Here is a 57,671-nt window from a genome sequence, read left to right as displayed (position 1 = left end):
GTCGAGGCTGCGCACGGTCGCCGGCTTCACCGTCTGCGCCAGAATCCGCACGCCGGCGTCGATGTCCACCATGTCGATCAGGTCGAGAACCGAGTGCAGCCGGGCAACGGCTGCGGGTGCGTGACGAGCCAGCGCCCTGGCCGTTTCGATCTCGGTCAGCACAGAACTCGTCCACGCGGTGTCCGCCCGTTCATCGAGCCACGTCCGCAGTGCGTGTGACTCCGACTCGGCATGAACGAGCTTCACGACGGCGGCCGAGTGATCCCGGGCCCGCCCCGTCGTTGGGGTGACGGACGCGAGAACCGGGACGTAACGCCCCCACTCCGGTCCGTAACTTTCCAACGCCGCGGAGTGCTCACGGGAGGGTGATGCCGTAGGCGCGCATCTTGCGGTAGATCGTCGTGCGGGAGATGCCCAGCCGCTGTGCCGCCAGCAGTTTGTTGCCGTCCGCCTCCAGCAAGGCCTGGACCAGGGTGTCCCGCTCGGACGCCTCCCAGGCGCTCAGGGGGCGGCCGGCCGCGCTGTGCAGGGACGGCGGCAGGTCGCGGAGCTCGATCCGGTACGTGCGGCGGCCGACGGATGCCTGGCGGAGCGCGGATTCCAGTTGGCGGATGTTGCCGGGCCAGTCGTGCCTGCGCAGCAGGGGCAGGACGTCCGGTGCGCACTCCACGCCCTCGCCGATGCGTCGCAGCAGGCAGTCGACCAGGGCCGGGAGGTCGGCGAGGCGGTGCCGGAGGGCGGGTACCGCCGCGGCCTCGGTGAAGCAGCGGCGCAGGGCGTCCGGTACGCCCGGCGCGCGGTGGAGCGTGCCCACGATCCAGGTGCCCTGTGCCGCCGCGGCGTCCAGCGCCCGGGCGACGGCGGGGCCCTCCTCGGGGGGCACGGCGTCGACGTTGCGCAGGATCAGGGTCCGTCCGGGCCCGCTGGGCGCCGCGTCCAGGGCGGCCGGCAGACCGGTCCCGGCGTCCAAGACGGCGGGCGTCGAGGCGGCCCCGGTGAGCGCGTGCGCGGCGCGGGCGAGGGCGGACTTTCCCGTCCCGGTCTCGCCGTGGAGCAGGAGCGGCGTCCGTTCGCGGGCGCAGCGTGAGGCCGTACGGGCGACGGTGTTCCATACCGGGTCCTTCCCGGTCAGGCCCGGCAGCGGCCAGGGCCGGGCCGCGTCCTGGTCGTCCCGGGAGCGGAGGCCTGTGCGGGGGCGGGTCCCGCCGCCGGAGGTCCGGTCCGGCTGCTGGTCCTCGAAGGCCAGCTCCAGGAGATATCCGGCCGCGCCCGCCGAGCTGTCGACCTGACGGCACCGCATGGACACGGTCTCGCCGCCGGGGAGCTGCACCTGCTTGCGGGTGCGGGGCGCGTGTCCCAGTTCGGCGGCGGCCTCGTGCAGCAGCCGGTGGTCGTCGCCGGTGAGCCTGGCCGACGCGGCGGAGTTGGCGAGCACCAGGTCCTGGCCGAGGCAGAGCACCGGCCGGTCCCCGTAGTGCGTCACCTGCTGGAACGCCTCCAGCAGGGCGCGCTGGTGCGAGCTGCTGAACTCGTACATCACGCGCTCGATGTCGCCGGCGGCTTCCTGCACCAGGGCTGCCATGAGGGGGCGCGCGGGGCCGTTCCAGCAGGTCAGGTTCATGGCCCCCTCGACCCGTCCGGTGACCGAGTTACGGATCGGGGCGGCCGCGCAGGCGACGTTCTGCAGACGTTCGTTGAAGTGCTCCGTGCCCAGGACCACGTTGGGCCGGCGCTCCTCCAGCGCGACCCCGATGCCGTTCGTGCCGACGAACTCCTCGGCGTAGTTGAAGCCGGGCGCCAGGTGGACCCGGTCGAGGTGCGCCGAGAGCCGCTTCTCGCCGACGCGGCGGTCCCGCACCCAGCCCTTTCGGTCCGTCACGATCACACAGGCGTCCGAACCGGCCAGGGCCCGTTCCAGGCGGTCCAGGACCGGTGTGGCGGCGCGGACCAGGCGGCTCTCCCGGTCGTAGTCGGGCTGGTAGGGGACGACCACCTCGTCGGTGCCGATCCCGAGGTACTTGGAACGCTGCCAGGAGTTGCGGATCCCCTCGGACACGATCGCCGCAGGCAGCTCCGCGGTCTCCAGGAACTTCAGGCGTGCTCGTGCGACGGTCCGGTCCCGCGCGCTGCTGTCACTGAGCATGGCGCCTCCGATGAGCGTGTTTCCGCCATATTACGAACGCGTTTGCACCTGTCAACGGGTGGTTCGCCACGACTTTCCCGTGTGTTGGCCCGTGCCCTGATCAGGGCACGGGCGGTGGTGTTCCACATTGAAAAACTCGACGCCGTCTCCCGCCCCCACGCTGATGGACGGCGCCGCACGAAGGGTGCGGCCGCTTACCCGTCGAGCACAGGAGCACCTATGACTTCCGCCGGCACCGCAGCCCGTACCGCCATCGTCACCGGCGCCGCCCGCGGCATCGGCCGCAGCATCGCGCAGCGGCTGGCCCAGGACGGACTGGACGTGGCCGTCGCCGACCTGCCCGGCATGGGCGAGGAGCTCGGCGAGGTGGCGGCCGGTATCGAGAAGACGGGGCGCCGGGCCCTCGCCGTGCACGCCGATGTGACCAGCAAGGAGCAGACCGACGCGCTCGTGGAGCAGGTCGCGCGCCACTTCGGCAGGGTCGACGTCTATGTGGCCAACGCGGGTATCGCCAGGGTCACCCCGCTGCTGGAGACGGGGATCGACGAGTTCGAGCAGGTCATGGCGGTGAACCTGCGTGGCGTCTTCCTCTCCTACCAGGCCGCGGCACGGCAGATGATCGCCCAGGGCGGCGGCGGCAAGATCATCGGTGCCGCCTCGATCGTGGCCTACCGCCCGTTCGCGCTGCTCGGCACCTACTCGGCGTCGAAGTGGGGCGTACGCGGTCTGACCCAGGCCGCGGCCATGGAGTGGGCGCGGCACGGCATCACGGTCAACGCGTACTGCCCGGGGATCGTCGGCACCGACATGTGGGACCTGATCGACGAGCGGCTGGCGGAGGAGGAGGGCCTGCAGAAGGGCCGGGCCATCAAGAAGTACGCGGAGGCGATCGCGCTGGGCCGGATCGAGGAGCCCGCGGACGTCGCCTCCTTCGTCTCCTACCTGGCCTCACGGGACTCGGACTACATGACCGGTCAGTCCGTCATGATCGACGGCGGCATCCAGTTCTCCTGACGCGGGGCGTCGAGCCCGCACCCGGCCGGTCAACCGTCGCGAACTGAGGAGAGAGATGTATTCCAAGGACGGCGAGAACTACTTCATCGTGGACGCGCACGTCGCGCTCTGGGACGCGCGCCCCGAGAACCAGCTCAACATCCACGGCAAGCAGTTCATCGACTGCTTCTACGACTACCACCGCAACCTGAGCCCGGAATCGGAGCTGTGGCCGTACGAGGGTGACTTCCTCTACTACGGCGGCGAGCGTCTGATGAAGGACCTCTTCGTCGAGGGGTACGTCGACCACGCGATCTTCCAGCCCGCGCGGCTGGGAGCGTTCTACCGCAACGGCTTCGGGCAGACCGAGGAGTCCTTCGCGCTCGCGCGGCGGCACCCCGACAAGCTGACGTACAACCACTCCTGGGACCCCCGGTACGAGCAGAAGGGGCTCGATCAGCTGCGGCGGGACGCCGAGCGCTTCCAGCTCAAGGGCGCGAAGCTGTACACCGCCGAGTGGAAGGGCGACAGCCGCGGCTACAAGCTCGACGACCCGTGGACGTACCGCTATATCGAGGCCTGTCAGGAGCTCGGGATCAACAACATCCACATCCACAAGGGGCCGACGATCCGGCCGCTCGACCGGGACGCGTTCGACGTCGCGGACGTCGACAAGGCGGCCACGCAGTTCCCGGAGATGAACTTCGTCGTCGAGCACTGCGGCCTGCCCCGGCTGGAGGACTTCTGCTGGATCGCCACGCAGGAGCCGAACGTGCACGCCGGTCTCGCGGTCGCGATGCCCTTCATCCACAGCCGGCCGCGGTACTTCGCGCAGATCATCGGCGAACTGCTCTACTGGCTGGACGAGAACCGCATCCAGTTCTCCAGCGACTACGCGCTGTGGACGCCCCGTTGGCTGATCGAGCGGTTCGTCGACTTCCAGATCCCCGAGGACATGACCGAGTACGCGCCGATCACGACGGCACAGAAGAAGAAGATCCTCGGGCTGAACGCGGCCGCCATGTACGGCATCGAGGTGCCGGACGGGCTGGGCGTCGCCGAACCGGTGGTGGCCTGACATGTCCGCCGCCTCATGGGAGCGGGAGGCCCGCGCGGCACTGGACGCGGTCCTCGACCCGGAGCTGGACGAGCCGATCACCGATCTCGGCTTCGTACGCTCCGTGACGGTGACCGCCGACGGTGTTCTCACCGTCCGCCTGAGGCTTCCCACCTCGTTCTGTTCACCGAACTTCGCGTACCTGATGGCCTCGGACTCCAAGGACGCGCTGACGTCGCTGCCTTGGGCGCGGCACGTCGTGGTGCTGCTCGACGACCATCACGACTCGGACCTGATCAACCGGGGGCTGGCCGCGGACGCGGGCTACCGCGGGACGTTCGGGGACGAGGCGGAGAAGGATCTCGAAGCGCTGCGGCTGACGTTCCGCCGCAAGGCGCACACGGCCGCCATGGAGCGGGTGCTGGCTCTCGTGCTCCGTGAGAATCCCGACCTCACCGAGGAGGACCTCCACGACGTGGTCCTCGGCGGCCTCCCCGACGCGGCGGCGTCCGGTGCGCTGCTGCGGCGGCGCGCGGCGCTGGGCCTGGGGGTGGCACCGTCCGACCCGGTCCTGGTGGACGAGGACGGGCGGCGCTACCCGCGGGGGGAGATCCCGCTCCGGCTGCGTTTCGCCCGTGCCGTCCGGGTGTCGATCGACGGCAACGCCCATTTCTGCCGTGGCCTGCTCCGGACCCGGTATCCGCAGTCCGCGGCCGACCAGTCCCCGCGCGCCGGGGACCCCGTGAAGGAGAACGTCTCGTGAAAGCAGTCCAGGTCGTCGGCTACGGCAAGAACCTCGAGATGGCCGAGGTGCCGGCTCCGGAGGTCGCCGGCCCGTACGACGTGATCGTCAGGATCGGCGGGGCGGGGGTGTGCCGAACGGACATCCACATCCTGGAGGGTCAGTGGGCGCAGAAGTCCGGGGTGACGCTCCCGTACACGATCGGACACGAGAACGCCGGCTGGGTCCACGCGGTCGGAAGCGCCGTCACCAATGTCTCCGAGGGCGACAAGGTCATCGTCCACCCGCTGATCACGTGCGGGCTGTGCCGGGCGTGCCGGGCCGGTGACGACGTGCACTGCGAGAACAACCTCTTCCCCGGCATCGACACCGCCGGCGGTTACGCCGAGTACCTGAGGACCTCGGCGCGCAGTGTCGTGCGGATCGACGACTCCCTCGAACCGGCCGATGTCGCGGCACTGGCCGACGCGGGGCTGACCGCCTACCACGCCGCGGCCAAGGCCGCCCGGACGCTGCGGCCCGGCGACCGGTGCGTCGTGATCGGCGCGGGCGGGCTCGGACACATCGGCGTACAGGTGCTGAAGGCGATCACGGCCGCCGAGATCGTGGTCGTCGACCGTCACCCCGGCGCGGTGGACCTCGCCGTCTCCATCGGGGCGGACCACGGGGTGGTCGCCGACGGCGGCCAGGTGGAGAGGGTGCGTGAACTGACCGGAGGCAAGGGGGCGGAGGCGGTGATCGACTTCGTCGGCGAGGGCGGCTCCACCAAGGACGGTGTCGGCATGCTGCGGCAGGCGGGCGACTACCACGTGGTGGGCTACGGCGAGAACATCGACGTACCGACCATCGACATCATCTCCGCCGAGATCAACTTCATCGGCAACCTGGTCGGCTCGTACAACGACCTGTGCGAGCTGATGGTCCTCGCCGCGCAGGGCCGGGTGCGCCTGCACACCGCCACGTATCCGCTGGAGCGTTTCCAGGACGCACTGGACGATCTGGGGAGCGGCCGGATCCGCGGCCGCGCGATCCTCGTCCCGTGAGCCCGCCCCGAACGACAGAGGGAGTGAACCCTTGATTTTCATCACCGTGAAGTTCGCCGTCCTTCCCGAACACGCCGACCGGTGGCCCGAGGTGGTCGCGGAGTTCACCCGGGCGACGCGCGCCGAACCGGGCTGCCTGTGGTTCGACTGGTCCCGCAGCATCGATGATCCGTCGGAATACGTCCTGGTGGAGGCCTTCCGGGACGACGAGGCCGGTGCGGCCCACGTGGGTTCGGCCCACTTCCGGGCGGCACAGCGGGCGTTGCCGCCGCATCTCGCCGCGACCCCCAGGATCGTCAACGTGAAGGTCCCGCAGGACGACTGGTCGCTGCTCGGCGAGATGGCGGTCGGCGGGAGCTGACACGGGGGGAAGTCCGGGGCGACCGGGGCCGGTTGTACAGGCTCCCGCCGCCCTCGGCACCCCTGCCGGGCTCGATGTCGCAGGCATTCAGGCGACGGTCCGGCGATAGACCTGCCGTGAACCGCCTTCCGGGCCGGGCTCGGCGGCCTCGGCCGGTGTGAAACCGAGGCGTTCGTAGAAGACGCGCGCCCCGCTCGCCACGGCGCCCGGGTGGTCGGCCCCGAAGGTGACCACCTCGACGGTGCCCGGGCCCCGCACGTACCTGCGGAAGGCGTCCGCCATCAGTGCCCGTCCGGCACCTGCCCCGCGCGCCTTCTCGGTCACGACGAGCCAGTGCACATGATGAACCGGCGCCTCCGCGCCGAACAGCAGGCCTCCGACGGTCTCCGCGTCCGACGAGACGGCGACGAGCGCCGCGGACCTGCGGATGTGGTCTTCCACCGCACGATGGAAGCCGGGATCCTCGACCATCGGCCCGAACCAGTCCTCGACCTGGGCCGCAAGGGCGATGAAGCCGGCCAGGTCCTCTTCCTGCGCGAGTCTGACGATCACTCAATAAGTGTGGCAGATCGGTGTCGCCTGCGGCGGCACGTCGCTGCTGCTCCTCGGGTTCTTCCTGGTCCCGTACCAGCTGATCGAGCTGCTGTCCCGCTGAGCGGCCCCGGTACGGAATGTCCTGCGGCGCGGCCGCTTCGACGCACCCTGCGAGAAAGGCCGTTCACGACCGCCTGCCATGGGAGGGCCCGTCGCAGGGAAGGCGATCAGGCATGGACATCACGGCTTTCACGCACAGACGGCGACGGGCCTCACTGCTGGCGGTCGTCCCCCTGCTCGCGGCGTGCGGCGGGGACCCCGGCGCACGCCCGGAGGGGGCACCACCCGCCCTGGGCCGCGGAACGCACCTGGTGATCACGACCGACAACGGCGTGCGCCTGCGCCCCGCCGATGGCGACCGGGCGGTCACCGAGGCCCGGATCGGCAGCCGTTGGTCCCACCGCGACGACACCTGGGTCCTCGATCTGTCCTGCCCCCGGCACGAGGAGCACGGGGATCACGAGGACGGACCGTGCCCCCGCATGCCCGCGGTCGGCATACCCGCCGGGGTCCCGGTCACGGTCACCGCCAGGAACGCGGGCATCGACGTGGCCGGCGTCGCGACGGCACTGGACCTGGCCACCGTCAACGGGGACGTGACGGCCGTCCGGTCCGGCCTCGATGACGCCACCGTCCGGCTGACCACCCGCAACGGCTCCGTGCGCGCCGGGACCCTGAGTTCGGCACGCCTGCACGCGGAGACCGTCAACGGGGACGTGACGCTCGACAGCGCCACCTCACCGTCCCGTCTCGACGCCGCGACGACCAACGGCTCGGTACGGGTGGCGCTGCCCCACGACGCGCCCGCGTACGTCGTCGACGCGACGACGCGGAACGGCCGGGCCTCCGTGGCCTTCCCCTCCGCCACGGAGCGGAACGGGCACGACATGACCCTGGCCACCGTCAACGGTGACGTCACCGCCACGCGCGGCTGAGAGCCGTCAGGGGTGTTCGCCCGGCCCCTCGGTGTGCGGGGCGAGGCGGGTGGGCGAGAGAGCGGTGTCCTCCTCGCCGGATTCCAGCAGGGTGGCGGCCGGGCCCACGACGAGGGGGTCCGGCTTGCCGACGGCCTCGTCGCTCTTCGCCGTGTAGTCGACGCGGGCGAGCAGGCTGCGCATCGCTTCGAGGCGGGCCCGGCGCTTGTCGTTGCTCTTCACGACGGTCCAGGGCGCGTGCTCGGTGTCGGTGGCGCGGAACATGTCGACCTTCGCCGTGGTGTAGTCGTCCCAGCGGTCGAGGGAGTCGATGTCCGTGGGCGAGAGTTTCCACTGGCGGACGGGGTCGACCTGGCGGATGGCGAAGCGCGTGCGCTGCTCGGCGCGGGAGACCGAGAACCAGAACTTGACCACGATGATGCCGTCGTCGACGAGCATCTTCTCGAAGTCCGGGCACTGCTTGAGGAAGAGCTCGTACTCGGGCGGGGTGCAGAAGCCCATGACGCGTTCGACTCCGGCCCGGTTGTACCAGGAGCGGTCGAAGAAGACGATCTCGCCGGGCGCCGGCAGATGGGCCGCGTACCGCTGGAAGTACCACTGACCGCGCTCGCGGTCCGTGGGCTTGTCCAGGGCCACGATGCGCGCGCCACGCGGGTTGAGGCGCTCGGTGAACCGCTGGATGGTGCCGCCCTTGCCGGCCGCGTCCCGCCCCTCGCAGACCACGACGACCCGTGCGCCGGTGTCCTTGGTCCACCGCTGGAGCTTGAGCATCTCGATCTGCAGGATGCGCTTGATCCGCTCGTACTCCTTGCGGCGGATCTTGCGGTCGTACGGGTAGTTCTCGCGCCAGGTCCTGATCGGCAGGCCCGCCTCGTCGAGCAGGATCGGCTGCTCGGGCCTGCTGGTGTCGACGGTCAAGCCGTCCAGCAGTTGCTTCTCCACCCGGTCACGGTCCATTTGGTCAAGCTTGTCACCCGTTCGCGTCCCGCGCCACCAATGGCAGGGGCCCGCGAGTACGGGACCTCTTGTAAGTAAGGTTGCCCTAACAGTGCCAGGTCAGCGATCCGCTGCTGCGCCCCCGCGAGGTACGGAGAATCCCTTGTCGAACGCCGCGCCCGTCGCCGCCACGACCGACGTCCCCTCCCCCGGCGGTTACCCCTGGCCAGGGCGGTGCCCCTGCGGTCGGCGGAGCAGCTGCGGGAGATCCTCGGCACTCCGTGGCCGCTCGTCATCGACAAGGTCCACGAGGAGCTCACCGAGGACGACCTGGACCTCCTGGCCCGCGCGCCGTTCTGCGCCGTCTCGACGTCCGACGCCGACGGCAACTGCGACACCTCCCCGCGCGGCGGCGCACCGGGCTTCACCCGGGTCCTGGACGCGCGGACGCTCGCCCTGCCCGACCTGCCGGGCAACCGCCGTGGCGACAGCTTCCACAACATCCTGTCCAACCCGCACGTCGGCCTGCTCTACCTGATACCCGGTGTGATGACCGTCCTGCGGATCAACGGCCGCGCCCGCATCCTCACGGACGCACCCTTCTTCGACGGGATGACGGTGAAGGGCCGGCGCCCCGACCTGGCCCTGGTCGTGGAGATCGACGAGATCTATCTGCACTGCCCGGCGTCGCTCAAGCGCTCGGGCATGTGGGCGCCGGAGACCTGGGAGGGCGCGGCCGGGAAGGCCTGAAGCGCCCGGCGTCTAGAACCCGCCGCCGTCGAAGCCTCCACCGCCTCCGAAACCACCGCCGTCGCCGAAGCCGCCACCGCCGAAGCCGGACGAGTCGAAGTCGGAGCCGGAGACGTCGCCGCCGCCCCAGTCACCGCCCCCGCCGCCTCCGCCGAAGTCGCCGCCGCCGTACTCAGCCGCGTACGCCGGGGTGGAGAGCATCGAGCCGAGCATGGTGCCGACCAGCAGGCCCGGGAGCAGGCCGCCGCCGAAGTAGCCGCCGGCCCAGGGGCCGTAGGCCGGGCCCGCCTCCCAGTAGGGGCGCCGTCGGCCGTCCCCTACGTCCACCGTGCGGCTCATGGGGTCCTCGCCGTCGCGCAGCCGCACCTCGTCGGCGCCGCAGACCGGGACCTCGCGGGCCTCTCCGCCGGAGGGCGTCCACAGGACGTCCGCGACCGAAGGCCCGTGGCGCGGGTCGAAGAAGCAGGGCGGGCGGCGGGCCGGGAGCGCCCGGCCCTTGCGCCGGGCCTCCAGGACCGTGAGCGAGAAACGGCCGTCCTCCAGGGCCTGGGTCACCCCTCGTACGTCGGCGGGGTGCTGCGCGTCGCCCATGCGGGACTTGGCGTCCTCGTAGGAGTCGAGCGCGCGCTCGTAGTCGATGCGCATCGCGTCGTTCGCGCCCTTCTCGGCAGGATGGAAGTCCAGCCGGTCCAGGGTCTCGCCGTACGCCGTGATGTCCTCGTCCACCACGACCCGGAGCTTCTCCAGGGCGGCCCGCTCTTCCTCCTCCTTGCGCTTCCTGTTGCGGCGGGCGACCGCGAACGCGGTGCCTCCGCCGACCAGGACCACGCCGCCGAGGACGATCAGACCGGCCACCGGGGCCCCGTTCTTCGCACCGTCGCCGGCACCGCCGCCGGACCAGGAGGCCGGGGCGCTGCCCTTGGCCTCGTCGACGGCACGGTCGACGAAGGCGTTGAGCTGGGTCGCGGCGTCGGTGTCCGTACCGGGTGCCTTCACGGCGGTGGTGAGATTCTCGACGGCCCGGGTCGGCATCACCTGCGGGTCGGCCCCCGCGTCGAAGCCGTCGCCGAGTCGGACCGCGTAGACACCGGTGACTCCGGTGTCGGTGCGCAGGTTCTGCAGGAGGTTCTCGGGCGGGTACTCGGACGTCGCGGGCAGCACGGCCACGAAGACCGGCTTGTCGGCGTCCTCGATCTTCTTCTCCAGGGCGGCCTCCTGGGACGCCGAGAGCTGGCCTGACGCCGCCGGGTCGACGTAGACGGGGTCCTCGCGCAGGGCGGTGGCCACGTCGTCGATCGTCGAGGGGGCGGCGGCCTGGGCAGCGGGAATCATCGCCAGCACGGCCGCCGAAACGATCAGCAGCAGGCAGGCCCACAGGGGAGCGAACAGCCTTTTCCGCATACTCCGAAAGTAACCCGAACGGGCGAATGATGCGTCGCCCGCCCGGGCTGCCTCCGTGCTGTTACGCGGCGTGGTACGCCGTGCGCAGCTTCGCCACCGCTCCGGTCAGGTCACCGGTGAGCAGCAGATGGTCGGCGTCGGCGAACGGCTTGGACACCGCCGCCGTCGGCTTTCCGCCGGTCTTCTGCTGGACCAGCAGCCTCGCCCGGTCCACGATCTCCTTACCCGCCACGGTCTTCCCGAGGCCCGCCCGCTCGGCGAGCTGCGCGGCGACGGCGAGACCGGTGAGGGCGGCTTCGCCGCCCGTCGGGGCCTTCCTCAGAGTGGTCAGTCCCCAGCCGTACGGGAACTGCGGGTCGTACGCCGCGTCGCCGACGTTGATCGGCAGCTGCGACTCGGACTTCGGCCAGGTCACCGGGAGCTGCCCGGTGAAGGCCCGCTTGCCGTAGAGGACGTCGGCGACGCCGTCGCCCTCGGTGCCCGGCAGCCAGGAGGCGACCAGGGCGTCGATGTCACCGAGCCGGTCGCCGATGAGCTGCGGGCGGCCCGAGACGATCAGGACGGCGCACTTCATCGCCGCGCAGACCGTGTCGACGGCCTTCTTGTCGGCGTCGGTGAGCTCCAGGTCGTGGCCGTTGCCGACGTCCCCGATCCCCTCGGCGTACGGCTTCTCACCGACCACCACGACTCCGACGTCGTATCCCTCGGTCGGGGCGGAGGCGTCCTGGGAGAACGTGGCCGAGGAGGTGTTCTTCTCGATGCCCTTCAGGATCGTCGTGCCCGGGGTGGTGGCACCGGAGGCACCCTGCCAGCTGATGGTCCAGCCGCCGGCCTGGTTGCCGAGGTCGTCGGCGTTGGAGCCTGCGACGTATACCTTCTGCGACGCCTTGAGCGGCAGCACCGCGCCGTCGTTCTTCAGCAGGACCTGGGACTTGGCGGCTGCCTCGCGGGCCACCGCGCGGTGTGCCGCCGACCCGACCCCGTCCAGGTTCGACGTGTCGGCGTACGGCTTCTCGAAGAGGCCGAGGCGGAACTTCTGGGTGAGGATGCGGGACACCGCGTCGTCGATCCTGGCATGGCTGATCCGGCCGGCGGTCACCTCGTCCTGGAGTGTCTTCGTGAAGTCCTGGTAGGCCGTCGGGACCATGATCATGTCCAGGCCCGCGTTGACCGAGGTGCGCACGTCGCTCGCGTAGTCGCCCGGGATCTGGTCGATGGCCTGCCAGTCGCTGATGACGAAGCCCTCGAAGCCCATCCGGTCCTTGAGCACACCGTTGATCATCTCCGCGTTGGCGTGCATCTTCACGGGGCCCGCGTCGTCGCCGAGGACGTCGAGCGAGGAGTACGAGGGCATGACCGTGCCGACGCCCCGCTTCACGGACTCGGCGAACGGCGCGAGGTGGACGGCTTCGAGCTCCTGACGCGTGACCTTCGTGACGCCCTGGTCGATGGTGTACGACCCGGTGGTGGAGGAGCCGAACTCCGTGCCCCCGTCGCCGACGAAGTGCTTGGCGCTGGCCAGCACCTTGTCGTTGCGGTCGAGGTCCTTCCCCGACGGGCTGCCCTGCATGCCGGTGATGACCGTCTCCATGGCCTCGACCAGCGCCGGGTCCTCGCCGTACGCCTCGTAGGAACGGCCCCAGCGCTCGTCCCGCGTGACGCAGACGCAGGGAGCGAAGTCCCACGGGATGCCGGTGGCGCGGACCTCGTTCGCCGTGACGGCGCCGGTCCTCTCCGCGAGCTTCGGGTCACGGCCCGCCCCGATGCCGATGTTGTGCGGCATGATCGTCGAGCCGATCACGTTGTTGTGGCCGTGCACCGCGTCCACGCCGTAGACCAGCGGGATCTGGAAGCGGGTGGCCTGGGCGCGCAGCTGGTAGGCGTCCACCATCTTCGCCCAGGCCTCGGGCGTGTTCGGTGTGGGTACGGAGCCGCCGCCGGAGAGCAGCGAGCCGAGGTCGTACGTGGCGATGTCGCCCTGCGACCTCAGCGCGTTGCGCTCGGCCTGGGTCATCTGGCCGGCTTTCTCGGCCGGGGACATCCGCGACAGCAGGTCGGCGACGCGCTTCTTCACCGGGAGCTTCGCGTCCTGGTACGGCAGCCCGTGGGCGTCGATGACGACCTGGGGGTTCTCCTTGGGCGCCCTGGCCCCGGTGACGGTGAGTTCGAGCGGGATCGTCTCCGCGGACTCGGCGCCCTTGTCCTTGACGGTGGCCACGGAGACGGTGTGGCTGGTGCCGGAGGCGGTGCCCGCCGGGAAGGTGTGCGTGCCGGTGACCGGTGTGTAGTCCTCGCCGGACCCGGCGCTGCCGCCCTTGGTCGTGTACGCGACGGTGACGGGCTCCTCGGTGGGGGCGGAGCCGGTCGTGGCGACGGAGATCTTGATGTCCGCCGTGCCGCCCTCCTTGACCGTGTGGACGGCGGAGTCGACGACGACGCTCGACTTCAGGGCCGGGTCGGCCTTTCCGTACAGCTCCACGGCGTCCATGGCGAAGGAGCCGGGGGCGCCGGTCGGGAGGGTGAGGGCGTAGCCCCACATCTCGTTCAGACCGAGGACCTGGTCGATGCCGCCGACGGGCTGGTAGTCGGCCCGGTAGACGAAGTCCGCGAAGGGGATCTCGACCTGGTGCCAGCCCTCCCAGTCGTCGGTGAAGGAGGTGGTCCACAGCTCGGAGGCGCCGCCGTTGGCTCCGCCGTCCTTGATCTCGAAGTTGATCCGCTTGCCCGAACCGGGCGGCAGGGGCGCGGTGTTCTGGCCGTACCACCAGAAGCGGATGCCCTTGTGGGCGGTCCAGTCCTTCGGGGGCTGGTCGACGGCGAACTCGTGGCTGAGTCCGCCGTAGGCGCTGATGTCGTAGGTGCCCTGGAGGACCTTGGCGCCCTCGGGGGCGTCGGTGCGCTCCTCGAACGCGAGGGCGGGGTGGTCGTCGGCGTCGCCGCCCCAGGTGAAGAGGGAGTCGGCGGGCGGGTTGCCGAGCGGGACCTCGCCCTCGAAGCGGTCGACGAGGACGGGTGCGGGATCCTCCGCGTCGGCCGCCGCGCTGGGGACGGCTCCGGCGAGCAGTGACGCGAGGACGGTGGCGGCGGCGAGGGCGGCCGTAGCCGGTCTCGCCCGGTGGCGGGCGCGGGCGTGCGGTGGACGGGGCATGTGCGGCTCTCTTCCGTGTGTCGGAGGTGCGGTTACTTCTGTTCGACCCGCACCCGGTCGGTCTCCGCCTTGATGCCGCCCCGCGCGACCCGGTCGACGCTGGACTGCGGGAGACCCCGGTAGGGCTGGGCGACCTTGTTCCAGCCGGCGGGACAGGCGCCGCCGAGGGCAAGGTCGAGGATCACGCGGCGGTGGTGGTGACGAGTGACGTCGTACGGGAAGGCATGTGGGGGTGCTCCTACACGGCTCGGTCGGTGGGGGCGTTCCTGGTGAGGTGGATCGTGTCGCGGTACCACTTGGCGCTGTCCTTGAGCGTCCGCAGCTGCGTGTCGTAGTCGACGCGGACGATGCCGAACCGCTTGTCGTAGCCGTAGCCCCACTCGAAGTTGTCCATCAGCGACCAGGCGAAGTAGCCCCGGACGTCGGCGCCCTGGCGACGGGCCTCGGACACGGCGGCGATGTGGTCGGCGAGATAGGCGGTGCGGTCGGTGTCGGGCACGGAGCCGTCGGCGGCGACGGTGTCGTCGAAGGCGGCCCCGTTCTCCGTGATGACGGTCGGCAGCGCGTAGTCGCGCTGGAGCCGCAGCAGCAGGTCGGTGAGCTCGGTGGGGGTGATCTCCCAGTCCATGGCGGTGCGCGGCAGGTCGCGCTCCACCCCGCGGACGACGGGGAGGCCGTCGGCGTCGGTCGGCGAACCGTCCTCGGTCACCCCGGAGAACAGGGCGCCGCGGTAGAAGTTGACGCCGAGGATGTCGAGGGGCGTCGCGATGGCGGCCAGGTCGCCGTCCTGGACGGGCAGTTCGATGCCCTGGGCCGCGAGGTCGTCGACGACGTCCTGCGGGTAGCTGCCGTGGACGATCGGGTCGAGGTAGAGGCGGGTGCCCATGCCGTCGGCGCGGCGGCATGCCTCCTGGTCGGCCTCGCTGTCGGTCTCCGGGGTGGCGGTGCCGAGGTTCAGGGTGATGCCGAGCTCCAGCGGGCTGCTTCCCGCCGCCTCGCGCATCTGCCGGGCGGCGAGCCCGTGGCCCAGCAGCAGATGATGGACGGCGCTCACGGCGTCGCCCATGTCGGTGCGGCCGGGGGCGTGGGCTCCGTAGGCGTAACCGAGCATCGCCGAGCACCACGGCTCGTTCAGGGTCGTCCAGTGCTCGACCCTGTCGCCGAGGGCCTCGTACGCGAGCATGGCGTACTCCGCGAAGCGCAGGGCGGTGTCGCGGGCCGGCCAGCCGCCGGCGTCCTCCAGCTCCTGCGGCAGGTCCCAGTGGTAGAGGGTGATCCAGGGGGTGATGTCCCTGCCCTGGAGCTCGTCGACCAGCCGCTTGTAGAAGTCGAGGCCCTTGGCGTTGGCCGGACCGCGGCCGCCCGGCTGGATGCGGGGCCAGGCCAGCGAGAAGCGGTACGTGTCGACCCCGAGGCCCGCGATCAGCTCGACGTCCTCGGGCATCCGGTGGTAGTGGTCGCAGGCCACGTCGCCGTGCTCCGCGTTGTGCACGGCGCCCGGCACACGGCAGAAGGTGTCCCAGATGGACGGGGTGCGGCCGTCCTCCGAGGCCGCACCCTCGATCTGGTACGAGGAGGTGGCCACGCCCCACCGGAAGTCGGCAGGGAGTCCCTGAACGGCGGCGGGCTGCAGGCTGCTGCGGGGCGTGACGAGATTCATGGGTCTCCGAACTCCGGTTCTGCTGTGGGGTGGTGAGCGGCGGTGCGGTCGGTCAGTGGTGCAGCCAGCAGGCGACCTCGCGGTCCTGGCCGGCGTCCGGCGGGGCGAGCGCCGGGACCCGCTCGGCACACGGCTCGAAGGCCTTGCCGCAGCGGGGGTGGAAGGCGCAGCCGGTGGGCATCGCGGAGAGGTGCGGGGGCGATCCGGGGATGCCGGTGAGCTCGCGGCGGGGGCCGTGCAGCGCGGGGAAGGAGTGCAGCAGGCCGTCGCTGTAGGGGTGGCGGGGGTCGCGGTAGATCTCGGCCGCGCCGGCCTGCTCCACGATCCGGCCGCCGTACATGATCGCGATGCGGTCGGAGAACTCGATCAGCAGCGAGATGTCGTGGGTGATGAACACGACGGAGAAGGAGAGGCGCTCCCGCAGCTCCACCAGCTTGCGCAGGATCTGCCGCTGCATCACCACGTCGAGCGCGGTGGTCGGCTCGTCCATGATGACGATCTCGGGTTCCAGCGCGAGCGCCATCGCGATCATCACGCGCTGGCGCATGCCGCCGGAGAGCTGGTGCGGATAGGCGGCGAGCCGGTCGGCGGAGATGCCGACGAGGCTGAGCAGCTCCTGGGCCCGCACGGTCCGCTCGGCGGCCCGCATGCCGGGGCGGTGCGCGGTGAGTACGTCGGTGAGCTGGCTGTGGACGGTGTGCACGGGGTTCAGCGAGTTCATCGCGCCCTGGAACACGATCGACAGCTCCTGCCAGCGGAAGGCACGCAGCTCGTCCGGGGTGAGGGAGAGGATGTCGACGGGCTCGCCGCCGCCCGGCCGGTGGTAGTGGACGTCGCCGCCGGTGATCACCCCGGGCGGGGAGAGCAGCCGTGTGACGGCGTAGGCGAGGGTGGACTTGCCCGAGCCGGACTCGCCCGCCAGGCCGAGGACTTCGCCGCGGTGCAGGGTGAGGTCGATGTCCCGCAGGGCGCGGACGCCGTTCGCGCCGGTGCCGTAGTCGACGTTCAGGCCGCTGATGGTGAGGATCGGCTCGGCGGTCATGCGCTGTGCTCCTTGCTGGGCGTTCCGGGCGACTCGGGTGCGGCGGGTGCGGCGGCGCGGGCCACCGGCGTGAAGCCGGGCGCGGTCTCCTCGGGCGCGGTGGCGCGGGCCACGGGGGTGAAGCCGACCCGCATCCGGACCTTCCGGGAGGAGCCCGTCGCGGTGCGCAGGCGCGGGTTGACGAACTCGTCGATGCCGAAGTTGATGAGCGAGAGGGCGGTGCCCAGCAGGGCGATGCACAGTCCGGCGGGCACGAACCACCACCAGGCGCCCTGGGCCAGGGCCTGGTTGGACTGGGCCCAGAAGAGCACGGTGCCCCAGTTCCAGTGGGAGATGTCGGCGACGCCGATGAAGGCGAGGGTGATCTCCGAGAGGATCGCGAAGATGACGGTGCCGACGAACCCGGACGCGATGACGGCGGTGAGGTTCGGCATGACCTCGAAGAGGATGATCCGCCAGGTGGACTCGCCGGTGGCCCGCGCCGCCTCCACGTAGTCGCGGCGCCGGAGCGACAGGGTCTGGGCTCGCAGGACGCGCGCGCCCCAGGCCCAGGAGGTGAGGGCGATGACGGCCGCGATCAGCAGGTCGGTGGTGTCCTCGACGAAGCTCGCGATGATGATGATCAGCGGTAGCCCGGGGATGACCAGGAAGACGTTGGAGAGCATGGACAGCAGTTCGTCGGCGGCCCCACCGAGGAATCCGGCGGTGACCCCGATGAGCACGGACAGCACGGTGGCCAGGAACCCGGCGATGAAGCCGACCATGAGCACGCCCCGGGTGCCGACCAGGATCTGGGAGAGCACGTCCTGCCCGGTGTGGGTGGTCCCGAACCAGTGGTCCGCGGACGGCGGCTGGAGCAGCTGGTCACTCATCGCATCGGGGTCGTACGGCGCGATCCAGGGGCCGATGACGGCGAAGAGCGCGAAGAACACGAGGATCAGCAGGCCGGCGCGGGTCTTCCCGCCGCGCAGGAAGCGGAACTTCGCACGGCCCGCGGCGGCCGGGGCGGGAGGGTCGTCCAGTACGGCGACGTCGGTGGCGGTGACGGCCATGGTGATCAGGCCTCCTTCCGGGTGCGGGGGTCGAGGAGGGCGTAGGCCATGTCGGCCAGCAGGTTCGCGGCGAGCACGGAGAGCGTGATGATGAGGAAGACGCCCTGCATCAGCGGGTAGTCCTTCGCGCCGACCGCCTGGAGCAGCCGGAAGCCGATGCCCGGGTAGTTGAAGACCATCTCGACCAGCAGCGTGCCGCTGACGATGAAGCCCAGGGAGAGGGCGAAGCCGGAGATGTTGGGCAGGACCGCGTTGCGGGCGGCGTAGGAGAACATCACCCGCCGCTCGGAGAGCCCCTTGGCCTGCGCCACCATGACGTAGTCCTCGGAGGAGACGGTCACCATCATGTTGCGCATGCCGAGGATCCAGCCGGCGACGGCGCTGAGCACGATCGTGATCCCGGGCAGGACCCCGTGGTACAGGGCGCTGGAGACGAACGGCCAGTCGAAGGCCGGGACGAGGGAGCTGTCGTAGCCGCCCTCGAAGGGGAACAGCGGCCACTTCACCGCGAACAGCGAGATGGCGATGAGTCCCAGCCAGAAGTAGGGGACGGACGAGATGAAGGTGGTGACGGGCAGCAGTCCGTCCAGCCACGAGCCGCGCCGCCAGCCGCTGTAGACGCCGATGCCGGTGCCGAGCAGGAAGCTGATGAGGGTGGTGACCCCGACGAGGGCGAGCGTCCAGGGCAGCGCGTCCGAGAGCACCTCGCCCACCGGGGTCGGGAAGTAGGTGAAGGAGAGGCCCAGGTCACCGTCGAGCAGGCTCGACCAGTAGTCGGTGTACTGCGACCAGAGGGACTGGTTCTCGTCGAGCCCGAACAGGGCCTTCAGGGAGGCGATGGCGGTGGTGTCGAGCTGCCCCTGGTAGCGGCTCATCAGAGCCTCCACGGGGTCGCCCGGCATCAGGCGCGGGATCAGGAAGTTGATGGTGATGGCGGCCCACGCGGTGACCGCGTAGAAGGCGATCCGCTGGAGGATGTACTTCACTTCGCTGCTCCCTCGGCGGTGGTGCCGTCGTACAGCCAGCAGGCGGCCCACTGGCCGTCCGCGAGGTCGAAGCGGGGCGGCAGTTCGGTGCGACAGCGCTCCATGGCCTTCGGGCAGCGGGGGTGGAAGCGGCAGCCGTCCGGCGGGGCGATCAGGGAGGGCGGCTCGCCGCTCCCGGTCTCCTCCTGCGCCTCCTCGTCCGCCACCCGGTCGGGGTCCGGCGCGGAGGCGATCAGCAGCTGGGTGTAGGGGTGCGCGGGTTGCTGGGTGACCTGCTCGCTGTCGCCGCCCTCGACGATGCGGCCGGCGTACATCACCAGGGTGGTGTCGGCGAAGTAGCGGGCGGACGCGATGTCGTGGGTGATGTAGAGGATCGCGAGGTGCAGGCGCTCCTTGAGGTCGCGCAGCAGGTTGAGGACGCCGAGCCGGATCGACACGTCGAGCATCGAGACCGGTTCGTCGGCGAGCAGCACCTGAGGATCGGCGCCGAGCGCGCGCGCTATCGCGACGCGCTGGCGCTGCCCTCCGGACAGCTCGTGCGGGAATTTGTCCAGGAACTGATGAGGAGGAGTCAGCTGGACGCGTTCCAGCACGGCCGCCAGGTTCGTCTCCAGCTCCGCGTCCCCGCTCCCCGCCCGGCCGTGGATCCTCAGGGCGCGGGTCAGGTGGTAGCGCACGGTGTGCACCGGGTTGAGCGAGGCGAACGGGTCCTGGAAGATCAGCTGGACCTGCTTGACGTATCTGCGGAAGGACCGGCCACGTCCGGCCTTCACCGCCGTGCCGCCCAGCTGGATCTCGCCCGCGGTGAGCGGGTACAGCTGGGCGAGCAGCCGTGCGACGGTGGACTTTCCGGAGCCCGACTCCCCCACCAGGGCCGTGACGGTGCCGCGCCGGAGCTTCAGCGAGACGTCGTCGACGGCGTGGACGGTGCGGCGTCTGCGGGCGACGAGGTCGCCGGCGGTGCGCCGTACGGGGAAGTGCTTGGTGACTCCGCGTGCTTCGAGCACCACGTCGGTCGCGGTGCGCACGTCTGCGGACTGTTCGGTGGTCATGGCCGGTTCTTCCCCGTGCTCACTTGGCGGGCTTGAGGTTCAGCACGACTTCCAGCGCGTCGGGCTGGGTGTGCTGCGGGGCTGCGTACGGGTCTTCCTCGGTGGGCCAGCCCACCCAGTTCTTCGTGGAGTACTCGGCACCGATCGGAGCGGCGGCGGTCGGGATGACCGGCGCCTGCTCGACCATGATCTTCTGGAGCGTGTTCATGGCCTTGGTACGCGTGGCGTCCTCGGTCGCGTTGGCGTACTCCTTCAGGGCCGCGGTGGCCTCGGGGCTCTTGAAGCGGCCGAAGTTGCCCAGCTGGGAGCTCTTGCCGACGGGCTGGAGGATCGCCCCGTCCATGATGTTCTGGTACATGTCGTACGGCGTGGCGCCGCTGTTGGTCCAGTGCAGGGTGGCGTCGAAGTTGCCGGTGGCCACGTCGTTGCCCCAGGCCTCGGCGGTCTGCGTCTTGACCTTGGCCTCGATGCCGAGCTGCTTGATGTTGTCCTTGATGATCGAGAGCCCGGTGATGTAGTCGTTCCAGCCGGCCGGGTCGGTGAAGGTCAGCTCCACCGGCTTCCCGCTCGGGTCCTTGAGGACGCCGCCACTGAGCTGGAACCCGGCGTCCTTGAGGAGCGCCTTGGCGCCGTCCACGTCGGGCTCGGTGGTGGCGCTCTTGTACTCCGGCGCGAGGAACGGGTCACCGGCGGGCAGCGGGATGCCGGTCGGGTTGCTGATCTCCGGGTAGAGCGTCGCCTGGGCCTGCACGTGGATCGCCTTGCGGTCGACGACCATGGCCATCGCCTTGCGCAGGGCCGGGTTGTCGAACGGCTTGCGGGCGGTGTTGAACCACAGCCCGTGGATGCCGAGCCCGGAGGGGAACCAGAGCTTGTGGTTCTTCGGGTCCTTGGCGACGTACAGCTGCTTGTAGTTCGGCATGAAGACGAACGACCACTCGACCTTGCCGTTCGCCAGGGCCGTCGTCGCCGCGCTGTTGTCGTTGTACGCGGTGTAGCGCAGCTCCTTGACCTTGGTCTCGCCCTTCCAGTAGGTGGGCGTGGCGGTCAGGGTGGTGGTCTGCGGGGTGAAGGTCTTCAGCTTGTACGGGCCGGAGCCGACCGGGGTGCGGTTGGGCCAGGTCTCCGGGTTCTCGACCTTCTCCCAGATGTGCTTGGGCACGACGTACGTCGTGATGATCTTGTTCTGGTTGACGAACTGGGAGTCCTTGAAGGTCAGGACGACCTTCTTGCCCTCGACGGTGATGCCGTCGTACGGGATGCCGTTGCCGTTGAGCGCCGGGTGCTTCTTGAGCAGCTCGAAGGTGAACGCGACGTCCTCGGCGGTCAGCGGTTTGCCGTCGGCCCACTTGGCCCGGTCGTCCAGGGTGAAGGTGACCTTGGTGAAGTTGGCCTCCCAGTCCCACGCGGTCGCCAGCCACGGGTCCGCCTTGTCGGTGGGGCGGATCTGGTTCGTCATCGCCAGCGGCTCGTAGATCATGAAGCGGTAGCCGAGGGTGGCGCTCGCCGAGGTCGCGAGGAACGGGTTGCTGTTGTTCGTCTGCGGTCCGTCCGGCTTGCCGAGGGTCAGGACACCGGACGCACCGGCCCCGCCCCCCTTGTTGGCACCCGAGTTGGCGGACGAGCAGCCGGCGGCGAGCGCGACCACGGCGGTGGCGACTGAGAGCGCTCTCAGAGTGTGACGACGGCGTACGGACATGGCGACTCCAGGAGGACTGCGGGTCTGGGAGATCCGGCGGTGGTGGCAGCGCTGGACGCGCGGGGTGCGGGTGTGGCGTGTGCGGGTGCGGCTGGTTCGGGGATGCGGACGGGTGACCGGCGGGGCCGGGTCCGTTACGGCGCCGAGTGGCGCACGACCAGTTCGGTGGGCAGCACGACCGGTCCGTCCGGTACGGCGGTGCCGCCGAGGTGGGAGAGCAGCAGGCTCGCCGCCGCCTCGCCCATCTGCCGCGTGGGCTGACGCACGGTGGTCAGCGGCGGTTCGGTGTGTTCGGCCATCGGGATGTCGTCGAAGCCGACCACCGCGATGTCGTCGGGTACGCGGCGGCCTGCGGCTCTCAGGGCCCGCAGGACCCCGGTCGCGGTGATGTCGTTGTGGGCGAAGACGGAGTCGAACTCCGTGCCGGCCGCGAGGAGTTCCTCCACGGCGAGACGGCCACGGCGCTCGGTGAAGTCCCCCTCCACGACGAGGTCGGCGGGCAGGACCGAACGGAAGCCCTCGAGCCGGTCGCGGACGCAGCCGAAGTGCCGCGGGCCGGTGACGACCAGGGGCCTGGTGCGCCCCCCGTCCCGCAGATGGCGGGCGGCGGACGCGCCCCCCTCGTGATTGGTGGTCACGACGGAGGGGAATTCAGGGTGGTGGCCCCGGTCGTCGATCAGGACGATCGGCAGCCCGGACCGGTGCAGTGCGGTGAGCTGGTCGAGCGTGTTCTCCGGTTCGACGACGACGAGCCCGTCGAAGGCGCGCGCCGACACCTGGGTGGTGAAGCGCTCGACGGACTGCGCGCCCCGGGTGCACGTGAAGAGCAGGAGCCCGTAGTCGGCGGCCTCGACCGTGTCGACGATCCCCTGGAGCACCTCACCCATCCAGGGCCAGGTGAACGAGGGCACCAGCAGGCCGACCGTACGGCTGCGGCCACGTGCCAGCCCGACGGCGCCGGAGCTGGGTACGTAGCCGAGGTCCGCGATCACTTCACGAACGCGGGCGGCGGTGGAACCGTCCACTTCGCCCTTGAGGTTGATGACCCGTGACACGGTCGTCTTGCTGACGCCGGCCTCACGGGCGACATCGGCGATGGTGACACGCAACGGGGCCTCCAGGGACAAGGCAGGACGGGGGGTGGGGCCGGGCTTCGGTACCGGTTCCGTAACCGGTCCCGGAACCGGTACCGGCGTTGCGGCTGGAGTTAACCGCGCCGGAACAGAGGCGTCAATACTTCACGCCGACATTGGTCCGTACCCAAGATCGAAGCAGGTCCGGCGGAGCTTCTGTTCACTTCTCGAACGAACGAAGGTCTTGACGCGAACACGTAAGAGCAGTTCACTCACGGCTCGTTCGACGGCACTTCCCCCACGCCCCTGCCGAGAAAGGCAGCAGCCCATGATTCGGACAAGCAGAGCGGTGAGAGTCCTCGTCGCGACGGCGCTCGCGACCGCGGGACTGGCCGGACTCTCCTCCGGTACCGCACAGGCCGCCGGTGAGACCGTGAACATCGTGCTGACCACCACGGACGACTCCGGCGGACGTCATGTCACCCGAGGTCTCCAGCAGCAGACGCCGATCGCCTTCGGCTCCGGCAACGGCAGCTCCGGCACGAACATCACCGTCGACGAGAACACGCGCTACCAGACCTTCACCGGCGGCGGCGCCTCGTTCACGGACACGGCGGCCTGGCTGATGAAGGGCAGCGGGGCACTGAGCCAGGCCACCCGCGACGAGACGATGAAGAAGCTCTTCTCCCCCACGGAGGGCATCGGGCTCTCGTTCGTACGCAATCCCATGGGCGGTTCCGACCTGGCGCGGTTCGGCTACACGTACGACGACATGCCGGCCGGCCGGACGGACCCGAGCCTCGCCGGCTTCTCGATCGCACACGATCTGCAGGACGTGCTGCCGCTCACCCGGCAGGCGAAGCAGCTCAACCCCGCGCTGACCACGGTCGCCTCTCCGTGGACCGCGCCGGCCTGGATGAAGGACAGCGGACAGCTCAACGGCGGCTGGCTGAAGGCCGAGAACTACGGCACCTACGCGAACTACTTCGTGAAGTACCTCCAGGCATGGAAGGACCAAGGCGTCCCGGTCGACTACGTCACCGCGCAGAACGAGCCGACCTGCTGCTCCGGCTATCCGTCGATGAGCTGGAACGGCTCCGGGCTGGCCTACTTCACCAAGAGCGAGCTGCTGCCGAAGCTCCAGTCGGCGGGCCTGTCCACCAAGGTGCTGGCGCATGACTGGAACTGGGACACCTACGACGCGTACGCCGCCGCGACGGTGGACGACGCGGCGGTGCGCAGCCACCCGAACTTCGGCGGGATCGCCTGGCACGGGTACGGCGGTGACATCGCGAAGCAGACCACCGTGCACAACCGGTACCCGGAGCTGGACGCCTTCCAGACCGAGCACTCGGGCGGCACGTGGATCGCCGACCAGCAGCGCGAGGACATGCTCGACATCATCGACTACACGCGCAACTGGGCGAAGTCGGTGACCAAGTGGTCGCTGGCCGTCGACCAGAACCGGGGCCCGCACAACGGCGGCTGCGGCACCTGCGACGGGCTGGTCACCGTGCACAACGGGGACAGCAGGCACGGTCAGGTCGACTACACGATCGAGTACTACACGATGGGCCACCTGACGAAGTACGTCCGGCCCGGCGCCGCCCGCATCGCCTCCACGGGCAGTTCCACCGTCCCCAACGTGGCGTGGCGCAACCCGGACGGCTCGAAGGCGCTGATCGCGTACAACGGATCGGCGTCCGCCCAGCAGGTCACCGTCAACTGGGGCGGGCAGAAGTTCACCTACTCGCTGCCCGGCCGCACCTCGGCCACGTTCACCTGGTCGGGCACCCAGTCGGGCTCCTCGGGCAGCAGCGGCGCCCTCGCGGGTACCGGCGGCACGTGCCTGGACGCCACGGGCAACACCGGCGCCGACGGCACCCCCGTCCAGATCTGGGACTGCACCGGCGCGGCCAACCAGCACTGGACGGTCGGCGGCGACGGGAGCATCACGGTGCTCGGCGCCTGCCTGGACGTCACCTCGGGCTCCACGGCCGACGGAGCAAAGGTCCAGCTGTACACCTGCAACGGCTCGGGCGCGCAACGCTGGACGTATGACGCGTCGACGGGGGACGTGGTCAACACCGCAGCGGACAAGTGCCTCGACGTGACGGATCGGTCCTCGGCGAACGGCGCCCGAGTCCAGATCTGGACCTGCACCGGAGCCGCCAACCAGAAGTGGCGGCTCCAGTAGGGTCGCGCCGTCAGTCCGTCGGCTCGACGCCCGCGCGCAGCAGGCCGTACGTGTAGGCGTCCTCCAGGGCCTGCCAGGACGCGGCGATGACGTTCTCGGCCACGCCGACCGTCGCCCAGTCACCGGATCCGTCGCCCGTGGTGATCAGCACCCGGGTGGTGGACTCGGTGCCGGTGCGGCCTTCCAGGATGCGGACCTTGTAGTCGATCAGCTCCAGCTTGGCGAGCTGCGGGTAGATGCGTTCCAGGCCGACCCGCAGCGCCCGGTCCAGGGCGTTGACCGGGCCGTTGCCCTCGGCGGTGGCGACGATCCGCTCGCCCTTGGCCCAGAGCTTCACGGTCGCCTCGTTGGCGTGGGTGCCGTCGGGGCGGTCCTCGACGATGGCCCGCCAGGACTCGACGCGGAAGTAGCGGCGGGGCCTGCCGTCGACCTCCGAACGCAGCAGCAGTTCGAAGGAGGCGTCGGCCGCCTCGTAGGTGTAGCCCTTGAGCTCGCGCTCCTTGACCCGCTCGACGACCCGTTGGACGAGTGCGCGGTCGCCTCCCAGGTCGATGCCGAGCTCCTTGCCCTTGAGCTCGATGGAGGCACGGCCGGCCATGTCGGAGACCAGCATCCGCATGGTGTTGCCGACCCGCTCCGGGTCGATGTGCTGGTAGAGGTCAGGATCGACCTTGATCGCGGAGGCGTGCAGCCCGGCCTTGTGCGCGAAGGCGGAGACACCCACGTACGGCTGGTGGGTGGAGGGCGTGAGGTTGACGACCTCGGCGATGGCGTGGGAGATACGCGTCATCTCGGCGAGCGCGCCCTCGTGCAGGACGGTCTTGCCGTACTTGAGTTCCAGCGCGGCGACGACGGGGAAGAGGTTGGCGTTGCCGACCCGCTCGCCGTAGCCGTTGGCGGTGCACTGCACATGGGTGGCGCCCGCGTCGACGGCGGCCAGGGTGTTGGCGACCGCGCAGCCCGTGTCGTCCTGGGCGTGGATGCCGAGCCGGGCGCCGGTGTCGGCGAGGACGGTGGAGACGACGGCCTGCACCTGGGCGGGGAGCATCCCGCCGTTGGTGTCGCAGAGGATGACCACGTCGGCGCCGGCCTCATGGGCGGTGCGCACGACCGCCTTGGCGTACCCCGGGTTGGCGCGGTAGCCGTCGAAGAAGTGCTCGCAGTCGACGAAGACCCGGCGGCCCTGCTCCCGGAGGTGGCTGACGGTGTCTCGGACCATCTCCAGGTTCTCGTCCAGGGTGGTGCGCAGGGCCAGTTCCACATGGCGGTCGTGGGACTTGGCGACCAGCGTGATCACCGGGGCGCCGGAGTCCAGGAGCGCCTGTACCTGCGGGTCCTCGGCGGCCCTGCCGCCGGCCCTGCGGGTGGCGCCGAAGGCGACGAGCTGGGCGTGCTCGAAGTCGATCTCCTGCCGGGCGCGCGCGAAGAACTCGGTGTCACGGGGGTTGGCGCCGGGCCAGCCACCCTCGATGAAGCCCACGCCGAAGTCGTCCAGATGCCGGGCAATGGTCAGCTTGTCCGCGACCGTCAGGTTGATGCCTTCACGCTGCGCACCGTCGCGCAGGGTGGTGTCGAAGACATGGAAGGTGTCGTCGGGGGCCGTGGCCTTGGTGGTCATGCTGATCTGACTCCTGTCGGGTGAGCGGATCCGGACGAATCGGCTCCACTTGCCCCCATCATCTCGCGTGCCTCGCCCCGGCCGTGGTGTGGGCCGGAAAACGAAAAAACCCCTCGCGGGTGCGAGAGGTCTGCGCGCGGGTCTGGGGCACGATGTCCGTTCCGTACGTGGTGGTACGGGACGGTCACTGCGGACCGGCGCGCCTGCTGCCGATAATCATGGCGAACGAGGACACGCCCGCAGTCTGGCACAGCGGCGCTCCCGGGTCCCGGCCCGTCTCAGGATGCGGGCGTGATGTCCGTCGCAGGGGCGGCCGGCCCGGGAGGCGTGAGCGTCTCGTCCGCATATCTGCGCATCTGGTCCAGGACCTGTTCCCGTCCGGTGCCGGGGATGCCGACGGTGACATGGACACTGAAGCCGTCCAGCAGGGCCCGCAGGCGGGTGGCGGCCCGGTCGGTGTCGACGGCGCGGAACTCGCCGCGCGCGATGCCCTCGGCCAGCAGCTCCGTGAGGTCGCGGTGCCAGGCGTCCTCGATGGCGGCCTGCCGGGCGCGGGCGTCGTCGTCGGCGCCCTGCGAGCGGTTCCAGACCTCCAGCCAGAGCGTCCAGTGCGGGTCGCGGTGGCCGTCGGGGACGTACAGCGCGATGTAGGCGTCGAGCCGCTCACGCGCGGTGCCGGGGCCGGTGAGCAGGGCCCGGCGTTCGGCGCCGAGCCGCGCCTCGCTCCACTCCAGGGTCTGCAGCAGAAGTTCGTCCTTGGTGCGGAAGTAGTAGAGGAGGTGGCCGCTGCTCATCCGCACCTCCCGGCCGAGTCCCGCCATGGTGAGCCCGTCGAGCCCCCGCTCGGCGACGGTGGCCATGACGGCGGCGAGCACGTCCTCCCTGGGCGGGGCGATGTTGCGACGGCGCGGGGTACGGGGCACGGTTCAGATCCTGGGCTGTTGCTGCGTGATGCAGTGGATGCCTCCACCACCGGCAAAGATCGTACGGGCGTCGACGGGTGTCACCGCACGGTCGGGGAAGAGGTCGCCGAAGACGGCCGCCGCCTCCTCGTCCCTCGGGTCGTCGAAGGCGCAGAGGACCACTCCGCCGTTGCAGAGGTAGTGGTTGATGTAGGAGTAGTCCGCCCACGCGCCGTCGGCGTCGGTGAGCGCCGTGGGTGCGAGGACCTCCACGACCTCCAGCGGGCGGCCCCGGGCGTCGGTGGCGGCCCGCAGGGTCCGGACGGTCTCGCGGGTGATGTCGTGGTCCGGGTGGGAGGGGTCCGGCTGGACGTGGGCGACGACGACACCCGGGCGGGCGAAGGCTGCGACGATGTCGACATGGCCGAGGGTGCCGTACGTTCCGTAGTCCCCGGTCAGGCCCCGGGGCAGCCAGATCGCCTTCTCGGTGCCGAGGCGGGCGTGGATCTCGTCCTCGACGGCCTGCCGGGTCCAGCCGGGGTTGCGCTCCTTGCCCAGCTGGACGGTTTCGGTGAGCAGCACGGTGCCTTCGCCGTCCACGTGGATCGCGCCGCCCTCGTTGACCAGGGGCGAGCTGTGCACGGGGACGCCGGCGAGCTCGGCGACGGCCCGCGCGATGTGCCGGTCGTGCTCCCAGCGGGCCCATCCCTGGGCGCCCCAGCCGTTGAACGTCCAGTCCACCGCAGCCAGTTGTCGGCCGTCGGTGACGAACGTGGGGCCGATGTCGCGCATCCAGGCGTCGTCGAGGGGACGTACGGCCGTCTCGATGTCCGGGCCGAGGAGCTCCCGGGCGCTGTCCTCCTGGCCCGGCCCGACGATCACGGTGACGGGTTCGAAGCGGCGTACCGCGCGGGCGACGCCGGCCCAGGCCCGGCGGGCCTCGTCGAGCTCGGCGCCGGTGGCGAAGGTGGGGTTGGGGCCCGGCCAGGCCATCCAGGTGCGCTCGTGGGGGGCCCACTCGGGCGGCATGCGGAAGGTCATGGCGGGTCCTCGGTTCTTTCGTCCGGGTCAGGCGGGATCAGGGAGCGGGGTCTGGTGCGTGGGCCCTCAAGGCCTTGGGGGAGTGCGTGCCAGGCCACGCGCGCCCGGCACGGCCCGAACGAGAGGGCCTAGAGGAAGTAGAGGCGGTTGAGGGAGACGGATTCGGCGGCCGGTGAGCGCAGGGGGTCGCCGTCGAGGGTGACGAGGCCGGTCTCGCCGTCCACGCCGACGGTCCCGGTACGGGAGTTGAGGCGCAGGTCCGCCGGTCCGATGGAGCGCGTGCCCCGGACCGCGACCCTGCGGCGGCGGGTGGGCATCAGGTCGGCGCCCAGCTGGGTGGCGGCCTCGGCGACGAAGGCGACGGAGAGGTCGGCGGCCGTCGCCCCGTACGCACCGAACTGCGGCCCCAGGACGAGGGGTTCACAGGTGTCCGTGGCCGCGTTGGGGTCGCCCGTGACTCCGTAGGCGGGGAAGCCGGACTTCAGGACCAGCTGGGGCTTCGCGCCGAAGAACTCGGGGCGCCAGAGGACGATGTCGGCGAGCTTGCCCGTCTCGATGGAGCCGACCTCGTGCGACAGACCGTGGGCGATGGCCGGGTTGACGGTGAGCTTGGCGACGTAGCGCAGCACACGAGCGTTGTCGTCGTCCGGACCGTCGCCCTCCATCGGGCCGAGCTCGGCCTTCATCTTCGCGGCCATGGCGAAGGTGCGGCGTACGGTCTCGCCGGCCCGGCCCATGCCCTGCGCGTCGGAGGAGGTGATCCCGATGGCGCCCAGGTCGTGCAGCACGTCCTCGGCGCCCATCGTGCCCGCCCTGATCCGGTCGCGGGCCATCGCGGCGTCGCCGGGGAGGTCGGTCTTGAGGTCGTGGACGGAGACGATCATCCCGTAGTGCTCGGCGACCGCGTCCCGGCCGAAGGGGAGCGTCGGGTTGGTGGAGGACCCGATGACGTTGGGGACTCCGGCCATCTTCAGCACGTTGGGCACGTGTCCGCCGCCGCAGCCCTCGATGTGGAATGCGTGGATCGTACGGCCTTCGAGCACGCTCAGGGTGTCCTCGACGGACAGGCACTCGTTCAGCCCGTCGCTGTGCAGGGCGACCTGGACGTCGTGTTCCTCGGCGACCCGCAGCGCGGTGTCCAGTGCGCGGGTGTGGGCGCCCATGTCCTCGTGGACCTTGAAGCCGCAGGCGCCTCCCTCGGCGAGCGCCTCGACCAGCGGCGCCTCGTGGGAGGACGAACCGCGGCCCAGGAAGCCGATGTTGACGGGCCAGGCGTCGAAGGCGTTGAAGGCGTGGCGCAGGGCCCACGGGGAGTTGACGCCCACGCCCCAGACCGGGCCGAACTCCTGGCCGATGATCGTGGTGACGCCGGAGGCCAGGGACGCCTCCATGATGCGCGGGGAGAGCAGATGGACATGGGGGTCCACGGCGCCCGCCGTCGCGATCAGGCCCTCGCCGGAGACGATGGTGGTGCCCGTCCCGACGACCACGTCGACCCCGTCGAGGGTGTCCGGGTTGCCGGCCCGTCCGATCGCGGCGATGCGGCCCTCACGGACGCCGATCGAGACCTTCCGGATGCCGAGCACGGCATCGATGACCAGGACGTTGCTGATGACGACGTCGCAGGTCTCCCGGACGGCGACGGCCTTGAGGTGCAGGCCGTCGCGGGCCGTCTTGCCGAAGCCGGCGAGGAACTCGTCGCCCTGCTTCTGGGCGTCGGACTCCACGCGCACGGTCAGCCCGGAGTCGCCGAGCCTGATCCGGTCCCCGGCGCGCGGCCCGTGCACGGAGGCGTATGCGTACGGATCCATCACTCCCCCTCCCCCGCTCCGAGGTAGCCGCAGGCCGCCGCCCTGCGCAGCGCCTCCTCCTTGGCGCCCGGCGCGTCGAGCGGCCCGTCGACGAGCCCGGCGAATCCGATCGCGATCCGGTCGCCGCCGATGGGGACGAGTGCGGCCTCGGCGGTCTCCCCCGGGCCGAAGCGGACGGAGGAGCCGGCCGGCACACCCAGCCGCATCCCGTACGCCGCCGCGCGGTCGAAGTGGAGCCGGGGGTTGGACTCGAAGAAGTGGAAGTGGGACGTCACGCTGACCGGGACGGTCGCGGTGTTACGGACGGTGAGCCGCACGGCGGGCTCCGGCCCGGGCGTCGCGGGGCCGGGGAGGAGCGCGCCGGGGGCGTCGTCGCCGAGCGTCCCGCCGTCGAGGGGGGCGCTGACGACGGCGAGCCGGGACCCGTCCTCGAACACGGCCTCCACCTGCACCTCGGTGACGACGTCGGCCACGCCCGGCAGCACGTCGTCCGGCCCCAGGACGGCGCGGGCGGCCTCGATCGCCTCGGCCAGTCTGCGTCCGTCCCGGGCCGCCTCGCAGACGGTGTCCGCGATCAGGGCGGTCGCTTCGGGCACGTTGAGCCGCAGACCACGGGCGCGCCGGGCCCTGGCCAGCTCGGCCGCGCCGAAGAGCAGCAGCCGGTCGCGTTCGGTCGGTGTCAGTCGCACGTCACGGCACCTCCTGGTTGGAGCAGTACTCTAACCAGGTTTTGAGCAGCGCTCAAAACTCGTGGGACGACGAAGGCCGCGCCCCCGGGTGGGGGACGCGGCCTTCGTGGGCACGGCGGATGACTAGCCGAGCTCGTGCATCCAGCCGTGGGTGTCCTCGGCGGTGCCGCGCTGGATGTCCAGCAGACGGTCCCGCAGCTTCATGGTGACCTCGCCGGGGGTGCCGTCGCCCTGGGTCCACTCGCCGCCTGCGGACTTCACGGTGCCGACGGGCGTGATGACGGCGGCGGTGCCGCAGGCGAAGACCTCCGTGAGGGTGCCGTTCTCGGTGTCCGTGCGCCACTGGTCGATGGAGACGCGGCCCTCCTCGGCGGTGTAACCGAGGTCACGGGCCACGGTGAGGAGGGAGTCGCGGGTGATCCCGGCGAGCAGCGAGCCGGTGAGGGAGGGGGTGACGATCCGCTTGCCGCCGTCCTCCTGCCCGTACACGAAGTAGAGGTTCATGCCGCCGAGCTCCTCGACCCACTTGTGCTCGACCGCGTCGAGGTAGGCGACCTGGTCGCAGCCCTGCTCCGCCGCCTCGGCCTGGGCGAGGAGGGAGGCGGCGTAGTTGCCGCCGGTCTTGGCGTCGCCGACGCCGCCGGGGACGGCACGCACCCGGTCCTGGGAGAGCCAGATCGAGACCGGCTGCACGCCGCCGGGGAAGTAGGCGCCGGCGGGAGAGGCGATGACGACGAAGAGGTACTCGTTGGCCGGGCGGACGCCGAGCCCCACCTCGGCGGCGATCATGAACGGGCGCAGGTAGAGGGACTCCTCGCCGCCGTGCGGCGGGACCCATGCCTGGTCCTGCTGGACCAGGACGTCACAGGCCTCGATGAAGGTCTCGACGGGCAGCTCCGGCATCGCCATGCGGGCGGCGGACCGCTGGAAGCGGGCGGCGTTGGCCTCGGGCCGGAAGGTGGCGACCGAGCCGTCGGGCTGCCGGTAGGCCTTGAGGCCCTCGAAGATCTCCTGCCCGTAGTGCAGGGTCATGTTGGCCGGGTCGAGCGATAGGGGGCCGTACGGCACGAGCTGCGCGTCGTGCCAGCCGCGGCCCTCGGTCCAGCTGATCGTCACCATGTGGTCGGTGAAGTACCGGCCGAACCCGGGGTTGGCCATGGCCGCCTCGCGCTCCGCGTCGGACAGCGGGTGCGAGGAGGGCTTGAGCTCGATCGTGGGCGTCGTCATGAGTGCGTGTCCTTCACCGGTCTTGTGTGTGATGGACCGCGCTCACGCCCGCTCCCGCCCGGCAGCCGCCGGGCAGGTTGTAGGACGTCCGAGCTCTACCGCGTGCCGCGGTCCCGCGTTCGATTATCTCCCGGGGGCGGCTGTGCACGAAATGATGTGATTGCGGTGACGTTCACCGTGACGCTCACGCGACGCGAAAACGCGGTCCAGGGGTCGATGGTGGCACCCGGAGACCGCGAGAAGAAGCCGCCGGGTGCGGTTTGCGACCCGGCGGCTTCTAAGTGGAGACGTCGGGTCAGCTCGCTACGCGTACCGCGAGCGCGTCGCCGATCTCGTCGGTGGTACGTGCGTTCTTTCCGTCACGCTCCGCGAGGTCGGCGGAGACGGCCCCCTCGATGCGCACGGCCTCGGCCTCGTAGCCGAGGTGCCGCAGCAGGAGGGCGACGGAGAGGATCGTGGCCGTCGGGTCGGCCTTGCCCTGGCCCGCGATGTCGGGCGCGGTGCCGTGCACCGGCTCGAACATGGACGGGAAGGCGCCCGTCGGGTTGATGTTGCCGGACGCGGCCAGGCCGATGCCGCCGGTCACGGCTGCGGCCAGGTCGGTGAGGATGTCACCGAAGAGGTTGTCGGTGACGATGACGTCGAAGCGCTCCGGCTGGGTGACGAAGAAGATCGTCGCGGCGTCGACGTGCAGGTAGTCGGTGGTGACCTCGGGGAACTCGGCCGCGACCTTGTCGAAGGTGTTCTTCCACAGGTGGCCGGCGTGCACGAGGACGTTGTTCTTGTGGACCAGCGTCAGCTTCTTGCGCGGGCGGGCCGCGGCACGCGCGAAGGCGTCACGCACGACGCGCTCGACGCCGTAGGCGGTGTTGACGCTGACCTCGGTGGCGACCTCGTGCTCCGTGCCCGTGCGCAGGGAACCGCCGTTGCCCGTGTACGGGCCCTCGGTCCCCTCGCGGACGACGACGAAGTCGATCTCGGGGCGGCCGGCCAGCGGGGTGGCCGTGTTCGGGAAGAGCTTCGACGGCCGCAGGTTGATGAAGTGGTCGAAGGCGAAGCGCAGCTTCAGCAGCAGACCGCGTTCCAGCACGCCCGACGGCACGGACGGGTCACCGATGGCGCCGAGCAGGATGGCGTCGTGGCCCTTGAGGGCCTCGAGCTCCGCGTCGGGGAGGGTCTCACCGGTGCGGTGCCATCGCTGGGCGCCGAGGTCGTACTCCTTGGTCTCCAGCTTCACATCCTGCGGGAGAACAGCGTTGAGAACCTTGAGGCCCTGGGTGACGACCTCCTGGCCGATACCGTCGCCGGGGATCACTGCGAGATCGATGCTGCGAGACATACAGGCACCCTAGCTTCCGTCCCACCCCATGACATGCGACGTCCACGATACGGACACCGTGTGTCCCCGCGGGGGACGGGTGCCATGGGGCGGGATCCGGACCTCAGTGGCCGGTCGACCCGCCGTTGTCCCGGCGATCGAGGGCGCGCTGCAGGGCGGCGGCGGCGTTCTTGCGCTCCGACTCGGCGGAGCGGGAGCTGTGACGGACGCGGCGGACAGTGGTCTCGGCGTCGGCGGAGCGGGAGCTGTGACGGACGCGGCGGACAGTGGTCTCGGCCATGAGGGATCGACTCCTTGAGATCGCGTGGATTTCGAGATCGGGACTTCGCACGACGGATATCGAGATCGGGATTTCGAGGCGCCGGCAGGGCGGGGAGCTGCCGCAGGGATTGCCTGCTCGGGGCACGCTCACACGCCGGTCGCTGGATCAGCGATTCGTTCGGCTTCTACAAAGTTAGGACAGCGCGGGCCATCTGTCTCTACAGATACTCGGACTTCCTACTATCTGAGACGGCCGGAGCGCGCCGGCCGTCTCGCCGGGCCTCAGAACTCCACGGTGAGCTGCGCCTCGATGTGCGCGCGCAGGATGCCCGCCATGTCCGTGGCGCAGTCGCTGAGCAGCCACTGCACCTGGAGCCCGTCCATCAGCGCGATCAGCTGCCGGCCCGCCGCGGCCGGGGCGATACCGGCTCGCAACGCGCCTTCCTTGCGCACCTGTTCGTAGGTGCGCTGTGCGCCCGCGACCGAGTTCTCGTAGCGGCGCACGAAGTACCGGTGGGCGGGGTGGTCGGCGGCCGTCGCCTCGGTGGAGACCACCGAGAAGAGTTCGACGATCCCGCGCCGCTCGGAGTTCAGCGCGGCCAGCTCGGCGAAGCGCCGCAGCCTCTCGACGCCGGTGGTGCCGCCGAGCGAGAGCCATTCGTCGTCCACGTCGTCGCGGTGCTCCAGCACGGCGAGCAGCAGCGCCTCCTTGGTCGGGAAGTGATGCAGCAGGCCGGTGTGCGAGATGCCGCAGCGGGTCGCGATCACCCGCAGCGACGCGCCCCGGTAACCGGCCTCACCGAACAGGGACATGGCCTGATCGAGGATCTCGCGCCGCTTGGCGCGGCCCTTCGCGTAGCCGCGCGGTGCTTCGGCCGACACTCGCCACTCTCCCGGTCCGCCGGCCTGGGTCAGGCCGGCACTTCGGTCCATCGGACACCCATTCAACCGCCCGGGGTCCGGCCCGGAGATTGAGCCCCGGAGATACTTACCAGGTGGTCGGTATTGACTCTATGGTGAAGGCGAACCATGTCGCGAAAGGACCCCCCGGTGGCCCCCTCCCTGCCCTATCTCGACCCCGCCCTCCCCGTCGCCGAGCGGGTCGGCGACCTCCTCGGCCGCATGACCCTGGCCGAGAAGACCGGTCAGATGCTCCAGCTGAACGCCAAGGACGGGGTACGTCACCTCATCGAGGACCTGCACGCGGGCTCGATCCTCCACGCCTCCCCCGAGCGTGTCCTCGAAGCCGCGGCGCTGACCGAGCGGACCCGGCTGCGCATCCCTCTGCTCGTCGCGGAGGACTGCATCCACGGCCACTCCTTCTGGGAGGGGGCCACGATCTATCCCACGCAGCTGGGCCTGGCGGCCACCTGGGACCCGGAGCTCGTGGAGCGCGTCGCGAGGGCCACCGCAGTCGAGGTCGCGGCGACGGGCGTCCACTGGACGTTCTCGCCGGTGCTCTGCATCACCAGGGACCTGCGCTGGGGCCGGGTCAGCGAGACCTTCGGCGAGGACCCCTTCCTGATCGGCGAGCTGGCATCGGCGATGGTCCGCGGCTACCAGGGCGAGGGGCTGAGTGACCCGACGGCGGTGCTGGCCTGCGCCAAGCACTTCGCGGGGTACTCCGAGACGCAGGGCGGCCGAGACGCGAGCGAGGCCGACATCTCCCGGCGCAAGCTGCGCTCCTGGTTCCTCCCGCCGTTCGAGCGGGTCGCCCGCGAGGGCTGCCGTACGTTCATGCTCGGCTACCAGTCCATGGACGGGGTGCCGATCACCGTCAACGACTGGCTGCTCAACGAGGTGCTGCGCGGCGAGTGGGGCTACACCGGCACACTGGTCACCGACTGGGACAACGTCGGCCGCATGGTGTGGGAGCAGAAGATCTACTCCGACCACACCCAGGCCGCCGCGGCGGCCGTCCGCGCGGGCAACGACATGGTGATGACGACCCCGCAGTTCTTCGAGGGCGCGCAGAACGCGGTCGCCGAAGGCACCTTGGACGAGGCGGAGATCGACGCGGCGGTGCGGCGCGTCCTGACCCTGAAGTTCGAGCTCGGCCTCTTCGAGAACCCCCGCCACCCCGACACCGCCCGCCAGGCCGCCGTCATCGGCAGCTCCCGGCACACTGTGCTGAATCTGGAGGCCGCCCGCCGCTCGCTGGTCCTGCTCACCAACGACGGCAACCTGCCGCTGGCCGGCGGACTCACCGTCGGCCAGGACGGACGCGCCGTCGCCGGAGCGGGCTCCGCGCCGCGTACGGTCGCCGTCATCGGCCCCAACGCGGACGACGCGCAGACCCAGTTGGGCGACTGGGCGGGCTCCTCCGGCCAGGCGGACTGGCTGCCGGACGGCCACCCGCGCGACATGATCCGTACGGTGCTCGACGGCTTCCGCGAGCACGTCCCGGACAGTTGGCACGTCACCTACGCGCGGGGCGCCGAGATCCTCTCCGTGGGTCCCGACCCGGAGGGCGCGTTCTTTCCGGACGGGCAGCCCCGCCCGGATGTCGTCGTGCCCGCGGAGCCCTCCGGCACCCTGATCGCCGAGGCCGTCGCCGCTGCCGAGGCCGCCGATCACGTCGTCGTCGTGGTGGGCGACCGCATCGAGCTGGTCGGCGAGGGGCGCTCGACCGCGACCCTGGAACTCGTCGGTGACCAGGTGGCGCTGCTCGACGCGCTCGCCGCGACCGGCAAGCCGTTGGTCGTCGTGGTCATCAGCTCGAAGCCGCTGGTGCTGCCGCCGTCCGCGCTGGGCGCGGCGGCGATCCTGCACGCCTTCAACCCGGGCATGCAGGGCGGCCGTGCGGTGGCCGAGGTCCTGCTGGGACTCGTCGAGCCGTCGGGCCGGCTGCCCGTCTCCTTCGCCCGGCACGCGGGGCAGCAGCCGACGTACTACAACCAGATCCGCGGGCAGCACGGCTCCCGGTACGCCGATCTCACCCAGCGCCCGGCCTTCGTGTTCGGCGAGGGCCTGAGCTACACCACCGTCGCGTACTCCGGTCTGGAGGTGCTCACGGCGAGCGTCGGGGAGAGCGACACGCTGCGGGCCCGCGTCACCCTCCGCAACACGGGTGCGCGGCCTGCCCTGGAGACCGTGCAGGCGTACATCAGCGACACGGTGACGTCCGTGACCTGGGCCGAGAAGGAGCTCAAGGCCTACCGGCAGGTGACGCTGGCCCCGGGCGAGGAGCGCGAGGTGCTGCTGGAGCTGCCTGTCTCCGAGTGCACCCTCGTGGACGCCGCCGGCCGGCGCGTCGTCGAGCCCGGCGCCTTCGAGCTGCTCGTCGGCCCGTCCTCGTCCGACGACGCCCTCCTGCGGGCCGGCTTCACCGTGAAGGGCTGAGGTCTCACCGTGCAGGGCTGAAGCTTCTCTGTGAGGGGTGAGGCTTCTCTGTGAGGGGCCCAGGCTTCATGTGAGGGGTCGAGGCGGCCTCGGATATGGAAACCGCCTCCCGGCCGGCGGGGGGAGCCGGTCGGGAGGCGGAGTTCGCGGCGGGGCGCCCGGAGGGGGCGCCCCGGGGGGCCGTCAGCCCTGGTGGGGGTAGGTGTAGTCGGTCGGCGGGACCAGCGTCTCCTTGATGGCGCGGGTCAGCGTCCAGCGCTGCAGGTTCTGCGGGGCGCCCGCCTTGTCGTTGGTGCCCGAGCCACGGCCGCCACCGAAGGGCTGCTGGCCGACGACGGCACCGGTGGACTTGTCGTTGATGTAGAAGTTGCCCGCGGCGTAGCGGAGCTTGTCCATCGTGTACGCGGCGGCCGCGCGGTCGTTGGAGATGACCGCGCCGGTCAGCGCGTAGTCGGAGACCGACTCCATCTGCTCCAGCATGGTGTCGTACTTCTCGTCCTCGTAGACGTGCACGGCGAGGATCGGGCCGAAGTACTCGGTCGTGAAGACCTCGTTGGCCGGGTCGTCGCAGACGATGACGGTCGGGCGGACGAAGTAGCCGACGGAGTCGTCGTACGTGCCGCCGGCGACGATCGTGCACGTGGGGTCGGCCGCGGCGCGGTCGATGGCGGCCTTGTTCTTCGCGAAGGACCGCGCGTCGATGACGGCGCCCATGAAGTGCGACAGGTCGGTGACGTCACCCATGGTGATGGAGTCGACCTCGGCCGCGAACTCCTCCTTGAAACCGGAGTTCCAGATGGAGGCCGGGACGTAGGCGCGCGAGGAGGCGGAGCACTTCTGACCCTGGTACTCGAAGGAGCCACGGGTCAGCGCGGTCTTCAGGACGGCGCGGTCGGCGCTCGGGTGCGCGACGACGAAGTCCTTGCCGCCGGTCTCGCCGACGAGCCGCGGGTAGGTGCGGTAGTTGGCGATGTTGTTGCCGACCGTCTTCCACAGGTGCTGGAAGGTGGGGGTCGAGCCGGTGAAGTGGACACCGGCCAGGTCGCGGTGGTTCAGCGCCACCTCGGACACGGCGATGCCGTCGCCGGTGACCAGGTTGATGACGCCCTTGGGCAGCCCGGCCTCCTCCAGGAGCTGCATGAGCAGCACGGCGGCGTGGGTCTGCGTCGGGGACGGCTTCCACACCACGACGTTGCCCATGAGGGCGGGCGCGGTGGGCAGGTTGGCCGCGATGGCCGAGAAGTTGAACGGCGTGATCGCGTAGACGAAGCCCTCGAGCGGGCGGTGGTCCATGCGGTTCCACACGCCGGGGGAGTTCGCCGGGGGCTGCTCCGCGAGGATCTGGCGCGCGTAGTGCACGTTGAAGCGCCAGAAGTCGACGAGCTCGCAGGGACAGTCGATCTCGGCCTGCTGGGCGGTCTTGCCCTGGCCGAGCATCGTGGAGGCGGCCAGCGTCTCGCGCCAGGGGCCGGACAGCAGCTCGGCGGCGCGCAGGATGATGGCCGCGCGGTCGTCGAAGGACATGGCGCGCCAGGCCGGAGCGGCGGCGAGAGCCGCGTCGACGGCGTCCTGGGCGTCCTGCTCGGTGGCACCGGCGAAGGTGCCGATGACGGCCTTGTGGTTGTGCGGCTGCACGACGTCGACACGCTCGCCGCCGCCCATGCGCTTCTCGCCGCCGATGGTCATCGGCAGGTCGATGGGGTTCTCGGCGAGCTCCTTGAGCTTCGCCTCCAGGCGGGCTCGCTCGGCGGTGCCGGGGGCGTAGGAGTGGACCGGCTCGTTGACCGGCGCGGGGACCTGGGTGACAGCGTCCATGAGTGCCTTGTCTCCTTGGTTGAGGTGGGTGGTCGGCCGGGCAGGTCAGCCCTTGGTGACGACGGAGCGGGCGAAGAAGAGCAGGTTGGCCGGCTTCTCCGCGAGGCGGCGCATGAAGTATCCGTACCAGTCGGTGCCGTACGCCGTGTACACGCGCATCCGGTGGCCCTCGGCCGCGAGCCGGATGTGCTCGTCGCTGCGGATGCCGTACAGCATCTGGAACTCGTACTCGTCCAGTTTGCGCCCGGCCTGGCGTGCGAGCTCCTGGCCGATGGCGATGAGACGGGGATCGTGCGAGCCGATCATCGGGTAGCCCTCGCCCAGCATCAGCGTCTTCAGGATGCGGACGTACGCCTTGTCGATCTCCGGCTTGCTCTGGTACGCGACGGAGGCGGGCTCCTTGTAGGCGCCCTTCACCAGGCGGACCCGGCTGCCCGCGGCGGCGAGGCGGCGGGCGTCGGCCTCGGTGCGGAACAGGTAGGACTGGATCACGCAGCCGGTCTGCGGGAAGTCCTTCCGCAGCTCCTCGTGGATGGCGAACATCGAGTCGAGGGTGGTGTGGTCCTCGGCGTCCAGCGTGACCGTGGTGCCGATCGCGGCGGCGGCCTCGACGACGGGGCGGACGTTCGCGAGGGCGAGGTCGTGACCGCCCGGGAATTCGGGGGCGGGCCCGGAGGGCTCTCCGTCGAGGGCGGTGGTGGGCGACGGGAGGGACTGGCCGAACATCGACAGCTTGACGGACATCTCGGCCCGGGCGCCGAGGCCGAGCTTCTCGAGGCGGCCGATGAGCTCCAGGTAGGCGTCGCGCGCGGCGGCTGCCTGCTCGGGGGTGGTGATGTCCTCACCCACGACGTCCAGGGTGACCTCGAGGCCCTTGGCGGCCGCGTCCTGGATGACGGGGACGACCTGGTCGACGCCCTCACCGGCGATGAAGCGGTCGACGACCTGCTTGGTGCCGGGCGCGGCCGAGATGAAACGACGCATCTTGTCGCTGCGTGACGCGGCGAGAATCACGGGACCCAGCACGGGGCACCTCCACGGAGTACGAACGAGACCGGGCCGGTACGTGTGTGAACGGACCGGGACGGCACGGAGAACCACTGTGAAATCTAGGGACCCGGGTACCCGCCTGCCATCGACAGCTGTCACGCATCCGTGTACTGGATCTCAGACATATGTCTGATGGGGTGCGAGAATGGCGGGGTGAAGGGCGATTACCAGGAGCTGGTCGACGAGATCTCCGCGCTGCTCAGCGCCCCCGCGACGCTGGAGAACCGCGATTTCGGCCTGGTCGCCTTCGGGGCCCACGACAGCGACGACGACACGGCCATGGACCCTGTCCGTACGCGCTCGATCCTCACCCGGCGTTCCACCCCCGCGGTCCGCGCCTGGTTCGAGGGCTTCGGCATCACCCGTGCGACGGGCCCGGTCCGCATCCCGGCCGCCCCGGAGGCCGGGGTGTTCCGGGACCGCATCTGCCTTCCGGTACGCCATAGGGGTGTCGTCCTGGGCTACGTGTGGCTGCTGGACGCCGATCCGGGGCCGACGGACGGGCAGCTGACCGCGGCGATGGACGTGGCGTCCCGGATCGGGGCCCTGCTCGCCGACGAGGAGCGGGCGGGCGCGGACCTGTCGCGGGAGTTCGGCGCGGTGCTCGTCGCGGGGCGCGGCTGGCAGCGCGACATGGCGGTGGCCGCGCTGCGCGAGGCCCTGGGAGCCGACGCGGACGGGCTGCACACGGTGGTCTGCGTGTCCCCGTGGCCCGGCGAGACGCCGTCCGTGCGTACGGTGCCGTCGGCGGCGGCCCTCGCCACGGCGCCCTGGGCCGGCGGCCATGCCCTGGCCGCCCTGGTCCGGCTGCGCTCCCCCGAGGCACTCGACCCGGCGACGACGGCTGCGGAGCGGCTGCGCTCCACCGCCGGGCCCGCCGCGACCGCGGGCCTCGCCGCCGCCCGCCGGGGCCTGGCGGAGCTGGCGGACTCCTGGCACGAGGCCCTGTCCGCAGCCCGAGCCGCCTCGGCGGAATCCCGCTTCGGCCCGGTCGCCGACTGGTCGTCCATCGGCCCCTACCGGCTCCTGACCGCCCTGCCCCGCACCCCGGACACCGCGCCGGACCGGGCCGTCCGCCCCCTGCTGACCCCACCCCACGCGGAGCTGGCGCGCACCGCCGAGGTGTTCCTCGACCTGGCGGGCCAGGCGAGCCGGACGGCCACGGAGCTGGGGATCCACCGGCAGACGCTCTACTACCGGCTCGCCCGGGTCCAGCAGCTCACCGGCCTCGACCTGAGCGACGGCGAGGACCGGCTCCTGCTGCACATGGCGCTGAAGCAGAACCGGCTGTAGACGTGCGGGGCCGGGTACGACCGCGCCCGGCGGACAGAGCGACGTCTGTCCGCCGGGCGCGGTCGTATGTGCGGAGAACCGGTCAGTCGGTGAGGTTCACCGAGCGGGCCGAGGTCGCGCCGATCTCGTCGGCGATCTCGTTGAGGACCGACTGCGGGATGGTGTCGTCGACCGTGAGGACGACCAGCGCCTCGCCGCCCGCGTCCTGCCGGGAGACCTGCATGCCGGCGATGTTCAGCCCGGCCTCACCGAGAATCTTGCCGACCGCGCCGACGACGCCGGGACGGTCCTCGTACCGCAGGACGACCATGTGGTCGGCGAGGGCCAGGTCGACGTCGTGCTCGCCGATGGCGACGATCTTCTGGAGGTGCTTGGGGCCGGCCAGCGTGCCGGAGACCGCGATGTCCTCGCCGCTCGACAGCGTGCCGCGGACGGTCACCACGTTGCGGTGGTCCGGCGACTCGGAGCTGGTGGTGAGGCGGACCTCGACACCGCGCTCCTGCGCGAAGAGCGGGGCGTTGACGTAGCTGACGGTCTCGTCGACGACGTCCTCGAAGACACCCTTGAGCGCGGAGAGTTCCAGCACCTTCACGTCGTGCTGGGTGAGCTCGCCGTAGACCTCGACGTCGAGACGGGCCGCGACCTCGCCCGCGAGCGCGGTGAAGATCCGGCCCAGCTTCTCGGCGAGCGGCAGCCCGGGACGCACGTCCTCGGCGATGACTCCGCCCTGGACGTTGACCGCGTCGGGTACGAGCTCGCCGGCGAGCGCCAGGCGGACGGACTTGGCGACCGCGATGCCCGCCTTCTCCTGGGCCTCGTCGGTGGAGGCGCCGAGGTGCGGGGTGCAGACGACCTGGTCGAACTGGAAGAGCGGGGAGTCCGTGCAGGGCTCCTTGGTGTACACGTCCAGACCGGCGCCGGCGACCCGGCCCTCCTTGAGGGCGGAGGCGAGCGCCTCCTCGTCGACGATGCCGCCGCGCGCGGCGTTGACGATGCGCACCGAGGGCTTGACCTTGTGCAGCGCGTCGTCGCCGATCAGGCCGAGCGTCTCGGGGGTCTTGGGCAGGTGCACCGTGATGAAGTCGGAGACCTCGAGCAGCTCGTCCAGCGTGAGGAGCTTGACGCCCATCTGCGCGGCGCGCGCGGGCTGCACGTAGGGGTCGTACGCGACGATCTTCATGCCGAAGGCCGACATGCGCTGCGCGACCAGGACGCCGATGCGGCCGAGGCCGACGACGCCGAGGGTCTTCTCACTGAGCTCGACACCCGTGTACTTGGAGCGCTTCCACTCGCCGTTCTTCAGGGCGGTGTTGGCCTGCGGGATGTTGCGCGCGGTGGCGACGAGCAGACCGCAGGCCAGCTCGGCGGCGGTGACGATGTTGGACGTCGGGGCGTTGACGACCATCACGCCGGCCTTGGTGGCCGAGGAGACGTCGACGTTGTCCAGACCGACACCCGCGCGGGCGACGACCTTCAGCTGCTTCGCGGCGGCGATGGCCTCGGCGTCGACCTTGGTGGCGGAGCGCACCAGGATCGCGTCGACGTCGACGATCGCGGGGAGGAGTTCGGCGCGGTCCGCGCCGTTGCAGTGCCGGATCTCGAAATCCGGACCCAGAGCGTCGACCGTGGCGGGCGACAGCTCTTCGGCGATGAGTACGACAGGTTTCGAGCTCACGTGTGTCCTCACAAGTCCAGTGCGGACGGCCGTCCCGACGGCCGCAGGCGGTGGAGGGGCTAGCCGCGTGGAAGACGCACGACACTGTGGGCCCTGACGCGTGTATGTGTTGTTGAGAGTGTAGTCATGCGGCCGGGCGCACACTGCGCCCCGGTGGAAGGATCACCCGCACGGGGTGGACGGTCTGTACAGACGTACGGTGCCGCCTCCTGCCACCCACCTCTCCCCGCAGTGACACGGGGTGTGAGGCCGGCCGTGCGCCGAGGGGCAGGCCCGGTGTGGACCTGCCCCTCGGCGAGAACTCAGGCGTCCTCGTTGTCGACCCAGCTCATGAGCTTGCGGAGCTCCTTGCCGGTGGTCTCCAGCAGGGACTCGCTGTCGGCCTTCTTGTACTCGTTGTACTTGGGCAGACCGTTGTGGTACTCGGCCATCCACGCCTTGGCGAAGGTGCCGTCCTGGATCTCGGCGAGGACCTTCTTCATCTCGGCCTTGGTGGCGTCCGTGATGATGCGCGGGCCGGTGACGTAGTCGCCCCACTCGGCGGTCTCCGAGATGGACCAGCGCATCTTCTCCAGGCCGCCCTCGTACATGAGGTCCACGATGAGCTTCAGCTCGTGGAGGCACTCGAAGTACGCGATCTCCGGCTGGTAGCCGGCCTCGGTCAGCGTCTCGAAACCGGCCTTGACCAGGGCGGCGGTGCCACCGCAGAGGACGGCCTGCTCACCGAACAGGTCGGTCTCGGTCTCCTCGGTGAAGGTCGTCTTGATGACGCCGGCGCGGGTGCCGCCGATGCCCTTCGCGTAGGAGAGGGCGAGCTCCAGGCCCTTGCCCGAGGCGTCCTGCTCGACGGCCACGATGCACGGGACGCCGCGGCCTTCCTCGTACTGGCGGCGGACCAGGTGGCCCGGGCCCTTCGGGGCGACCATGCAGACGTCGACGTTGGCCGGCGGCTTGATGAAGTCGAAGCGGATGTTCAGGCCGTGCCCGAAGAACAGCGCGTCGCCGTCCTTGAGGTTGTCCTTGACGGACTCCTCGTAGACCTGGGCCTGGATGGGGTCCGGGACGAGGATCATGATGACGTCGGCCTCGGCGGCGGCCTCGGACGGGGTCACCACGCGCAGGCCCTGCTCCTCGGCCTTGGCCTTGGACTTCGAACCCTCGTGCAGACCGACACGGACGTCGACACCCGAGTCACGCAGCGACAGCGCGTGGGCGTGCCCCTGGCTGCCGTAACCGAGGACCGCGACCTTACGGCCCTGGATGATGGACAGGTCGGCATCGTCGTCGTAGAACAGCTCGGCCACTGGGTCTTCTCCTTGGTGTGCAGGTGTTGCGTCCCACCGTACGGCGGGGTGCGTCGGATACGTTGCCGGGTCTCGCCATACGAGCGGCGGAGCGACCCGTGCGGGGTCACGCCGTGCGGTCGAGTGCGCGCAGAGAACGGTCGGTGATCGAGCGCGCGCCGCGCCCTATGGCGATGGTGCCGGACTGGACGAGCTCCTTGATGCCGAACTGCTCCAGCATCTTGAGCATGGCCTCCAGCTTGTCGGCGCCCCCTGTCGCCTCGATCGTGACGGCCTCCGGGGAGACGTCCACGGTCTTGGCGCGGAACAGCTGGACGATCTCGACGATCTGGGAGCGGGTCTCGTTGTCGGCGCGGACCTTCACCAGGACGAGCTCCCGCTGGATCGCTGCGGAGGGCTCGAGTTCGACGATCTTCAGGACGTTGACCAGCTTGTTGAGCTGTTTGGTCACCTGCTCCAGGGGCAGGCCCTCGACATTCACGACAATGGTGATGCGTGAGATGTCGGGATGTTCGGTGGTACCGACCGCGAGCGAGTCGATGTTGAAGCCGCGCCGGGAGAACAGGGCCGTGATCCGGGCGAGGACACCCGGCTTGTTCTCGACCAGGACGGAGAGCGTGTGCTTGGTGGACATGGAGTCGGTCTCTCTCTGTCTCTCAGTCGTCTTCGTTGTCGCCGAAGTCGGGGCGGACGCCGCGCGCTGCCATGACCTCGTCGTTGGAGGTGCCGGCGGCGACCATCGGCCACACCATGGCGTCCTCGTGGACGATGAAGTCGATGACGACCGGGCGGTCGTTGATCGCGTTGGCCTCGGCGATGACCTTGTCGAGGTCGGCCGGGTCCTCGCAGCGGATCGCGTAGCAGCCCATGGCCTCGGACAGCTTGACGAAGTCCGGGACGCGGGTGCCCTTGGCGGCGTTGCCGTCCGCGTCCGGGCCCGAGTGCAGCACGGTGTTGGAGTACCGCTGGTTGTAGAACAGGGTCTGCCACTGGCGGACCATCCCGAGCGCGCCGTTGTTGATGATGGCGACCTTGATCGGGATGTTGTTGAGCGCGCAGGTGGTGAGTTCCTGGTTGGTCATCTGGAAGCAGCCGTCGCCGTCGATCGCCCAGACCGCGCGCTCGGGCATGCCGGCCTTGGCGCCCATGGCGGCCGGGACGGCGTAGCCCATGGTTCCGGCGCCGCCGGAGTTGAGCCAGGTCGCGGGCTGCTCGTACTGGATGAAGTGCGAGGCCCACATCTGGTGCTGGCCGACGCCCGCCGCGAAGATCGTTCCCTCGGGGGCGAGTTCGCCGATGCGCTCGATGACCTGCTGCGGCGAGAGGCTGCCGTCCTCCGGCAGGTCGTAGCCGACGGGGTAGGTCTCGCGCCAGCGGTTGAGGTCCTTCCACCAGGCGGCGTAGTCGCCGGTGTTGCCCTCGGTGTGCTCGGCCTGGACCGCCTGGACGAGGTCGGCGATGACCTCGCGGGCGTCACCGACGATCGGGACGTCGGCGGCGCGGTTCTTGCCGATCTCGGCCGGGTCGATGTCCGCGTGGACGATCTTGGCGTACGGGGCGAAGCTGTCCAGCTTGCCGGTGACGCGGTCGTCGAACCTGGCCCCGAGCGCGACGATCAGGTCGGCCTTCTGCAGCGCGGTGACGGCGGTGACCGAACCGTGCATGCCGGGCATTCCCACGTGCAGCGGGTGGCTGTCGGGGAAGGAGCCGAGCGCCATCAGGGTGGTGGTGACGGGCGCTCCGGTGAGCTCTGCCAGGACCTTCAGCTCCGCGGTGGCGCCGGCCTTCATGACACCGCCGCCGACGTAGAGCACCGGGCGCTTGGCCTGGGTGATGAGCTTGGCGGCCTCGCGGATCTGCTTGGCGTGCGGCTTGGTGACCGGGCGGTAGCCCGGCAGGTCCATCGTCGGCGGCCAGCTGAAGGTGGTCTTCGACTGCAGCGCGTCCTTGGCGATGTCGACGAGGACCGGGCCCGGACGGCCGGTGGAGGCGATGTGGAAGGCCTCGGCGATCGTGTGGGCGATGTCCTCGGCGCGGGTGACCAGGAAGTTGTGCTTCGTGATCGGCATCGTGATGCCGCAGATGTCGGCTTCCTGGAAGGCGTCCGTGCCGATGGCCGCGGAGGCCACCTGCCCGGTGATCGCGACCATGGGCACCGAGTCCATGGCCGCGTCGGCGATCGGGGTGACCAGGTTCGTCGCACCGGGACCCGAGGTGACCATGCAGACACCGACCTTGCCGGTGGCCTGCGCGTAACCGGTGGCCGCGTGACCGGCACCCTGCTCGTGGCGGACCAGGATGTGGCGGACGCGGGTGGAGTCCATCAGCGGGTCGTACGCCGGAAGGATGCAGCCGCCTGGGAGGCCGAATACGGTGTCGGCGCCGACTTCCTCGAGAGAACGGATGAGGGACTGCGCGCCCGTGAGGTGCTCAACGGTGGCGGAGGACGGTCCGCCGTTACGGGCCCGCGGCTGCGGGTGCTGGGCCCCGGTGGCCTGCTCGGTCATCGGCATTCTCTTCTCGAAGCTGAGGGCTTATGCGGTGTTTTTGTGGGGTCTTGAAAGGTCCCGGTGCAACAAAAAACCCCTCGTGCCGTGAGGCAAGCGAGGGGAGCGCGCCGGTGCGGTCTGCAGGGTGTCCATGAGTGACCCTGCTTCAGCCGACGCGCTTTCCAAGTACGAGGATTCGGGTGCGCATGGCATTGACCCTCTCTCCGGCACGCACACGGTGTCAAGTGGGTGGGATGGGAGTCTCACCATGTGAGCGTCCCTGGAGCGGGATCGCGCCGCCCGCCAGCACCGGCTGAGCGGCCGGGCCGATGCCCGGGACGGGGTACTTCCCCCGGATCAGCGTGCGCCGCAGGCGGTACTCGTCCAGCGGGCCGGCGAAGGCCATCCCCTGGCCGTGTGTGCACCCCATGGCCCGCAGAGCGCGCACCTGTTCGGGTACGTCCACCCCGTCGGCCACGGACTGCATCCCGAGATCTCCGGCGATGCGCAGCAGCCCGCTGGTGATCTTGTGCAGTCTCGCCGACTCGACGACGCCCTCCACCAGGCACCGGTCCAGCTTCAGTACGTCGACGGGGAGCCGGCGCAGGGCGTTGACCGCGGCGTACCCGCTGCCGAAGCCGTCGAGCGCGATCCGGACGCCGAGACGGCGCAGCGCGACCAGCCGCCGCTCCAACTCGTCGATGGAGATCCGCGGGTCGCTGTCGGCCACCTCGATCATCAGGGCGCCGGAGGGCAGCCCGTGCCGGGTCAGGAGCGCCTCGACGGACCCCAGGGGCAGGGCGCGGTCCAGGAGCCGGGCGGCCGACACGCGCACCGACACGGAGACCGGATGTCCGGCCCGGGACCGGTCGGCGGCCTGCTCGACGGCCTCCTCCAGCAGCCAGGTGCCGAGCTCGGCGGCGCGGTCGCTGCCCTCGGAGACCCGGAGGAATTCGGCGGGGGTGAACAGGATGCCCTGGGCGGAGCGCCAGCGGGCCTGGGCGGCGACGGCCGCGACCGTGCCGCTGGCCAGGTGGACGACGGGCTGGTGGAGCAGGGCGAACTCGCCGTCGCGCAGGGCCGTGCGGAGCCGTGACGCGAGCTCCGAGCGGCGGACGACGTCCGCCTGCATCTGGGGGGCGTACAGCTCGACCCGGTCCTTGCCGCTCGCCTTCGCCCGGTACATGGCGAGGTCGGCGTTGCGCATGAGGTCCTTGGGCGTGATGGAGGGCTCGGCGAAGGCGACCCCGATGGAGGCGGCGACCCGGACCTCGCCGGTGCCGATCCGGTACGGCTGGGAGAGCCTGAGGCGCAGCCGGTCGGCGATCTCGTGGACCTGGTACTCCCTGGCGGCCTGGTCGCGGATGCCGTCCCCGACGATGAGCGCGGCGAACTCGTCGCCCCCGAGGCGGGCCGCGGTGTCCGAGGTGCGTACGGACTCCTGGAGACGGCGCGCGGCCTGGACGAGGAGCTCGTCGCCCGCCTGGTGGCCGATGGAGTCGTTCACCGCCTTGAAGCCGTCGAGGTCGATGAAGAGCACGGCGGTGCCCGGGTCCCCGGCCCTGCGCCCTCCGAGCGCCTGTCCGACGCGGGTGGTGAAGAGGGCGCGGTTGGGCAGGTCGGTGAGCGGGTCGTGTTCGGCGTTGTGCTGCAACTGCGCCTGCAGTCTGACCCGCTCGGTCACGTCGCGGCTGTTGAGGAGCAGGCCGCCCTCGTGGCGGTTGACGGTGGACTCGACGTGGAGCCAGTCCCCCGTGCCCGATCTGAAGCGGCACTCGATCCGGGTGGTGGGCTCCTCCCGGGACGGCACGGCGAGGAAGCGCCGCAACTCGTGGACCACTCCCCCGAGGTCGTCGGGGTGGATGATCGACGACAGCTCCGCGCCGACGAGGTCCTCGGCGTCCCGCAGGTAGACCCCGGCCGCCGCGGGACTGACGTAGCGGAGCCTGCCGCTGGGTTCCGCGATCATGATGACGTCGCTGGAACCCTGCACCAGGGAGCGGAAATGGTTCTCCTTCTGGGCGAGTTCCTGGGTGAGCGCGATGTTGTCGAGGAGCATGATGGCCTGCCGGAGGACCAGCGCGAGCACGACCGTGCACCCGGTGAGGACCACGACCCGGTCGACCCTGCGGCCCTCCACCACGTTGTACAGGATGCCGAGGGTGCAGACCGCCGCGGCCAGATAGGGAGTGAGCGCGGCGAGGGACCCCGCGATCGGGCGGCTCGCGGCTCGCGGCTCCAGGGAGGGAGCCTCGACAGCGTTGCCCTGCCCACGGCGGACGCCCCAGGGGGCGTACGCGAGGAGCAGGGAGCCGGAGAACCAGCCCGCGTCCAGCAGTTGGCCCGACTGGTAGGCGGAGCGCAGCAGCGGGGCCGTGAACAGGGCGTCGCACAGCACGGTCAGGGCGAGGCCGGCGATGGCGGTGTTCACCGCGGAGCGGTTCATGTTGACCCGCCGGAAGTGCAGCGCGAGGACCATGGAGACCAGCACGATGTCGAGCAGCGGGTAGGCCAGCGAGAGCGCCGCCCTGGCCACGCTCTCGCCGGCGGCGTTGGCGGCATGGGCGGTGTGTGCCAGCGCGAGGCTCCAGGAGAGCGTCAGCAGGGACCCGCCGATCAGCCAGGCGTCCAGCACCAGGCAGACCCAGCCGGCCCGGGTGACGGGCCGCTTGGCCAGGACGAGCAGCCCCACGATGGCGGGCGGCGCGAAGCAGAGGAAGAACAGGTCCGCGAGGGAGGGGGTGGGCACGGGGCGCCTCAGCACCACCTCGTACCACCCCCAGACCGCGTTGCCCCCGGCGGCCATGGCCGAGGAGAGCGAGAAGAGGAGCCAGGCGGGCCTGAACTGGCTTCCGCCGGAGCGGGCGTAGAGGAAACAGGACGCCGCGGCGATCAGGGCGGCGATGCAGAGGCCGAAGTCACCCATGAACAGGGCGACTCCGGGCGATCCCCAGCCGAGGGCGGCTCCCACCGCGTATCCGGCGCAGACGGCACCGAGGACGAGCTGGGAGCGCAGCCCCACGGTCCGTCCCGAGGCCGGCCGCCTGGAGAGCAGGGCCACGAGGGCGCTCACCGGAAAGCTCCACGGGCAGGCCCTGGCGCCCTCGCCGCCGCCCGCCTCGCCTGCCCGCCACGCCGCCTCGGATCGTCTCTCCGCTGGCCGAACATGCCCGTCGCCCCCTCGCGTTCCGCTTCCCCCGGCGCCGTCCCTTCCACGGCGCAGCCCTCTTGTGGACGATACACCAGAGCCGTCACTCAGGGACATAGCTTCTCTACTCTCCGTCACCACCTGCGGCATCGGTGGAACAGAGAGCGCCGGAACCGCTCCGGAGCGTGGTCAGCCGGTGGTGAGTACGAGGTTGGCGACCGGCTCTCCCGCGGCGAACCGGGTGAGCTGTCCGGCCAGCAGGCGCTTGGCCCGGGGCAGGAACGCGGAGGTACTGCCGCCCACATGGGGGGTGATCAGTGTGTGGGGAGCATGCCAGAGAGGATGGCCGGCGGGCAGCGGTTCGGGGTCGGTCACGTCGAGTGCGGCACGCAGGCGCCCGGACTCGAGTTCGGACAGCAGGGCCGCGGTGTCGACGACGGCGCCCCGCGCGACGTTCACGAGCAGTGCGCCGTCGCGCATCGCGGCGAGGAAGCCGGGGCCCACCAGCCCTTGTGTGGACGGGTTCAGCGGGGTGGACAGGATGACTATGTCGGCCTCGGGGAGGAGGGCGGGCAGATCGTCGAGCGCGTGTACGGGGCCGCGCACGGTTGTCCGTGCGGAGCGCGCGACGCGCACCACCCGCGCGCACTCGAAGGGTTCGAGCCGGTCCTCGATGGCCGCGCCGATCGATCCGTAACCCACCACGAGAACGGACTTGTCGGCGAGCGCCGGATAGAAGCCGGACCGCCACTCCTCCTTGTCCTGGCCGTGCACGAATCCGGGGAATCCCCGGAGCGAGGCGAGGATCAGGGCGAGTGTCAGCTCGGCCGTCGAGGCCTCGTGCACACCCTTGGCGTTGCACAGCCGCACTCCCGCGGGCAGCAGGCCGAGCCCCGGCTCCACGTGGTCGATGCCCGCGGAGAGGGTTTGGACGACCTGGACGGCCTTCATCCCCTCGAGCGGGCGGACCGCGACCTCCGAACCCTTCATGTACGGAACGACGTAGAAAGCGCAGTCGGAGGGGTCCGCCGGGTAGTCCCGGCCGCCGTCCCAGAAGCGGTAGTCGAGGCCCTCGGGAAGGCCGTCGATCTCATCGGCGGGAAACGGCAGCCATACGTCGGTGGCAGATGTAGAAGTCATGGTCAGGAGGCTATGCGAAGGGCGCGGAGCCGTAGAGGTTACTTTGGGGTGCTGGTGGCCCCGTGATCATGGGCCGAGGGAGGGTTCGGGGAGTTGGAGCGCAGGACTATCGGTGCGACGGCACTCGCCGTGGGTGCGGTCGGGCTGGGCTGTATGCCGATGAGCTGGGCGTACAACACGTCGCAGCAGCGCGGTGACCGCTCGGTGCGGACCGTGCACGCCGCGCTGGACGCGGGCGTCCAACTGCTCGACACCGCCGACATGTACGGGCCCTTCACCAATGAGCTGCTCGTGGGCCGGGCGCTCAAGGGCCGCCGCTCCGAGGCCTTCCTCTCCACCAAGTGCGGTCTGCTGGTGGGCGATCAGCACATCGTGGCCAACGGGCGTCCGGGCTATGTACGCCGTGCCTGTGACGCTTCGCTGCGACGGCTCCAGACCGATGTGATCGATCTCTACCAACTGCACCGGGCTGACCCCGAGGTGCCCGTCGAGGAGACCTGGGGCGCGATGGCGGACCTGGTGACGGCGGGCAAGGTGCGGGCGCTCGGCCTGTGTGCGGTGGGGGCCCGGGCCGGGCGCGGGCCGGGGGCACGGATGCACGACGGGACCATCCGGCAGCTGGAGCGGATGCAGCAGGTCTTTCCCGTCAGCGCGGTCCAGGCGGAGCTCTCCGTGTGGTCGCCCGAGGCGCTGGAGGATCTGCTGCCGTGGTGCGCGGCCCGGGGTGTGGGGGTGCTCGCGGCGATGCCGCTCGGCAGCGGCTATCTCACGGGCACGCTCAAGCCCGGCCAGGGTTTCGAGCCGGACGACCCGCGGGCCAGGCATCCCCGCTTCACGGGCGAGATGATGGCGGCCAACCAGCCGGTGGTGGCGGGGCTGCGCAGGATCGCGGAGCGGCACGGCGCCACTCCGGCGCAGGTGGCCCTGGCCTGGGTCCTGCGACAGGGCCGCCATGTGGTGCCCGTGCCGGGCACGAAGCGGGAGCTGTGGGCCGTGGAGAACGCGGGTGCGGCGGGACTGGTGCTCACGGACCGGGATCTGGCCGAGATAGCCGGGCTGCCGCGTGCCCGCGGGTCGTGGGACTGAGACGGCCGGCACAGGAGGACGGCCCGGCTCCGGGGCGGGAGAACTGACGGAGATCGGGAACCCGGGGCGGAGCGGCGGTGTAAGAACATAGTCGTGCGACCTCGAAAGGATCGGTGCTGTGCAAACTCCCGTGCTGCGCAAGGGGGTAGTGGCCCTGCTCGCCTCGGCCTCCCTCCTGCTGACCGCCTGTTCGTCCGACGACGGCCCGGCGGCCGGTGAGGGCGCCTCCTCGCCCCCGGCGAGCGCCACGTCCGCTCCCCCGGCCTCGGCGAGCCCGTCGGCGGACCTGCCGCCGGCCAAGGGCTCGGTCGAGGTGGTGAAGACGCTCACGGACGGCCTCGCGTCACCCTGGGGCCTGGCGGCGCTGCCCGGGGGCGACCTGCTGGTCTCCTCGCGTGACGAGGCGACGATCACCCTGGTCGACGGGGAGAGCGGCGAGAAGACCCTGCTGGGCTCGGTGCCGGGGGTCGCGGCCGCGGGTGAGGGCGGTCTGCTGGGCCTCGCCGTCGCACCGACCTACGGCGCGGACCACCTGATCTACGCGTACTTCACCACCGAGTCGGACAACCGCGTCGCCCGCCTCCAGTACGACGAGAAGAAGCCCGCAGGACAGCAGTTGGGGGCCCCGGACACCATCCTGCGGGGGATCCCGAAGGGCGCCGTCCACAACGGTGGCCGGATCGCGTTCGGCCCCGACCGCATGCTGTACGTGGGCACCGGCGAGACGGGCGACACGGGCCTCGCCCAGGACAAGGCGTCCCCCTCGGGCAAGATCCTCCGGATGACGCCCGACGGCGAGCCGGTGCACGGCAATCCCGAGGCCGACTCGCTCGTCTATTCGTACGGGCACCGCAATGTGCAGGGCCTGGCCTGGGACAGCGGTAAGCGGCTCTGGGCGTCGGAATTCGGCCAGGACACCTGGGACGAGCTGAATCTGATCGAGCCGGGCAAGAACTACGGCTGGCCCGATGTCGAGGGCAGGAAGGGGGAGGCGGGCTTCGTCGACCCGGTGGCCCAGTGGAAGACCTCCGAGGCCTCGCCGAGCGGTATCGCGTACGCCGAGGGATCGGTCTGGATGACCGGTCTGCGGGGTGAGCGGCTCTGGCGGATCCCGCTGTCGGGCAAGGCGGACGGGGAACCCCTGGCCGCCCCTCAGGCGTTCCTGGAGGGGAAGTACGGCCGTCTGCGCACGGTGCTCGCCGCCGGCGGCGACAAGCTGTGGCTGGTCACGAGCAACACGGACGGCCGTGGCTCCGCGAAGCCGGGCGACGACAGGATCCTGCTCCTGAAGGTACGGTAGCGGCGTCCCGGGCCCGCCCGTCAGGACCCGTCCGGCCGCACCGGGCCGGACGGGCGGCAGGCCGGAGGGAGCACAGCGGGTGGCCGCCTCCCGAGGACGACCGGGGCCACGACGACCGGCCCTACGGCTGAGAGCCGCGGGCCGGCCCGGTCTCACCCCGCCGCGTACAGCCGGAAGCGGTGCGCCAGGGCGGCCGCCTCGCCACGGCTGGAGACCCTGAGCTTGGCCAGGATGTTGGACACGTGCACGCTGGCGGTCTTCGGCGAGATGTACAGCTCCTCCGCGATCCGGCGGTTGGTGTAGCCCGCCGCGACCAGCCGGTGCACCTCCTGCTCCCGCGAGGTCAGCCCGAACGACTCGATGGCGTCCACCGCCGGGGCGGGTCCGGCGGGCCGGGCCTCGCCCCCGGCCACGTCGTCCGGCCCGGTGAGCGCGATACGGGCCCGCCCGGCCAGCAGCTCGACGCTCTCCGCGAGCGGCCGCGCCCCGAGGCGTACGGCGACCGCGTGGGCCTCGCGCAGGAGTCCCGCCGCGGGTGTCCGGTCACCGGAGGCGGTGAGGATCGCCTCCGCCCAGTGATGGCGGATCTGGGCCAGCTCGTAGGGGCGCTGGAGCGGGGCGAAGGCGGTGGCGGCTTGGCACCAGTGGTCCGGGGTGTCCGCCCCTTCCGCCCGGGCCAGTTCGGCCTCGATCAGCACGCCGTACGCCGCCCAGACGGGCACCAGCATCGGCAGCCGCTTGAGGTGGCCCCGGATCCGCTCCAGGACCGCCGGCCGTCCGGGATCCGTGGCGGGCAGCCCGCGGGCGTCTGCCTCGATCGCGGCGGCGGCGTGGAGCAGCGGCAGGGAGTACCGCTGGGTTCCCGGTGGCAGTCCGATGTCGGACTGCGCCTCGAACGCGGCCCGCGCCTCGGGGAGCAGGCCCTTCCGGGCCGCGAGGACCATGGAGTGCCGGACCGGGCAGATCAGGTGCTGCGGCTGCGGGTCGTGGCCGAGATGGCGGCGGTTCAGGGCGAGTTGCTCCTCGGCCTCCTCGAAGTTGCCGGTGGCCAGGGCCAGGTCGGTGCGGCGGGCGGCCACCAGGGCGTTCGACTTGCGGGACCGGGCCAGCGGGGCCGCGGCCTCCGCGGCGGCCCGGCTCTCCTTCCAGAGCCCCAGCGAGTAGTACGACTGCGCCTGGTTGGCCCGTGTCCAGGCCTCGGACTCGGGGACCCCGTGGCTGTGGCAGATCTGGATGCCGTGGTCGGCGGCCGCCACCGCCTCCAGGGAGCGGCCGCAGGATTCGAGCGATGAGGGCAGGTTGACGGCGGCACGGCTCATGACGCCCACCAGGTGCAGTTCCTCGGACCGGTCGCGGACGGCGTACATCTCGGCGACGCCCTCCTCGACGTCGCCCGCGTCGATCGTGAGCCAGCCGCGGGTGAGCCTGGCGTGCAGCTCGATGGACTCCTCGCCGACGAGCCGGGCGTACTCCACGGCCCGGTCGGCCGCGACCAGCGTCTCGGGTCCGGGCCGGTGCAGGGCGCCCCAGCCGGCGACCGAGGCGAGGACGTCGGCGTGCACGGCGGACGGCTGCAGCCCCCGCACCAGGTCCTCGGCGGTGGCCAGTTCCTGCCGGCCGTCCCCCCGGGAGAGGCTCTGCATCAGGAGGGAGCGCTGCACCCAGAACCACGCCGCGCGCAGCGGGTCCCGGTCCCGGTCCAGGATGCGCAGCGCCTTCTTCGCGATGGCCAGGGCCCGTTCGCGGTCGCCGCCGAAGCGGGCGGACACCGTGGCCTCGGCCATCAGGTCGAGGTAGCCCAGCGGGTCCGCCGGATCGCAGCGGCACCCCGGGTAGGCCTCGGCGTGGTCGAGCGGCCGCAGAGTGGCGCGCACCGCGTCGGGGACGTCGTCCCAGAGCTCCATGGCCCTTTCCAGCAGCCGGAGTTGCTCGCTGTACGCGTAGCGGCGCCGGGCCGCCACCGCTGCCTGGAGCACGGCGGGCAGCGCCCTGACCGCGTCGTGCGCCGCGTACCAGTAGCTGGCGAGGCGTGCGGCGCGCTCGTCGGCGCGTACGAGGGAGGGGTCGGCCTCCAGCGCCTCGGCGTAGCGGCGGTTGAGGCGCGTGCGTTCGCCGGGCAGCAGGTCGTCGCTGACGGCCTCGCGGACCAGGGAGTGGCGGAAGCGGTATCCGTCGGTGTCGGGGGCGGGCAGCAGCAGGTTGGCGCCGACCGCCGCCCGCAGTGCCTCGTCGAGGTCGTCCTCGGCGAGGCCGGCGACGGCGGCGAGGAGCGGGTGCTCGACCGTGGAGCCGCCCTCGGCGATGATCCGGGCGATCCGCTGTGCGTCCTCGGGCAGCGCCTCGACGCGGACCAGGAGGAGGTCGCGGAGGGAGTCGGAGAGCCCGGAGCTGTCGCCGCAGCACTCCACGCTGCGGGCGAGCTCCTCGACGAAGAAGGCGTTGCCGTCGGAGCGTTCGAAGATGTCGTCGACCAGTGCGGCGTCGGGGACCATCGCGAGGATCCCGGTGAGCTGCCGGCCGACCTCGGCGCGGCTGAAGCGGTCGAGTTCGATACGGCGGACCGTGCGAAGCCGGTCGAGCTCGGCGAGCAGTGGGCGCAGGGGGTGGCGGCGGTGGACGTCGTCGGCACGGTACGTCCCGATCACGACGAGGCGGCCGCTGCGCAGGGTGCGGAAGAGATAGGCGAGCAGATGGCGCGTGGAGGCGTCGGCCCAGTGCAGGTCCTCCAGGACGAGGACGACCGTGCGGGTGGCGGAGACGCGCTCCAGCAGCCGGGCGGCGAGCTCGAAGAGCCGGGCGGTGCCGTGCTCGTCGTCCGGCGCCCGGTCGGCCTCGCCCAGTTCGGGCAGCAGCCGGGCGAGCTCGCCCTCCTGGCCGGCCAGAGCCTCGGTCAGTTCCTCCGGGAGCGCCCGGCGCAGGGCGCGGAGCGCCGTCGCGAACGGGGCGTAGGGCAGGCCGTCGGCCCCGATCTCCACGCACCCGCCGACGGCCACGACGGCGTCCCGGCGGCAGGCCGCCCTGATGAACTCCTCGACCAGCCGGGTCTTGCCGACGCCCGCCTCGCCGCCGACGAGCAGAGCCTGCGGTTCCCCGGCGACGGCGCGGGCGAGCGTCTCGGTGAGCGCGGCGAGTTCACCGGCTCGGCCGACGAAGACGGGGCTGACGGTGTTGGTCTCCACGTCGCCGAGCATCGCATACGCGTACGACACCCCGGCGACCATTTTTCGGGGGTGGTCCATCGCTACGCAGCTCGGACGAACCAGTTCCGGTTCCTCCCCACCCGCCCTTCGGTGTCGTCCTGTCCGGAACGGCGGGCGGCGCGACGGGCGAGAACCGCCTGGCGCACGGTCCGCTGCTCCTCGGCCCTGCGGATCAGCTCGGCGACGGCGAGCTGGTGGGTCTCGTACTCGTACATGGTGTTCTCCCTGGTGGAACGGAAAGTGGGGGCACGGCTTCTTGCCGTGCCCCCACTCTCGTCCGCCAGGGGTTGCCGCCACATCGGGCGAGTGCCGCATCTCTGCGGGTGGGGGGCCTTAGGCCCGGGTGGCGGATGCCTTAGACCGGCCGGTTCCCGTGTGCCGGCCGGTCCGAGCCGGGTGCCACCAGGTCCTCAGCCGGCCGCGGAGGGCAGCGCGACGAAGAGGTCGAGGTACATGCCCACGGAGATCAGCAGGCCGAGGACTCCGAGTGCGATGCCCGCCATGGCGACCGAGCGGACCCAGCCCGCCTGCGGAACGAGGGAGGGGGTGCCGAAGGAGGGCCGGACCAGGACGAAGACGCCGACGAGCAGCGCGAGCAGCGCGAAGACCCCGTTGACGAGGGCCGTGCTGTGCCACGCGTCGCCGTAGAGCTCGGAGATCTGCTGGGCGGCGCTGCCGGTGCCGCCGGAGGTCTTGATCTGGCCGACCAGGGTCTCGCGCTCGGCGGCGACACGGCCGGTCCAGGCGCCCGAGAGCGAGATGACGCCCAGCCCGGCGGCCACCACGGCCGCGGCTCCGGTTCCGGCCCCGGACGCCGCGGCCGCTTCGGCCTCGGCGTAGGGGTCGGGCTCCAGGTCGGTCTCGAGGCCGTCCTCCGCGGCCGCGTCCGTCGCCGCCACGTCCATGGCGGTCACGTCCGACGCGGTCACACCCGGTGCGACTCCGTCCGGTACGGCGTCTTCCGTCGGCCCGGCCTGCTTCGTCACGCTCGGCGTGGTGGCGGTTCCGTCGGCCGCCTTCTTCTCCTCGGTGTCGTCAGTGGTCGGAGTGGAGGGGGAGGTGTTCATGCGCCGCACG

General features: G+C 71.0%; 46 protein-coding genes (1 of these 46 running past the window's edge). 12 read left to right on the top strand and 34 right to left on the bottom strand.

What is annotated here, in order from left to right:
- Positions 1–246: the 5' portion of a type II toxin-antitoxin system VapC family toxin gene (locus ACIBCU_RS11880; protein ID WP_362941139.1), read on the bottom strand. It extends 120 nt beyond the left edge of the window; the window shows 246 of its 366 coding nt (coding positions 1–246); its start codon is at positions 244–246; its stop codon lies off the left edge, out of view.
- A 109-nt stretch (positions 247–355) separates the two neighbouring features.
- Entirely contained in the window at positions 356–2,143 is a 1,788-nt protein-coding gene (locus ACIBCU_RS11875) for a sigma-54-dependent Fis family transcriptional regulator (protein ID WP_399230861.1), read from the bottom strand.
- 219 nt (positions 2,144–2,362) lie between these two features.
- Here ACIBCU_RS11875 and ACIBCU_RS11870 point away from each other — a divergent pair, with 219 nt between their 5' ends.
- Genes ACIBCU_RS11870 through ACIBCU_RS11850 form a run of 5 tightly spaced genes read left to right on the top strand, consistent with a single transcriptional unit; the run spans position 2,363 to position 6,339 of the window.
- Positions 2,363–3,157 (top strand): acetoin reductase, encoded by a 795-nt coding sequence (locus ACIBCU_RS11870; RefSeq protein WP_399230859.1) that lies wholly within the window; start codon positions 2,363–2,365, stop codon positions 3,155–3,157.
- Positions 3,158–3,212: 55 nt separating this feature from the next.
- On the top strand, positions 3,213–4,214 hold the full coding sequence (locus tag ACIBCU_RS11865) for an amidohydrolase family protein (RefSeq protein WP_399230857.1): 1,002 nt from the start codon (positions 3,213–3,215) through the stop codon (positions 4,212–4,214).
- A 1-nt stretch (position 4,215) separates the two neighbouring features.
- Positions 4,216–4,956: an iron-sulfur cluster assembly protein gene (locus ACIBCU_RS11860; RefSeq protein ID WP_362941150.1), complete on the top strand. Its 741-nt coding sequence runs from the start codon at positions 4,216–4,218 to the stop codon at positions 4,954–4,956.
- On the top strand, positions 4,953–5,978 hold the full coding sequence (locus tag ACIBCU_RS11855) for an NAD(P)-dependent alcohol dehydrogenase (RefSeq protein WP_362941153.1): 1,026 nt from the start codon (positions 4,953–4,955) through the stop codon (positions 5,976–5,978). The genes ACIBCU_RS11860 and ACIBCU_RS11855 overlap by 4 nt, the downstream gene beginning before the upstream one ends.
- 31 nt (positions 5,979–6,009) lie before the next feature.
- Positions 6,010–6,339, top strand: a complete 330-nt coding sequence (locus ACIBCU_RS11850; protein ID WP_362941156.1) for a putative quinol monooxygenase — start codon at positions 6,010–6,012, stop codon at positions 6,337–6,339.
- Between the two features lie 87 nt (positions 6,340–6,426).
- On the opposite strand, the gene ACIBCU_RS11845 is transcribed toward ACIBCU_RS11850, so the two are convergent.
- Positions 6,427–6,891: a GNAT family N-acetyltransferase gene (locus ACIBCU_RS11845; RefSeq protein WP_399230855.1), complete on the bottom strand. Its 465-nt coding sequence runs from the start codon at positions 6,889–6,891 to the stop codon at positions 6,427–6,429.
- Between the two features lie 215 nt (positions 6,892–7,106).
- Here ACIBCU_RS11845 and ACIBCU_RS11840 point away from each other — a divergent pair, with 215 nt between their 5' ends.
- Positions 7,107–7,868, top strand: coding sequence for a DUF4097 family beta strand repeat-containing protein (locus ACIBCU_RS11840; protein WP_399230853.1), 762 nt, complete (start codon positions 7,107–7,109; stop codon positions 7,866–7,868).
- Positions 7,869–7,874: 6 nt separating this feature from the next.
- Here the strand turns inward: ACIBCU_RS11840 and ppk2 are convergent, their stop codons facing one another.
- Positions 7,875–8,825, bottom strand: a complete 951-nt coding sequence (gene ppk2 / locus ACIBCU_RS11835; protein WP_362941165.1) for a polyphosphate kinase 2 — start codon at positions 8,823–8,825, stop codon at positions 7,875–7,877.
- 201 nt (positions 8,826–9,026) lie between these two features.
- On the opposite strand from ppk2, the gene ACIBCU_RS11830 reads away from it, so the two are divergent.
- Entirely contained in the window at positions 9,027–9,554 is a 528-nt protein-coding gene (locus ACIBCU_RS11830; RefSeq protein WP_399230912.1) for an MSMEG_1061 family FMN-dependent PPOX-type flavoprotein, read from the top strand.
- Positions 9,555–9,566: 12 nt separating this feature from the next.
- On the opposite strand, the gene ACIBCU_RS11825 is transcribed toward ACIBCU_RS11830, so the two are convergent.
- The 10 genes from ACIBCU_RS11825 to ACIBCU_RS11780 all read right to left on the bottom strand — a co-directional run bounded on the left by ACIBCU_RS11825 (position 9,567) and on the right by ACIBCU_RS11780 (position 22,703).
- Positions 9,567–10,955: a hypothetical protein gene (locus tag ACIBCU_RS11825; RefSeq protein WP_399230850.1), complete on the bottom strand. Its 1,389-nt coding sequence runs from the start codon at positions 10,953–10,955 to the stop codon at positions 9,567–9,569.
- Positions 10,956–11,016: 61 nt separating this feature from the next.
- Positions 11,017–14,103: a glycoside hydrolase family 3 N-terminal domain-containing protein gene (locus ACIBCU_RS11820; RefSeq protein WP_399230849.1), complete on the bottom strand. Its 3,087-nt coding sequence runs from the start codon at positions 14,101–14,103 to the stop codon at positions 11,017–11,019.
- Between the two features lie 32 nt (positions 14,104–14,135).
- A complete protein-coding gene (locus ACIBCU_RS11815; RefSeq protein WP_362941183.1) occupies positions 14,136–14,288 on the bottom strand; it encodes a hypothetical protein in 153 nt (50 codons plus the stop codon).
- 53 nt (positions 14,289–14,341) lie between these two features.
- Positions 14,342–15,763, bottom strand: coding sequence for a GH1 family beta-glucosidase (locus ACIBCU_RS11810; RefSeq protein ID WP_399230847.1), 1,422 nt, complete (start codon positions 15,761–15,763; stop codon positions 14,342–14,344).
- A 52-nt stretch (positions 15,764–15,815) separates the two neighbouring features.
- On the bottom strand, positions 15,816–16,805 hold the full coding sequence (locus tag ACIBCU_RS11805) for an ABC transporter ATP-binding protein (RefSeq protein WP_399230845.1): 990 nt from the start codon (positions 16,803–16,805) through the stop codon (positions 15,816–15,818).
- Positions 16,802–17,857 carry an ABC transporter permease gene (locus tag ACIBCU_RS11800; protein WP_399230843.1) on the bottom strand — a complete coding sequence of 352 codons (1,056 nt, stop codon included), beginning with the start codon at positions 17,855–17,857 and terminating at the stop codon, positions 16,802–16,804. Before ACIBCU_RS11800 ends, ACIBCU_RS11805 begins: the two co-directional genes overlap by 4 nt.
- A 5-nt stretch (positions 17,858–17,862) precedes the next feature.
- A complete protein-coding gene (locus tag ACIBCU_RS11795) occupies positions 17,863–18,843 on the bottom strand; it encodes an ABC transporter permease (RefSeq protein WP_362939511.1) in 981 nt (326 codons plus the stop codon).
- Positions 18,840–19,895, bottom strand: coding sequence for an ABC transporter ATP-binding protein (locus ACIBCU_RS11790; RefSeq protein ID WP_362939508.1), 1,056 nt, complete (start codon positions 19,893–19,895; stop codon positions 18,840–18,842). Before ACIBCU_RS11790 ends, ACIBCU_RS11795 begins: the two co-directional genes overlap by 4 nt.
- A 19-nt stretch (positions 19,896–19,914) precedes the next feature.
- Positions 19,915–21,594 (bottom strand): ABC transporter substrate-binding protein, encoded by a 1,680-nt coding sequence (locus ACIBCU_RS11785; protein WP_362939505.1) that lies wholly within the window; start codon positions 21,592–21,594, stop codon positions 19,915–19,917.
- Positions 21,595–21,728: 134 nt separating this feature from the next.
- Complete coding sequence (locus tag ACIBCU_RS11780; RefSeq protein ID WP_362939502.1) at positions 21,729–22,703, bottom strand: LacI family DNA-binding transcriptional regulator; 975 nt, start codon at positions 22,701–22,703, stop codon at positions 21,729–21,731.
- 292 nt (positions 22,704–22,995) lie between these two features.
- Here ACIBCU_RS11780 and ACIBCU_RS11775 point away from each other — a divergent pair, with 292 nt between their 5' ends.
- Positions 22,996–24,864 carry a ricin-type beta-trefoil lectin domain protein gene (locus tag ACIBCU_RS11775; RefSeq protein WP_399230839.1) on the top strand — a complete coding sequence of 623 codons (1,869 nt, stop codon included), beginning with the start codon at positions 22,996–22,998 and terminating at the stop codon, positions 24,862–24,864.
- 10 nt (positions 24,865–24,874) lie between these two features.
- On the opposite strand, the gene cimA is transcribed toward ACIBCU_RS11775, so the two are convergent.
- The 9 genes from cimA to ACIBCU_RS11730 form a co-directional block, all read right to left on the bottom strand.
- On the bottom strand, positions 24,875–26,482 hold the full coding sequence (gene cimA / locus ACIBCU_RS11770; protein ID WP_362939496.1) for a citramalate synthase: 1,608 nt from the start codon (positions 26,480–26,482) through the stop codon (positions 24,875–24,877).
- A 278-nt stretch (positions 26,483–26,760) separates the two neighbouring features.
- Complete coding sequence (locus tag ACIBCU_RS11765) at positions 26,761–27,405, bottom strand: TetR/AcrR family transcriptional regulator (RefSeq protein WP_399230837.1); 645 nt, start codon at positions 27,403–27,405, stop codon at positions 26,761–26,763.
- Positions 27,406–27,408: 3 nt separating this feature from the next.
- On the bottom strand, positions 27,409–28,425 hold the full coding sequence (locus ACIBCU_RS11760) for an agmatine deiminase family protein (RefSeq protein WP_362939490.1): 1,017 nt from the start codon (positions 28,423–28,425) through the stop codon (positions 27,409–27,411).
- A gap of 128 nt (positions 28,426–28,553) precedes the next feature.
- A complete protein-coding gene (locus ACIBCU_RS11755) occupies positions 28,554–30,236 on the bottom strand; it encodes an urease subunit alpha (RefSeq protein WP_399230833.1) in 1,683 nt (560 codons plus the stop codon).
- Positions 30,236–30,925: an urease subunit gamma gene (ureA, locus tag ACIBCU_RS11750; protein ID WP_362939484.1), complete on the bottom strand. Its 690-nt coding sequence runs from the start codon at positions 30,923–30,925 to the stop codon at positions 30,236–30,238. Before ureA ends, ACIBCU_RS11755 begins: the two co-directional genes overlap by 1 nt.
- Before the next feature lie 123 nt (positions 30,926–31,048).
- Positions 31,049–32,152 carry a branched-chain amino acid aminotransferase gene (locus tag ACIBCU_RS11745; RefSeq protein WP_399230830.1) on the bottom strand — a complete coding sequence of 368 codons (1,104 nt, stop codon included), beginning with the start codon at positions 32,150–32,152 and terminating at the stop codon, positions 31,049–31,051.
- 295 nt (positions 32,153–32,447) lie between these two features.
- Positions 32,448–33,491: a 3-isopropylmalate dehydrogenase gene (locus tag ACIBCU_RS11740; RefSeq protein ID WP_362939479.1), complete on the bottom strand. Its 1,044-nt coding sequence runs from the start codon at positions 33,489–33,491 to the stop codon at positions 32,448–32,450.
- A gap of 103 nt (positions 33,492–33,594) precedes the next feature.
- A complete protein-coding gene (locus tag ACIBCU_RS11735) occupies positions 33,595–33,771 on the bottom strand; it encodes a hypothetical protein (RefSeq protein ID WP_399230914.1) in 177 nt (58 codons plus the stop codon).
- A 263-nt stretch (positions 33,772–34,034) separates the two neighbouring features.
- Positions 34,035–34,634 (bottom strand): TetR/AcrR family transcriptional regulator, encoded by a 600-nt coding sequence (locus ACIBCU_RS11730; RefSeq protein WP_399230828.1) that lies wholly within the window; start codon positions 34,632–34,634, stop codon positions 34,035–34,037.
- Between the two features lie 168 nt (positions 34,635–34,802).
- Here ACIBCU_RS11730 and ACIBCU_RS11725 point away from each other — a divergent pair, with 168 nt between their 5' ends.
- Positions 34,803–37,094, top strand: a complete 2,292-nt coding sequence (locus tag ACIBCU_RS11725; protein ID WP_399230910.1) for a glycoside hydrolase family 3 N-terminal domain-containing protein — start codon at positions 34,803–34,805, stop codon at positions 37,092–37,094.
- Positions 37,095–37,277: 183 nt separating this feature from the next.
- On the opposite strand, the gene pruA is transcribed toward ACIBCU_RS11725, so the two are convergent.
- Entirely contained in the window at positions 37,278–38,909 is a 1,632-nt protein-coding gene (gene pruA / locus ACIBCU_RS11720) for an L-glutamate gamma-semialdehyde dehydrogenase (protein WP_362939474.1), read from the bottom strand.
- A 45-nt stretch (positions 38,910–38,954) separates the two neighbouring features.
- On the bottom strand, positions 38,955–39,935 hold the full coding sequence (locus ACIBCU_RS11715) for a proline dehydrogenase family protein (RefSeq protein ID WP_362939471.1): 981 nt from the start codon (positions 39,933–39,935) through the stop codon (positions 38,955–38,957).
- 177 nt (positions 39,936–40,112) lie between these two features.
- On the opposite strand from ACIBCU_RS11715, the gene ACIBCU_RS11710 reads away from it, so the two are divergent.
- The gene (locus tag ACIBCU_RS11710; protein ID WP_399230825.1) at positions 40,113–41,252 is read left to right on the top strand and encodes a PucR family transcriptional regulator; all 1,140 of its coding nucleotides are present in this window, start codon (positions 40,113–40,115) and stop codon (positions 41,250–41,252) included.
- 82 nt (positions 41,253–41,334) lie between these two features.
- Here ACIBCU_RS11710 and serA read toward each other — a convergent pair whose 3' ends face one another.
- The 6 genes from serA to ACIBCU_RS11680 form a co-directional block, all read right to left on the bottom strand.
- Entirely contained in the window at positions 41,335–42,927 is a 1,593-nt protein-coding gene (gene serA / locus ACIBCU_RS11705; protein WP_362939466.1) for a phosphoglycerate dehydrogenase, read from the bottom strand.
- A 302-nt stretch (positions 42,928–43,229) separates the two neighbouring features.
- Positions 43,230–44,231, bottom strand: a complete 1,002-nt coding sequence (gene ilvC / locus ACIBCU_RS11700) for a ketol-acid reductoisomerase (protein WP_031091632.1) — start codon at positions 44,229–44,231, stop codon at positions 43,230–43,232.
- 106 nt (positions 44,232–44,337) lie between these two features.
- Entirely contained in the window at positions 44,338–44,865 is a 528-nt protein-coding gene (ilvN, locus tag ACIBCU_RS11695; protein ID WP_104789338.1) for an acetolactate synthase small subunit, read from the bottom strand.
- A gap of 22 nt (positions 44,866–44,887) precedes the next feature.
- Positions 44,888–46,744: an acetolactate synthase large subunit gene (locus ACIBCU_RS11690; RefSeq protein ID WP_393761124.1), complete on the bottom strand. Its 1,857-nt coding sequence runs from the start codon at positions 46,742–46,744 to the stop codon at positions 44,888–44,890.
- Positions 46,745–46,961: 217 nt separating this feature from the next.
- Positions 46,962–49,793, bottom strand: coding sequence for a putative bifunctional diguanylate cyclase/phosphodiesterase (locus tag ACIBCU_RS11685; RefSeq protein ID WP_399230821.1), 2,832 nt, complete (start codon positions 49,791–49,793; stop codon positions 46,962–46,964).
- Positions 49,794–50,057: 264 nt separating this feature from the next.
- On the bottom strand, positions 50,058–51,008 hold the full coding sequence (locus tag ACIBCU_RS11680; RefSeq protein WP_362939456.1) for a 2-hydroxyacid dehydrogenase: 951 nt from the start codon (positions 51,006–51,008) through the stop codon (positions 50,058–50,060).
- Between the two features lie 129 nt (positions 51,009–51,137).
- On the opposite strand from ACIBCU_RS11680, the gene ACIBCU_RS11675 reads away from it, so the two are divergent.
- Together ACIBCU_RS11675 and ACIBCU_RS11670 are read left to right on the top strand one after the other, a co-directional pair.
- Positions 51,138–52,094 (top strand): aldo/keto reductase, encoded by a 957-nt coding sequence (locus ACIBCU_RS11675; protein ID WP_362939523.1) that lies wholly within the window; start codon positions 51,138–51,140, stop codon positions 52,092–52,094.
- A gap of 118 nt (positions 52,095–52,212) precedes the next feature.
- Positions 52,213–53,394: a PQQ-dependent sugar dehydrogenase gene (locus tag ACIBCU_RS11670; RefSeq protein WP_399230818.1), complete on the top strand. Its 1,182-nt coding sequence runs from the start codon at positions 52,213–52,215 to the stop codon at positions 53,392–53,394.
- Between the two features lie 152 nt (positions 53,395–53,546).
- Here the strand turns inward: ACIBCU_RS11670 and ACIBCU_RS11665 are convergent, their stop codons facing one another.
- From ACIBCU_RS11665 to ACIBCU_RS11655, 3 genes are all read right to left on the bottom strand, one after another.
- Positions 53,547–56,633 carry an AAA family ATPase gene (locus ACIBCU_RS11665; protein WP_399230814.1) on the bottom strand — a complete coding sequence of 1,029 codons (3,087 nt, stop codon included), beginning with the start codon at positions 56,631–56,633 and terminating at the stop codon, positions 53,547–53,549.
- Positions 56,634–56,635: 2 nt separating this feature from the next.
- Positions 56,636–56,809 (bottom strand): hypothetical protein, encoded by a 174-nt coding sequence (locus ACIBCU_RS11660; protein WP_362939447.1) that lies wholly within the window; start codon positions 56,807–56,809, stop codon positions 56,636–56,638.
- 195 nt (positions 56,810–57,004) lie between these two features.
- Positions 57,005–57,661: a hypothetical protein gene (locus tag ACIBCU_RS11655; RefSeq protein ID WP_399230812.1), complete on the bottom strand. Its 657-nt coding sequence runs from the start codon at positions 57,659–57,661 to the stop codon at positions 57,005–57,007.
- Positions 57,662–57,671 lie beyond the last annotated feature (10 nt).

Source organism: Streptomyces sp. NPDC051064 (genome assembly GCF_044455985.1).
Taxonomy (GTDB): Bacteria; Actinomycetota; Actinomycetes; order Streptomycetales; family Streptomycetaceae; genus Streptomyces.
Note: the sequence above shows the minus strand (reverse complement) of the source record. Positions and strands in the feature narration are given on the sequence as shown.

What these genes read in the sequence shown, in the direction of transcription:
- ACIBCU_RS11875 (WP_399230861.1), bottom strand. Translation starts at nt 2,143, where the DNA reads ATGCTCAGTGACAGCAGCGCGCGGGACCGGACCGTCGCACGAGCACGC.
- ACIBCU_RS11870 (WP_399230859.1), top strand. Translation starts at nt 2,363, where the DNA reads ATGACTTCCGCCGGCACCGCAGCCCGTACCGCCATCGTCACCGGCGCC.
- ACIBCU_RS11865 (WP_399230857.1), top strand. Translation starts at nt 3,213, where the DNA reads ATGTATTCCAAGGACGGCGAGAACTACTTCATCGTGGACGCGCACGTC.
- ACIBCU_RS11860 (WP_362941150.1), top strand. Translation starts at nt 4,216, where the DNA reads ATGTCCGCCGCCTCATGGGAGCGGGAGGCCCGCGCGGCACTGGACGCG.
- ACIBCU_RS11840 (WP_399230853.1), top strand. Translation starts at nt 7,107, where the DNA reads ATGGACATCACGGCTTTCACGCACAGACGGCGACGGGCCTCACTGCTG.
- ppk2 (WP_362941165.1), bottom strand. Translation starts at nt 8,825, where the DNA reads ATGGACCGTGACCGGGTGGAGAAGCAACTGCTGGACGGCTTGACCGTC.
- ACIBCU_RS11825 (WP_399230850.1), bottom strand. Translation starts at nt 10,955, where the DNA reads ATGCGGAAAAGGCTGTTCGCTCCCCTGTGGGCCTGCCTGCTGCTGATC.
- ACIBCU_RS11820 (WP_399230849.1), bottom strand. Translation starts at nt 14,103, where the DNA reads ATGCCCCGTCCACCGCACGCCCGCGCCCGCCACCGGGCGAGACCGGCT.
- ACIBCU_RS11810 (WP_399230847.1), bottom strand. Translation starts at nt 15,763, where the DNA reads ATGAATCTCGTCACGCCCCGCAGCAGCCTGCAGCCCGCCGCCGTTCAG.
- ACIBCU_RS11805 (WP_399230845.1), bottom strand. Translation starts at nt 16,805, where the DNA reads ATGACCGCCGAGCCGATCCTCACCATCAGCGGCCTGAACGTCGACTAC.
- ACIBCU_RS11800 (WP_399230843.1), bottom strand. Translation starts at nt 17,857, where the DNA reads ATGGCCGTCACCGCCACCGACGTCGCCGTACTGGACGACCCTCCCGCC.
- ACIBCU_RS11790 (WP_362939508.1), bottom strand. Translation starts at nt 19,895, where the DNA reads ATGACCACCGAACAGTCCGCAGACGTGCGCACCGCGACCGACGTGGTG.
- ACIBCU_RS11785 (WP_362939505.1), bottom strand. Translation starts at nt 21,594, where the DNA reads ATGTCCGTACGCCGTCGTCACACTCTGAGAGCGCTCTCAGTCGCCACC.
- ACIBCU_RS11775 (WP_399230839.1), top strand. Translation starts at nt 22,996, where the DNA reads ATGATTCGGACAAGCAGAGCGGTGAGAGTCCTCGTCGCGACGGCGCTC.
- cimA (WP_362939496.1), bottom strand. Translation starts at nt 26,482, where the DNA reads ATGACCACCAAGGCCACGGCCCCCGACGACACCTTCCATGTCTTCGAC.
- ACIBCU_RS11760 (WP_362939490.1), bottom strand. Translation starts at nt 28,425, where the DNA reads ATGACCTTCCGCATGCCGCCCGAGTGGGCCCCCCACGAGCGCACCTGG.
- ACIBCU_RS11755 (WP_399230833.1), bottom strand. Translation starts at nt 30,236, where the DNA reads ATGGATCCGTACGCATACGCCTCCGTGCACGGGCCGCGCGCCGGGGAC.
- ACIBCU_RS11745 (WP_399230830.1), bottom strand. Translation starts at nt 32,152, where the DNA reads ATGACGACGCCCACGATCGAGCTCAAGCCCTCCTCGCACCCGCTGTCC.
- ACIBCU_RS11740 (WP_362939479.1), bottom strand. Translation starts at nt 33,491, where the DNA reads ATGTCTCGCAGCATCGATCTCGCAGTGATCCCCGGCGACGGTATCGGC.
- ACIBCU_RS11735 (WP_399230914.1), bottom strand. Translation starts at nt 33,771, where the DNA reads ATGGCCGAGACCACTGTCCGCCGCGTCCGTCACAGCTCCCGCTCCGCC.
- pruA (WP_362939474.1), bottom strand. Translation starts at nt 38,909, where the DNA reads ATGGACGCTGTCACCCAGGTCCCCGCGCCGGTCAACGAGCCGGTCCAC.
- ilvN (WP_104789338.1), bottom strand. Translation starts at nt 44,865, where the DNA reads ATGTCCACCAAGCACACGCTCTCCGTCCTGGTCGAGAACAAGCCGGGT.
- ACIBCU_RS11690 (WP_393761124.1), bottom strand. Translation starts at nt 46,744, where the DNA reads ATGCCGATGACCGAGCAGGCCACCGGGGCCCAGCACCCGCAGCCGCGG.
- ACIBCU_RS11680 (WP_362939456.1), bottom strand. Translation starts at nt 51,008, where the DNA reads ATGACTTCTACATCTGCCACCGACGTATGGCTGCCGTTTCCCGCCGAT.
- ACIBCU_RS11665 (WP_399230814.1), bottom strand. Translation starts at nt 56,633, where the DNA reads ATGGACCACCCCCGAAAAATGGTCGCCGGGGTGTCGTACGCGTATGCG.
- ACIBCU_RS11660 (WP_362939447.1), bottom strand. Translation starts at nt 56,809, where the DNA reads ATGTACGAGTACGAGACCCACCAGCTCGCCGTCGCCGAGCTGATCCGC.
- ACIBCU_RS11655 (WP_399230812.1), bottom strand. Translation starts at nt 57,661, where the DNA reads ATGAACACCTCCCCCTCCACTCCGACCACTGACGACACCGAGGAGAAG.